Origin of the sequence: Enterovibrio calviensis DSM 14347 (assembly GCF_000621165.1) — a bacterium.
GTDB lineage: Bacteria > Pseudomonadota > Gammaproteobacteria > Enterobacterales > Vibrionaceae > Enterovibrio > Enterovibrio calviensis.
In genome coordinates this window covers 865,071-922,741 of record NZ_JHZA01000001.1, presented here as the reverse complement: position 1 = coordinate 922,741, position 57,671 = coordinate 865,071, and the positions used below count along the sequence as shown (strand labels likewise).

Here is a 57,671-nt window from a genome sequence, read left to right as displayed (position 1 = left end):
ATGAATTACTACGAGGTGATTTGTGCATTGCCGGAGATGAAAGATGGCATGTACCCTTTGAAGTTCGGCTTTATTATCGCGAGCCTGAGAATGTCTTCGCTAAGTCGATAGTACGAATATCTCAGAAAATGTACGCCAAAGAGAACAAAGCCCTTTCCAACGAAGTTATATCAGATGGCGAGGGAATTTATATACCCAAGTAACCTGAACTCAATTAAAAGAAAAATAAAACTGAACAAGGATAATAAATAACAATATCAAGGAAAGACCTTTATATAACTTCAGCGGATCTCGCTTAAGCAAAGGAATGTCTGACATGGATTTTAATATTTCCTTACTCGGCGTCCGCAAATCCGCTTCTAACTCCGACATTAATGCATAACGTTCTTTTGGATCAGGTGCTAGCGCTTTTCTTAGCACGCTATCAACCCAAATTGGGATCGTGTCAGAAAAACCTTTTGATGCGGAAATTGGACGATATCGCCATAAATCATATTGACGAGGCTGATCTTGATTAGAGAGCAAGGTGGCATAGGGCAATTCACCAGTCAGAAATTCGTACACAATACTGGCAAGCGAATAGAGATCGGATCGCACACTACCCTGCCCAATAACCAGATACTCCGGCGCTAAGTAGCCAATGTCACCCACTGGCGCATCTCGGCTGACAACGCTCACATCGTCGCGCTGGCTACCCAGCTGCACCGAACCAAGATCGATAAGTTTCAGCTCGCCGCTTTCGTCGAAGACAAAATTCTCAGGCTTTAAATCACGATGAACAATATTATTTCGATGCAAATATCGGACTGGCTTTACCATCCCTTTTAGCAATAATCTCGCGTCCGCTAGTGAAATGGTTTTTTGTTTTTTCACCCATTGACGAAGCGTTTTACCCTCTACATATTCACACACATGATAGAGGAATTGGCTACCAGAAGGTTGGGAGTGAATTTTCATAATATTAGGATGATTTAATTGCTGCCCCACCCATTGTTCTTGTACAAATTCAGCCATATATTGCGCATTATCTTTATAACGCTTTGCGGGCATTTTCAGTACATATTTTTTCTGTTCGGTCAGGCGCTCGACCAAATAAATATGGCTTCGTGCTTCTTTTGCCAAACGGCGTATCACACGAAACCCCTCAAACAACTCCCCTTCATGCAACACTGGTGGAATTTTTAAAGTAGAGAGCCAAGTTCGCACTTCATCGATTTGCGGCGGCGGAAGTTTTTTGACGTCAAGCAACAGCACACTCGCGTTGTCTTCGGTGTTGGCTTCAACCGCGGCTTCGACGATACGTTGCGCGATCGCATCTAGGTTGTCATTACCGTCTGAATTTTCATTCGTGCCTGAGCCTTCATCATTATCTCTTTTTAGCTCTTGGTCAGCGCTGTCACTGCGATCCATGCACAGTTCGGTCAATGCGCGATGTGAAAGCGCGTCGTGCACACCATCAGTAGTGAGAACAAATCGATCGCCGACTTCTACTTGCAACTGGTAGTAATCTAACTCCAGCGTGTTTTGTAGCCCCAACGAGCGATGGAGATGAGTCTGAGCCGTGCCATTTGCGTAGCTATGATCGTTGGTCAGCAACTCTAGCCCATCGCCCCGCAAGCGATACACGCGGCTGTCTCCGACATGGAAAATATGCGCCGTATTGGATTTTATGATCACACTGCTAAACGTCGTGATGTGGGCATCTTTAAGGGAAACACCACCATTGGATTGACTGTCTTTGTCTTGATAAAAAAGCCAAGCGTTGATCGCGAGAATAACGCGAGACGCGGATTGTTTTACCGACCAATAATCCGGCGTTGAATAGTAGTCTGTAATAAAATTATCACAAGCCACGCGACTGGATAATTGTGAATTCTTACTGTTACTAATGCCATCTGCAATACATGCCGCCGCACCTTTAAATCGCTGGCGAGTAATATCTTCAGGCTGGGTTGCACCGAAAGCATCATCATTAGAGTCTTTTTTCCCTATATTAGTGCATGCGCCAAATGACACATCCAAAAAGCTCTCTTTGCTACTGCCCAAACTCTCCATTATTCCCTCACCTTTACTTTTTCTTCACTTCCTTGAAGAAACAAACCATCCGCACCACAGAAAAATAACGCAAACATATCAACACAATACAACAAGAACTGATTTTAAAACCAAAGTTCGAGTTTCATATAATCACACATAAAAAGGCAAATAATTATTGAATCGCTTCTCCAATGGTACAGATATTGCTCTCTAAATATACACAATATTTTTACTTTCACCCAAGAAACACACGACTCATAAATAAAACAATAAACCTGCACACAAAAGGAATGAAACGGAGAAGTTATGGATATTTATAAAACGTCAGTCATTGTGTTTATTGCAATAACAATGGCCATTGGTTTTTGGAGTTATTTCAGGGTGAAAGGCCAAGCCATGAATTATTACAAAGCCGGCGGTGCGATGCCCGTTTGGGTCATCAGCATGACCTTGTGTGCACAAGCATTTGACGCCAACGGCTCAATGGGGGCAACAGCGCTCACTTACGACTACGGCTTCTGGGCAGGAGCAAGCATCCCAATCGGCCTAGCCTTATGCTTGTTTGTCACCGGAGCATTCTTCGCTGAGCCAATTCAGAAAATGAACCTGATGACGCTGCCGGATTTCTACAATCGCCGATACAGTAAAGGCACTGAGGCTGCGGCCTCCGTCAGCATGTTGTTCAGCAATATCATTTTGATTGCAGGTAACCTCGCTGGTCTAGCGCTGATCCTCCAAATGATTTTCGGCTACCCCTATCTCGCCATGCTTATCGTGATCACATCTTGCATTTTCGCTTATGCGGTAACGGGCGGTATTTTTGCTTCTATCACCACCAGTGTGTTTCAAGTTGCCATTTTTGTGATTGGTATGCTGTCTGCTTTTTTCTGGCTCACCGACCATTACGGCTTTGAAAGCCTGATGATGGCGGTTCCGGAATCTCACAGTATCAGTGCAGGTTTAGTCGAAGTGAAAAACGGCGCCATCAACAATTGGGCGCAGCTCATTGCACTGGGATTGGGCGACGTTGTCGCGATCGACTTCATGCAGCGCGTGATTTCTTCTGATTCACCGAAAACAGCCAAGCGCGGTTGTTACTTTGGTGGTTTGATCACTCTCGCCGTTGGTGTACCGGCTGCCCTTATCGGCATGTACGCGTTCTACATGAACAAAGTGGGTAGCAGCGATTTGCTGGCAAACATTGCCGTTAACAACCTGCCAACCGTTGTCGGTACCTTGCTCATTCTCGGTATTATTGCCGCAAGTATGTCGACAGCCGCGGGGGTTATTCTCGCTCTGTCCAATGTGATCACCCGTAACCTTGTGCAAAAGAACTTCAACACCAATTGGAACAACAACACCATGTTGATGTTCTCACGCTTGATTGCCATTCCAACTATGGCAGCCGCGGTTATCTTCGCCTATGTGCGTCCTGAACCGGGTTCACTCTTGATTCTGGCATTCGACGTGGTGTTAGCGGGTTGTTTTGTTCCATTGGCATTGGGGATTTACTGGAAGAAGTCCAACACGCCAGCAGCGCTGGCGTCGATCATTGGCGGGGGCTCTTTGCGCTTGATTTTAGAACCTCAGTTCTCGGGCGACTATGTGGGACTCGCTACACTTATTCCTGCGGCATTCAGTTTGGTGCTGTTCGTCACCGTCGCGCTGCTAACGCAAAAATATTCGAAGCCAAAGCATGATGCGTTTGCCTATCGCCCCACCGATGAGGAACTGATTTCAGGGCGATACTAATTCGACATCGAGAAATTGCACTAAAACGTTAAAGTCAAAACGTCGCCTCGGAGGGCGACGTTGACGTTTTTGTGCTCATCACTGGTATTCGCACTCATTGGTAATCCACACTCCAACCACCCGCCGAACGAGTGGCGATAATTTGATGCTCTCCCATTGCGTCTCGTGCCGCTTGACCAACAAGAATACGCAAAATACTGCGCATGCTTTCACCTTGCTCTGTCATTGGCGAAGCACGGTCGAATTTTTCGAATCCTGGTGAGATTTCACTTGCAGTGCGTCGAATGGTAAACACCACACGCCGGAAACCCTGCCTATCGGCATCCGAAAGTACATCGACGTAAACCGCAACGGTGGTGTCTATTTGCGATTGCGGCACAGGTTCTACAGTGATCACCTGAGGCTCGCCACCACTCACCGGACTGCCCGCGCCTGGCGCAGGGCTAGCTGTTCTGCTGCCAGCACCCGAGGAGCCGCCATCTGGCGTTAACATTACCCGCATCAGCGTAGAGACAATGGTCGGCATCACTCCTCCTGCCGCTAACATCGATTCTTGCACCACAGTACCACCTATAATGTTTGCCATTCCCCCTTCAACGAGGCGCAAGCCCGCACCAGATTGGGCAACATGATCCAAAATCGTAATGGGAACGAGTCGATTTGCCGCCGCACCTGCTGGCATTAACCGCGCGAGCGCTTCTGCCGAAAGCCCTGAGGCCTCAAGCAATGCTCCTTGCATGATGCCGCAACTGGTTGGGTTGCCGCCTAGCCAACGAACAATGGCTGGCGCGCTGTTTTGCACAAGGGAAGTGGCTCGTTCGATATCCACCGCCGCTTCAGCCGCTTCGATCACCACATAGGCGTTCGCTCGCTGTCCCATTCCCGCTGCTGCTCTTTCCGTGATCTCTCTTGGTACGACCTCAAACAACAGCTTAAGCGGTCCACCATGAATTTTGATTAGCTGACCGGCAGCGTTTCGCGCATACATCACTGCGTGATTGATCCCGCCCTCCGTCACGAGAATCATGGCGCCACGCTGAAGGGCTTGCATCATTTCAGCCGTCGCTGCTGTGCGAGTGGCAAACACAGCACCGCCTTCACGAACAAACGCTTCGCCGGTTTCTCTTAACACGGCTTCCGTGGCTATTTCGCCACCTTCACGTACCACTAATCGAGAACCTTGCCGCTGAACCGCCGTTCGAACTAACGCCGCGGGGGCACGAATCAAGGCTCTCGCTGCCACGCCCGCCGAGCCTAACGTTGCCATGTCTAACATCAAGAACCCGACACCTAACACCCGCTGAAAATAGGTTTCCGCTTCTCGGATTTGTTGAATAGAACCGTAAATGGGCACCAGAGTCCAAAGGCTGCGAGATGGATCAGGCTCTCCCGACGCATGACGGGCTCGGTTCTCTTCAGGACTGTCAGATGCCGCCCATGTCACCAGCCCAGCAGCAAGGCCAATTCCTGCCAGAATCAGCCATGGGGCAATTTGATGAATATCTTGATCAACACCACGTCGAATCTCATAGTGCCGACCACGTAACGCGGCACTCACTGCAAATTCGGCCTCATGCTCTGAATACCACGATGGCTGACTCATTCGCAGGTTGCCACCACTCGGCATGCCAGACCCTAGCCGCCCTTGCACCGTGTGTGCTAACTCATGCCCCAAGACATGCTGTCCCGCTCGGCTGCGTAAATCGATGCTGCTATCCATCACTATGTGATCGTTTAGGGCAAAGGCGACTGTGTTCAGCGCTTTGAGTGATTGCCGCGCAGCATGACTTTGATGCAAACGGATCGGCGATAAATCATAGCCATATGAATGCTCAAACGGTGCGCGTATATCTAACGGAATGGGAACGCCACTTTCTTGCCCGAGCAAACGCGTAGTTTGAGGGACAGACGCAGAAGTATTGGTTACTGGACTCGCCGTGTCATGCTGTTTTGTGTCCGTCGCCGCTCCCAGCAACGCATTACCCCACGTTCCCAGCGCTGAAGAAACTGATCGTGGTATGGGGGGCGCAGAGGCCATAGACGCTGGCGCTGTCGATTGGCTGGCGCTTTTTGATGTTGAGGTAAAACGACTGATCACCCTTGCCATGTCCATCGGGCGCGTGTCATTGCCTCCAGGAAGGAAACGAGGCGGTGTCAACACGGAAGAATTCGAGGAATGGGGTTCGGATGCTTGATCAGACGCATTCACTTGCCGAGTCAGTATCGATGACTCAGCTTTACTCAACACATCGCTTTCAACAGACATGAACGAAGAAGACTCAGTCGTTTGTGTTGCACCAAGATTGTGGCTCACTTTCGGTGACTGAGTTGTTTTTGGCGCAATACGCTTGGTATTCCGCGAAGAGCTTCTCTCACTTTTCGCAGAATGAGGTTGCTTCTGAGTGGGTGCCAAACTGGGCATCGTCAGTCCTTCTCTTGCTGAACAACGTCACATCGTTATGCAAGCTACTTCTTGGGCGTTTTTCTTTTAGTGGTTTGCGTAGCCGTTGCTCTTCGGCGCACCGGTGTCGCTTTCAACGTGGCGTCCACGCGCGTTGTTTTTCTCGGACGCGGCTTAGGTTTTTCTTCAACGTCCAGCTTCTCTTCTACCTGCGGTTTAACATCAACCGTCGGCTTGGGTTGCATTCTAGGCTTGGTCTCTGGTTTAGGTTTAGGCTTTGGCTCCGTTTTTTGCTTCGGTTCGATTAACTCTTCAAGCTTGCTCATTTCTTTTAGCTGCGCTTTTTCACGCTCAATCGACTCATCAATCTGTTTATTGAACATCGCCCGCTGCTGTTCTAACGACGCGATACGTCCTTCAATTCGAGACCTTTGCGCCGCCGCATTTTTCTGCGTCGTGCCTATCGGATCGGGGTTATTGTCTGGTCGAGCCACTTTTTGTAGTTCAGAGACCAGAGAAAGGTGTTTTTTCAAAATCTCATTTGCTTTTGCCATGATGAAATCCTCTATCAAGCCTGCTGATTGAACGCGCTTTGTGGCGCAGGAAACTCAGTGTGATTAATGACCGTGCTGCTGGTGATGTTGCCAACAAACGGCCCCTGCATATTGTTAAAATCGAACGAGGGTAAAAATCGCGTATTGGCTTTGACTTGATTCCCCATCACGACTGCACGATAGCCGCGCAAGACCACGGTGGCATCTAGCCCCACGTTGTCGGACACAAAGCCCACATGCTCGATGTAATTGTTGTTAAAGAACACTCGCTCAAATCGAATATTGAGATTATCAATGACTGAAGTTGAGAGAATTTCCACCACCGTATCCGCGCCACGACCAAGAAACTTGTTGTTGCTGATCTGCGCGGAATAGCCAATCCGCAGCGCCGTATCACCAATCGGAAAGGCAATTTCAATCAGCCCTTGCAGCAAGAGGGCTCTGTCTTCCAATATTCGTTCTCGTGTCAGCAAATCTGAATACGACACCAGATTGCTCTCAACTCGTGCTTCCAACACATACAATGCCGCAATGCCGACGGTTCTGGCTGGGTTGACTTGATCGTCGTCATGAACGCCTGTATTCAGCACTTCATTCGATTCCACGTGGCATTCACCCAATTGGAATAAACAGGTAATTGAGCTCGCGAATATCCCCTCGCCCGCAACGCTGACATAGTTGAGACGATTACCGATAATGGCGGCGCGAGCGAGGCATAGCGCAAGGAAAATACCGCCATGTGTGCATTTGTTGATTTGGTTGTTGATGATGTCGAGTCGGACGCATCGCTCGCACATCATGGCGGCACTGCCGTCGACAATGTGGTTATTCTGGATTTGAATATCTTCACACTGGCTTGCAAACACCGCCAAGGTGCAACGCGCTAACGTATTGTCATCCACATTGACCAAGCTGCATTCGGTCACCGAAATCGACAACTCATTGCCTGTGTCGCCAGCAACATCATTGTTCTTAATCCGTAGGCCGTTGACTTGCTGCGCCACAATGGCGCCAGAGCAGCCTTGGATCCAGTTTTGCGCCACGGTAATGCCGCCAGTGAATACGTCCTCTTCACTGCCAATCACAATGGCTATCTGTGTTTCAATTTGCTCTTGGGTTTGTACGCGGTTCCTTTCCACCAAAGTGCCCAACCCATGTACCATAATGCCTTTGCTGTCTTCCGCCGCGATCATGATCTGGTTTTCAGACACCACGGCAAACGGGCACGCCACTTCAATCGCAACAGCATCTTGGTTGCTTTGCAGACGACGCAACGCGATTCGGTTTCCTTTGATTTCACTAAAAGAGGCGGTAGAGTAAGGCCTACCCAACGGCTGATCGTTCACGATGATCCCGCGCAAATACCCCTGAATATCATTGCCAGACACCATCACTTGCCCTGAGAGTCGCGCCACGACAACACCAGCGATCCCACTCTCTTGTTCAACGTTGGCATTAATTTGATTGTTTTCAATTTCAAGATCTTGGCCACCATCGTCCATCCAAACGCCAACTTGCGTTCCTGACAATGAACAGCGGCTAACACGCACTCTTTCGCAATCAAACAAACCAATAGCGGGGTTATCCGTAAACTGCGAGTCCTGTTGAAGAGAAGTGACTCGGCAATCTTCGAGGAGACTGTCTTGAACGTTACGAAACGCAATAACACCTTCAGGTTTTTCGGTGCGCAATTCCGTTTGAATGGCGAGAGTGCAAACATGAATGCCGGATAAGGTTTCACCCTGTTCAGATCGAACAATCAAGGCTGTTTCCGCGCCCAGATTACGAATTTGAGCACCATGAGATTCGCCATGTAGTGTCACGTTGGGATAGCGAATGCGCAGCGGACGACGAATAGTGTGAATGCCCGTTTTCAAGCACACACAGCCACCGAATTCAGGCGACAAGCTATCCAGTGCAGTTTGAATGTCTTCTCCGGGACGCACCACGACGGTACAACAGCCCGCCATGCCAATGGGGTCACGACAATCTTGAAAAATAGGCCCAACAAATTCGCCATTTAACGCATCCACGACCGCCAATCGACAGCGGTGATGATGAATAGATTGCGGCGGCGCTTCAGTCAGAGTTTCAACTGAGCTGTCGGCGTAACGGGTAACGAAACTCCAGTTGTCACCAACATGATAATTTCCCGCCCCATCTTGACGAGACAAGGCCACTTCCACGCCGTCTTCAAGGGCAATAAACGTATTTTCAGGAACGGGGATCAGACCGTCGCTGCCAGGGGCGTCAAGGTTGATAATTTCCGTGCCGTCGGTATCCAAGACGACACCGAATTGATCCCAGCGACGCAGTATGGGGTGAATAGAAGCGTCGGCGACCGTTGATGCCGGAATAAGAGATAGAACACCTGCAGCAAGCGGGTTTTCAAGCACCACGGTATTGGTTGCATCATTGACCGACAACACACGCACCATAGTGCCAGCCACACCTTCTAATACACGAACGTCATCGGTGATTTCAGCCCAATCGCCAGCGTTAAACCTTAGATAATCATCCTTCGCCACCTGCTCCAATGTCAGCGTATCATTGGCGGGTTGCGCCAAAATCCGCCCAGCAAATGCGCCATTGACCCTCGACCATTTCACCAGCGGTGTGCCGTCGGCATTGATGTCGTGAACCGACACCATATAAGTGCGATTTTCCAACCCGCGATAGCCACCTTCTGGCGGCAATTGACACGGATTGTTCACGGCGGACGTCGGGTTAGCTCGCGTTGATAAACGGGCAGATGACGGTTCAATCAAAGACTGCCAGCCTTCAATATCCTGATCCTCGGTATTACAGGTGACGTCATCGCCCACAGGGCCAAACAAGCGAACCTGCCACACGGTTTGAATTCTGGCGCTGGTATCAATGCCAATGGCAGGGTCGACCAAATCTGGCGCTTCTAAAAAAGTCACCGAACGTTTCCATACATCGAGGTACGCCAAGTAGCGCCCATCGGCAGGTTCGATTCCAACGTCATCATCATCAACCAAGCTGCCTAACATCGGTCGATATGGCTGATCCAAATACGCGATAGGTTCGAGGCTATTTAGCTCTTCAAGGGGCAGCGAGAAACGGTGTTCACCACCGCCGAACGATTCCGCCAACAAGCCATCAACGTAGTAGCGTCCGGGGTGAATGACGAGTTCACCCGCCGCAACATCGATTCGGAAACTGTCCGGCAGATGGGCGGGATAACCACAGAACCCCGCTAAATCGATAGTCTCTGCGCGAAAACGACGATCGACGATCGCTGCGCCTTCATTAAGTGGCGTGTCAGAGACCACTCTGCCCTGCATGGTGACCATTTCCGTATAGTTATGGCGAGGGTCAAACGTTTTTCCTGAAATATCGACAGCCATGACGTTCTCCTTCAAGTCACGTATATCAAACCTGCATCGAGGCCGATGGGTAAGAATTCACTGAGACGAAACAGCAACGCGTCGTGTCGCTGCGGCTGATAAAGATGGTGATACACCCCCATTTCGCTGCCACTGTCTGCGCCGCGGAGAACTTCTTGGGGAGATGAAAGCAATAACTGTGCGTAAGCCGGATCGCCGTAGCGACGAGCGGTAAACGCGGGGACAAGACGAGCGACAACACCTCGAACAATATGTTCTTTCTCGGTGTCGGTAATAAATGGGTTACGGGTTTCCGCAGCATCGACGGCTTGTGAAGAAGCAAACTGAGGCTGACAACGATGCTGTCGAGGAACGCGAGATTGGGGAGGAATATAGGAAAATCGCGCACAGCCCGTTTGACGCTGTAACGCCCATACAGGCGCATCCCATGTGTCGACCTGTTGCAATGCGGCGTCGATCAACGAATTGGAGATCAACGGAAATGAACGCGCTGCCACCTTGCCAATCACCGTGGTTTCACAGAGGGTCAGTACCCCACCGTGACTGACTTCATCAGGGTCTGAAAACGCGATGTTCTCAGACGACGTTGCATCGATAATGCTGTTTGTCACCGACACGGCGGCACCTTCAACAGTGCGGATCGCCCCGACAATACTGTTCTCAATTTCAACCGTGACATTCGGAATTTCTACCACCAAAGACGGGGCGTCTGGCGACACTGGCGTTCTGTCTATCAACAACGATTGACCGGGTACTAGCGTGACATTTTTGAGCACCAAACGTCGCAGTTGATTATCACCGGTATCTGGCACGACCAACCTGCCACCATGAATAACTAATCCATCAATCACCACTTCGGCTTCCGCGCCGCCGACCACAGTGAAGTCATCACCATCGAGATCGATAAACGCACGGTGCCCATCAGCCGCCCGTAAAGACAAGGTTTGATCGGTATTGACTGACACGGCGGGCGCAATCGTAAAACGTTGTGACACCGAGATTTCAATTGCGCCACCCGAGGTGGTCAAATCAAGCGCGGCTTGAATGTCATCCCCCGCGTTTACATGCTGGATATTGCCAGAACCTTGGATAAACCCTTCACTGCGTGAATACGCGCCGCCGCCAATGTCAGCGCAAGCGCCGTAGTGAAATGTCACCTCCACCTCATCGGGTTCTGCCATGCTGGCAGGCAAGGATAATCGCCCCAGTTCGGGGTCGATAGACACTCTATCGACAGGCGAATGCGCCCAATCCACGCCATCATCACTGAGGTTACAGATCTGCACTTGATCAGCGGTTTGCATGATGCCATCGAGCACCACGGTAAACGCACGAGGGTAATAGTCTTCATGACGATGACCAACATTGCTGCGCCGTAGCAAAGGGATGGGCAGATTGATTTCTTGCGCCAAGTGATTAATGTTCGGCTCTGCTTGAGGCGCATTAAACAGTGGACTGTTGATCCCCATCGGATGGAATAGGTATCGCCTTGTGGCATGACGATATGCGGGGGTTAATGATTGGCGATAATGTCCAATTCGCCACAAAAACAAGCCCACATGTCGAAAGTGATGCCGCCCTTCCCCTTGGCTAATTCGCCCTGTCGCCATGGTTTGACTGGTGGTATCAAATGCCGTATTGATGGCTTCGCATTTCACCGTATCGCGCACATTCAAGGTGTAATGATTGTTTGGACGTATTGATGCCAAATGTTCAGGTCGAGCCAAGAGTTGAAAGAACTCGACGACTCTTGCAGGCCAACGGGTCGTGTCGGTAGCCAATTGTTCTAACGCAAGCGCCACGCCACGACGTCGTGTAAAACGAATATGGTTCGCTGCCGCAGCACGTTGACTGACATTAGGAATTGGCGGTCCATACCGATAACCCACCAGCTCGCCAATATAGGGCGCGGCCCACTCGTCACAGGTTTCAATGAACTGGTTATCGTAAAGTCTGTCGGTGTCGTTTTTTACAATCGCGGCTTGCTCGGCGAGGATTGCCATCAATGCCTTTAGTGGAAATCCCTGTGTTTCATCGCGCTTGCGATACACCTCAGGAAGTAATTGATACAAAGCTTCCGGTGACAAGCTATTCATTCGCTAACCTCCAGATAATCCAACGGGCCGGGGTGCAAACTCAACATGGAGGCACCCAACACGTCAGCCATTGCGCCACCGCTCGCGACCTCTGCCATGGCTGCTGCTATGCCGTCATGTCGTTTTGGTATATTGCCCGTGTAAAGCCTATCTATCACCACGGCTTCAACCCCAGCGACAGCATGAATGATGGCGAGGATCTCACTGGCAAAAACAGGCTGACCGAAGCGTCTCGCGTCAAAAGATAAGGTCGCTCTCAACGTTTGTTCGACCTCGGCGATCACCTCATCATTTAAATAGTCGGGGTGAACACTAAGCCGCACTCCTAGTTTGAAAAACGTGTGACGAAAACTTCGCAGAATAAATCGAGCAAATGGGTCACCAGCGGCAATGAGTGCATCTGTTAAGTAGGTGTGTAAATCGCTGCCCTCCGGTACTTGTGCCCCTGCTTCGGCGGCAACCGTCACCACCACTTGTGGTCCTCCCGACACATGTAACCATTGCGCACTGGCTTTCGCGATGCCGCCATAGCCTTGGGCGAAATCGGCGTAATCCGTGATTGAAACCACGCGCCCTAACGTTCGGCAAGATAAAGGCGCACTGAGTCGAATCGCATCTCGCCCTTCGGGATCTGCGCCACCACTGGCACCCAGTAAATTGTTGACGCCCTGCACACCAAGCGGCTGAGACATGAGTAAATTGAGCTGACCCGCTTTAACGCGCCCCATTAATCCGTGAGTTTTACGATAGCTTGCACGAATGTTTTGTTGCCCTTTACCAGGCATCGCACCTTGTATGCCATCGCCAAAGGTGACATGGCTGTAACCCTGATCATCCACACGCAATGTGTAAACACGATCCGCGGGTTGGGTATTGAGGAAATTCGGCACTTGATGCCAAAGGATTTTATTCACCCTGACCTCAAGTGTCGGTTTGACGCCAGACGGTGTTGCAGCAGGCACAAAGGTTTGCGGTGCCTGACGAGTAGACAAGGTGACATGCGGCTGTGCGCCGCCATCGCCAAGCACTTCCACGACAGATTCACCTTGCGTGGCCCCAGCCACATTGGCAGCAATTCTTAGACTTTGCGGGAAATAAGCCGCCCCCAAGGACTCGGTGAAGGTCATGGATGAGCCCCCTGAAGGAGAAATTTCGTGGCTGATAGATTGCACCGTTCTCGTGACAATCACAGGCACATCACCACTACCTTCAGCCAGACCATTTAGCATCACTTTTCGCCCTTCTTCTATTCCTATGAACCAGCCATTTAGGGCGACAGTGGTATGGTCAGCATTCAGGGGTTGAGTGATTGGCGGCTCCGCCAAAGTGAGCCATTCACTTGCGCCGAAGACCGTGGTTTGGCGAATAGAAAACAGGTTAAAGTGGTCGCTGCGGTCTAACGACAGGCGGCTACTCTTTCCGGTGACCGCAAAGAAGGAAACAGATACGTCCGCCGTCTCTGAGATTTGATATTGCGCCCAATTATCGCCGTCTCGAAGGATCACATCGCTATCAATGCCAATCTCAGCAACCTGACGCTCAAGAAAGATCTGATTGTCACTTTCATTCATTAGCGCCAGCGTGCCTTGGTCAGCCCATGTTGCGTTCGTTTTGCCGAAATACGGCCCTTGCTCCAAGCTTTCTACCACAACATCACTGTCATCGACGCTGTACACAGGCACCATACCTGTGAGCGAATGATGAAGGCTCGAAAGGGGTGGTGCGGCATGACCAAAAATCGCCGCAGAGGCACGAAAGACTTGAACCCGTTTAACCGTGCTGATCGCGGCTTTCAGTGGCGCAATGAAGGTCTTTTCATCCGTCTGTGCATCAGCCAACAAGGTGAACATTTGGCCTTCACTTAACATCTCACCAAGATTTTCTTCCACCAGCGACGTGAAGCTATCAGCCGCAGAGAAACCACTTGGAGTAGAAGGCTCAGATAAAGAGGTTGTGCCAATGGGCGACACAGTGACCCACGTCAGATCTTTCGCCTCGGGGTCTTTGGAAACATCCGCAAGGACAGGGTTAACCGCATTCACCACCGCGAAAACGGCAGTCCCGTCATCTGCTGTAAATGCGACACCATCGCCCGCTTTTAATCGGGTATTGATGCCTTCAAAAGGCAATTGAGTGGTTGAAACAGTGAGTGGATGTGGCGAGGTAAGCTTAGGACGAATGGCATTCCATTCTGCCCGTGCTTCGAGATCGTCGAGAGTTTCATAAATGACCGGTGTTTCGTCTTGCCCCGGCGTGCTTTGTACTTTGGTTCCCGCCGGTACGGTAATTTGCTCAGGGATCCCTTCGCCAGCAGCAATGCTGAACGACAAATCGGCACTCGCCGCCGCCCCTGGGTGCGGAACATAATCAATCAAAGTGGCCATTTCATGGAGTGACTGCGGGATTTGTGCGGTTCGCACATAGGCTTCATTCAGCCACATTTCATTGTAAAAAGTCAGCACATCGCAACTTGCCGCCCACGCATCGAGCAATGCCATGGTGAAGTCGTCATGCCCCCGCGTCGTCAGTATTCCCAGCGCTCCATATTGCGACGAGGATAATCGCGCCGTCATGCTTTGATAGAAATCTTCGTGCATCCCCGAACGAAAGCTGATGCGGCCTAAGCCCGTGGCATTATTGGGTGCTTGAGGCGTTAACACACTCGTGCCATGACATGCGCCACAATGAGACTGATTGTTGAAGTCGACCATGTTAGCGCCCTCCTTCTAAATCGAACAAAAACACCCCATTTCCCGGATGGCTCGCATCGTTATCAACACGAGCAATTTCTGTGCGTCCAAACGTGAGTTTTCGTTCGACTAAGCCACTGGTTCTTGGGTCACCAAAGCGGCGAAATCTCGTGGCTTTGGCGGCTATTACACCATCGACATTTTGAGCTGCCGCTAACAGCGGTGATAAGTGCAATATTTGCCCAGCGCGGAATTGGTCGGGATGCAAGATCCCTAATGCGCCACTGGATTGTCGTTTCGGCGAAAACAAGGAAAGCAAACGCTGCCGCACATGAGATTTTGATGCATTCGCGGCAACACAAACGTGTAAGGTGATTTCGAGAGGCACATAAACGGGCGTTGACACATCCACATCATGGGCCGCTAAACGGAATTTTTCGTAGTGTTCTCGCAGTGCCATACGCTGTTCATCCCCCACGCCAACTCGCCCTTTGGGATCTGGCAGGGCAAACGTGGTGATCCAACTGCCAGTGTGGACATAGGCGCAGCTGACGTCTTGCACCCACTCCACTCGTTGACCCAAGGTTTGATAATCTTCTCGTGTCACCGCGCGTTCCTGTGTTTTGAACAGGAAAGGCGCTCGCTTACGAATCGATGCAGGGGTTTCTCGATTGCGCCCACCCTCACCTGCGGTGATGTTCCGTACGCCAATCACTTCAGGAAGGTCAAGCGCAAGGTGGTGCAATTTATCAACGCCAATGTGTCCGGCAGTGCCGATGCCCACGCGATATCGCGCCGTGAATGTGGTGCCAGATAAGGGACGAAGACCAAATTCATTGTCGCCAAAGCGCAGGTAAACGCGGTCATCAAGCTCAATTTCGACGGCAAACGCCCTCGCCGAGCCGTCACTCGCCAATAAGTCTGGAACAGGTAAATAGGGCAAGACTTCCACCCCATCATCGCCTTCAAGTTCGATGGCGGGGAAGGTTTCATTGGGTAACGGGATTTGCAGCGCATCAACCGCTGGCTCTCCAGCGAAATAACGCGGTGCAAAGGTTAATGGCGACCGCGTCAATGTTGGGCGAAACATGGGCGGTATGTTTTCGGCTGGCTCTTGCTCACATTGCGTATCCGCACACGAGGCACTTTTGCGCTGAGTTTCATCCAAGCCTTTGCCGGGCGCCCAACGTAAATGGGACGATGGCACCTGCCCAATCTCATCGTCATCAAGGGTGTGTCCGTGGTCGACCAAAACCATGTTGCCTCGCGCCACGCTGACAGGCTCGATGTAGCGACGACCTTCTTCAATGGCGGTTTCTGAGGAAATGCACACCGGAAAACGCAATGCATCGCGTTCATGCCACTCGATTTCGGTGATATCTTCTCCGGTGATAGGGTCAGTCAGCGGCTCATTGTCACTATTCAATGCCTGTACGCTCACCAGCAAAACGACCTGACGATGATCGAGCACGCGATCTGCCTGATTCCCCGTATTCGCACCCGTTATTTCTTCAATAGCCAAATACGAGTGTTCACGTAAATCAGGGAAATGACCTGCCAAGGTGGCACTCGTCGCGCCTTTCGGTAAATGGCACCGCGCATTGCTCCATGTATAGAACTGCATTTCATTGTGCGCGACATGCAATGAGGCTATCGGGTGACAGGTTTCGTAAACGGCGCCACTTTGCGCCAACCAGTCATTGTTACGCGTGAAGGTCACAGGCAGCTCATTGAGCCTTGTACACACCGCACTGCCTGTGGGAATGACCACCGTTTGGGGCGCCATGGGTAAAATATCGGATGACACAGTAAAGTGGCAAAAACAGCGCGCATTGCAGCCTTCGTCAACGGCATAGTCGAGCAATCGCGTCAGGCGTTTGAGGGAGATTCGTGAGCGAGCACGATTGAGATATGCCTCGGTTTGGGCGGCGTCTTGTTGATAAGCGAGTTGGTCAGCGCTATAAGCCAAAATATCAACCAACACGGTTGAAAGATCGGCTGGATGCCCTGTGGCAAATTCAGGTGCTGACACCGCCATGCGATCCAACATCATGCGACGAAAAGAGTGAAAATCTCTCGCGGTGTAATCGATGTCTGTTTCTGGTCGCTCGGGCGTTTCGCATTCGCAATCGGTTAAGCAATCGAACGGAGATGGGCATTCCACTTTGAACGAAAAGGTGACAGACGCCAGCGCAGGATCAATCTCAGGAGGCGGCGCGGGATTGAGCGTACTTGTGACGAGGTTAAGTCGATAGGGGCCAAAATCCCCCGCCTGCGCCAGTTCAATCAGCAGCACATTTTGCTGCCCGTCTAACCCCATTGTGACAGCAACCACGTCCACAGAAGCCTCGCCTTCAAATCGAAGGTTGTCCTCTGTGTAAACCATTGCGTCGGGGTCGTTAACCAAATGCAGGTGTAAAAAGCGTTGACGGTCGTCAGGATTCGCTGCCTCTAAATCGACCACTTCCACAAAATCAATGCCATTGAGCGCGCTATTACGCACCGCTTCCCGACGACGTTGGTCACAACAAAAATAGATCATGCTACCCCCTCGCGCACAAAGCTCGCTTGCTGGGAGTCACCGGACGGCAGCAGGGAATAAGCCACATCAATGAACAACGCACCTTCATTGAATCGTACCGTGACATCGGTGAGTTCAATATCATCTTGCATCCAGTTTTGCAGTGAAGTGGCGATCAACGTGCGTGTGTCTTCCACCACCGTATCGCTGATGCCTAAAAACAAGAGTCGATTTAGACCACAGCCAAACGTCGGCATCATCACTCGCTCACCGGGTTCGGTGAACAGCACTTGTTCGATACGGTCGCGAATCACGCCCACACGATCCGTGGTCGCGCTGCGACCTTGGGTATCAATGCGATAAGGAAAATCTGGATAGTTCATCTTTCCTCCATTCGCTTACGTTGCGATGACACGAAGTTGAGCCACCGCAGGAACCAAGGGCGTTCCCGTTGGGGCGCAAACTGACTGGCTGGTGAACAACACAAACGGTTGTCCCATCGACAAAACGCGCATACTCCCCGTCAAAAATTGGCCAGTAATACATGGCCCGTTGCCCGCCGTGGGCGGTGGCATGGCACACCCAGCGACTAAGTAAGGAGACGTTTGCAGCACTGTTGCCGAGCCGGACACCAACACACGAGGATTCGGCAAACTTGGTGTTGCTTGGCCGCCGTGTGCGCACATGACGGTCGCACCAACATGGAGTAACGGTCCGGGCATGTTTGTCTCCTTCTGTGTATCTACTTTGTGCCGACTGTGTAAGCGACATTCGCCATTGCCTCATCAACGCGACTCGACGTTCTCCGCTAGAGCATCGCGGCTTGGTAATCGCGGCTAGGTGATCGTCAGTGCGCCGGTATTTATGTCCACCGTTGGACCGACTAAAGAAATTTGCGCACCCTTTCCGTTGTTGATGAAAATACCTGCATCTGTCACAGACAGCGTCACTCCGGTCGCCGTTTGCAACGTGATCCCTCCCAGCGCCATGGGCCCACCCGCATCGCTAATAACAATGCCGTGTTTCGCCATGGTTTGTAGCGTGATGGCTGAAATTGGCGCGGGAGCCGTCTTCGCCATCATCGGCACATCCGCCGCCGACCCTGCATAGCACCCCGTCCAAATGGGGTGATCCACTTCGCCCTGTTCAAACTCAATCCAAACGCCTGCACCAACAGGCGGTACAGCAAACACACCGGAGTTAAGCCCCAACACCGGCAAACACGGCATACACCAGGTGCCGGGGGGAATTCCTCCCACATCGGTCACTGTCGCCAAAATGCGTCCCTGTTGGGTAAGGTCGATATTGTTCACCACAGTGCCTCTATATTTGCCGTAGAATTTCTCACTCATACTGGCACCCTGCTTAATGTCGAAAGCAACCCATCACGGCTTAACTCAAATTGCTGCTTTAATTCGCCTTCACTCATGGTGGTAGTCACCGCCTCTACATAGTGCAATCCATTGAATGCAGCTCCCGCACCTCTGACCGTCACCGGTTTTCTCGCTTCCAACAACGCGCCATAGGCCAGAACATCTAGCGTGCCACTCATCTTCACCGCTCTCGCCGCTGACTTGGCGGCTTTCGCCAACCCAATCAATGCGCCCTGCACCGGAGAATACTTGGCAACACCTGTGATGGGATCGCCGAGCCTTAGCGGAATAGGTCTCAACACACCAAGCGGCGGATTGAGCGGGTTAACGTCTGGTATTGGAATGGTGATGGGTAGTTTTGTCTGCGGGTTTTGAATCTTGACCATGGGAACCACTGCGCTCTGAGTATCTACGCTCCCCGACAATGTCAGAACATTTCGGTGCGCATCGAAATCATCATTGAGTGGGCGCTGTGGAACACCCACTTTCACCTCCGGCCCCCAATAGGCCGTCGACACACCCACTTTATCTGTCGGCTCAATATAGAAGACATAGCCGACGCGCTCCGCGAGCGACATGATGTACTGGAGATCAGTGCCTTGATGCGATGGAATTCGCTGAGTCGGCACTGGCACGTCAATCAGTACCGACGGGATCACTTTAGGAATCAGTCCGAGAAACGCGTACTTCGCCAGCACCAAGTTAATCCGCGCAAAATCTGGCATGGCGGGATAACGCATAAAACTGAAATCGATGTAATCGAGCACGCGACTAAGATCTTCACCGGTTAGCGTTAGGCGTGACACCCCTGGCGCACTGCCGGGGCTGACTCGATGATCCGTCACTACCCCATCCATGAGTACGGATTTACGACCAAACATTTCGACCGCAATCACTGTACGTACCAGAGGAATAGGATTGCCCGCAGACAGAAGAAAGACAGTGTGAAGTGGTGAGTTATTGTCGATTTCAAAAACCAACTGGAAGCCTGATTTATCCCGTGTCTTTGCGCTGACCTCACAGGAGATAAATGCATTGATCACGACCTTGGATACGGGCACCGGCGCAACTGGGCCAATGTAGAGACTCATCACCACATCTGACATCAGCGGTCTCCTTCCTCACCATGCAAGGCGATTTTTCGCTCGATGCCTTCTAGCAACATGTTGGGGTGTTGAACGAGGTTGGCATCCGCGATGTACCACCAAAGCGCGGGATCCGCAAAATACGCCGCCGCCAAAAGATCGAGTCGGTCCCCATCTCTCACTGTCAGACTTTGTACATTATCAATATTGGCTGGCTGAGGAAGGAATCGGCGACTCACGAACACACGTTCGGTGCCATTGGCATCTGTCATCACTTGCAACGGTGCCCCCGCATAGCGGCTATTTGATGCAAAATCTGCGGTTTCTTCTGTGTTGCTGAGAAGATATTGCGTGAGATCTGTCATCGAATATTCCTTTTACTCATAGGTATTCGCTTTCGCGCTTTATTCGCAAAGAGATAATGAGATATCAAAAACCGGTTGCAGGCTTAATCGCTTTGTCCGCCTGCCGCTCTAGCCCTGACAAATAATGTAAAAATAGCGACGAAGCAGGATGATCAAAGCCAAGGTCATCGACCGTTAGCACTTGTAATGTGATGCTGGCTTTAGCCGTCAATGGATTCAAATTCGCACTGAACAAGTCTTCAGCCAGAGACAAACTCTTCATTTTTACGGGCACACGTCGATTTGTTCCCCAGCTAAAAACAGGGAGAGGTTGTGCCATGGGAATAATGGTTAATTTGCCTTCTCTGGCGCGAGCGTCATTGTCTAACAACTGGCGCTTAGTGGGCGAAATCAGGCTGCGTAACGCAGCGATGTAATGACCAATGCCATACGCAATGGCATCTTCATCCCCTCTCTCTAGTGCATCGGTCGCATCAAGCGTTGCTTCAAAACTGATCGATTCTCTTGGAGGCCCATTCAGCCTCATGGTGTCAGTGCGTGTCTGAGAACCTTCTTGAGATTTCACTTCAAATTGAGTGTTAAGCGTCGACGGATTGATAAGCAAAGGGATCGCGCTAATTGGCTCGCCACTTTGTTGATCCAACAGCACAATGCCTGCTTTGAGGTAATTCGGTTGGCTAGATAACATTTAGCGCCTCCTCTCCGTGCGGCTTTGGCTTTGGCTTTGGCTTTGGCTTTGGCTTTGGCGGCGATGCTGCTGACCTTTGCCTTTGCCATTACCATTGCCACCCAGTTGCTTCATCAAGGCGTTAGTCGCATCCACGATGGCCTTTTCTTTGGCAATGCCTTGCTGCCTTTCACTCACTGAGTGCAAAACCGGCCAGTTCTTAGATACGGCTTCTGACATCGCGCGATACACATCGGCATATCTCGCATCGCTATCGATTTCAATTTGTCGAAAATGAAGTTCAACCTCTGCCGCCGCGCCCTTATTCATAATCCAAATCTCCGGCCTTGATCGGACGATCGAGCTTTTGCAATTCCGCGGCGGCGGCTTCCATTAACCAACGCATAGACACATCTTCTCCGTGCTGTGCCGCGAGAAATGTGCCATTCAAGGCGACGTTATGGATACTGCCACCAGTGAGATTGAGCTTGGCGAGTCGCAAAGGATCGATGTTTTCCGCCAATGGCGTTTTAGGTGGAAATGCACAGCGCCAAATGCGCTCGCGCTCAGATGGGCCAGGAAACGGAAAATCAACCACGAAACGAAAGCGACGGAAAAAAGCTTTATCAATAGACGTTTTGAGGTTGGTCGAAAGGATTGCCAAGCCGCGATAGGCTTCAATGCGTTGGAGCAGATCATCAATGCCAATGTTGGAGAAACGGTCATTGCTGCTTTTGACATCGCCCCGTTTACCGAACAGCGCATCCGCTTCATCGAAAAAGAGAATGGCACCACAACGCTCAGCAGCAAGGAACAACTGACGCATGTGCTTTTCAGTTTCACCAATGTATTTACTGATGATTGCCGATAAATCGATGCGGTGAAGATCCAGCCCTAGCTCATTGGCAATCGCTTCGGCTGCCATGGTTTTTCCTGTTCCGCTATCACCACAAAACAAGGCACTGATCCCCATCCCGCGACTCATACGATCTCGAAATCCCCATTGCTGATAAACGCGACTTCTCAACCTAACTTGCGCCGTAAGCTGTTCTAGCATGCTGGTTTGGGCGGGCGGCAGCACCAAGGTTTCCCAACTGGCTTTGCACTCAATACGTTGCGTTAATTTGCTTAATTCACTGGAAGATCGGCGTTGGCATGCACGCCAAAGCGCTTTTTCAAATCTCGGGTCTCTATGTTCCAGCCAATCTCTATCACTCGACTGAGCGACAAGAGTCGTCTGTAATATGTCAGGCAGGCTCAATGAAAATTGTTCCGACAAACGTGCAGGCAGGCTTTCCTCAACACCATCCAAGGTGCTCTGCCAAAAACACGCCTGTTCATGAACAGTGGGACGCTCCACGAGCAGAGTAAAACTGTTGGCATTAAGCCCAATAGGCATTGCCCCAGCATCCACGAGCACCAAGCCACCAATGCGCCCTGTGAATTGCTGTAGGGCTCTGAAGTTGCTGGGTTCATCCCCACTTTCAATAAACAGCAAGATAGGCGTCAGCCCTGCTTCACGCTGCCAAAGCCTTGCCAGTGCATCCAAATCATTGGGATGCGAAGGTAAGTTAGTGGCATGTAAGACGTGTAAATTGGCACCCAGCTCATTGGCCAACGCGGTTGCCATTAGGGTTTTACTCGACTTGTCTTCACCGTGAAGCTCGATGACAATTTGTCGCTCTCTAGCTTGATGTACATAGTTCAACGCCATTTGAAGGCGATCAATTTGAGAAGAAGAAAGGGATGACTCATCACTTACCAGTGAGCGAGGAGACGGTTCGAACATAACACTCAAGCGCTCATCGAGATAATTAACACCCCGCAAGAAACTCAAAATCCGCTCATCAAGCGTTAGTGTCGCGTCCCCTCCACCAATGGGATGCCAATCCAGCAGCAGCCAATATCGAAGCGGGCTATGAGGTGAAAAACACCCCCAACCACAGGAATGAGAGACGGACATCGTCAATGAGGCGGTTGGATGCGCAAGCGTTTCGCTCCCGATCACATCGGCACACTTTCTCGCGACGCGTTCATCCAAGGTCACCGCCATCAACAAAGCCAGTACCGCTTGATCACCTTCGGTCAATTCAAACTGATTACACAGCACATTGAATGCGGTCGGTGGCTCGCTGACAAAGCCACGATTGATGTCGGACAATAGCGCCTGACCGGATTGTTCGTTCCGCACGGCGTCTAATGACTGAAGCACCCAATCAATCAGTCTCGAAAGGTGCGCTTGATTGGTTGCTTGCCAATGCGCAAACGCATCGAGTGTTTGCTGACTTCCCGTCATTCCCACCGTGGCTTGATGTATCGCCGTCAATTCGCGCTGCTTTGTAATCATCGCATCATGATCATCATCCACTGCTGGGTCTGACGAAAGCTGTGCTGAATGATTCACACCTAGAATTTCGGTCATGCGGGCACCACCACTGTTTGCGTTGGATCGTAAATCGGGGCACGAGGCGTGAAGTCAGGCGCTATCGGTGGTCGATCTTTCTCGATAAACCAACTGTCTGCCCCATCAATGCGTAAACGCACCGGATAAGTTCCGGCAGGTAGAGGGCCAAAAACAAACACAAGGGTATTGGTTGTCACAGTCACAGCCTCAGCTTGCGCACCTTCGCTACCAAGCCAAAGGCTGGCTTGCTGTCCCGCGTGCACATTGGGCGTCACATTCAACGTGACTATCACTGTTTGTCCATTTCTGACCACGCTGGTAGGTGGCAATGTCATGACTGGGGCCACTTGCATCGTGACCTGGTTCGATTGGCGAGTGTCGCCATTTATTTCTGCGGAATACCACATGGCATAGTGCCCCGCGGCCCAATTGACTGGCGCGTTTGGCAACGTGACTGCATGCCCTAGCGCGGAACCTCCTGCATCAACACTGACGGTTTGTTCAAGATCTTGCGTGATATGTGTGAAGGTGAATCTTGGATTGCCGCCTTCTAGAAAACGTCCTTCGAGATCCAAGGTATCTCCCAGCCTTGCGCTCGCCTGCAACGCGGGAGGGATCACTCGTAACAACTGTGGCAATGAAGGAATAAGCTGAGGGAATACTTCTGGGCCAGAATTGTCCGTGCCAATGGTAAGCACCGGCAACGGGTTCAACGTGCCATATTCTGCTTCCAGCAATACGGTGGAAACGCGGTACGCCATCGACGGACGATACTGGGTTTGCAGCGCACTCCAAAGCCCCGTTTTTTCGGAGATCGGCATGTAGTGCGGCGCAATTCGTAGCGCTTCCGCTTGGTCTGCAAGACCCGTGTCTGATAGCGCTTGCAGCAAAGGGGGTAAGCCAGCCGCAATAGCGGGAGACGGCGTCAATGCCGTTTGAATTTCGGTGCGAGTAAAGCCGGGATGCTCATGCAGGATTTGCATGGCATAACCGAGCAATACATCACTGTGTAGATCTGCCGTGCCATGGGCACAAACCAAGTAGTACAAATCCAATGGCAGCGGCGTATTGTTTACTCGGTCGCCATCAGTGTTACGTGTTGGCGCACATTGGTTGGCCCACGCTGCATTGGTTTCAGTGTGATAAAGGAACACATTCAGTGCGGGGGCCGTGTTGTCCTCTTGCGCCAACATTTGATCAGGCGGAAGTGCATGAACTGGCACGTTGGTATTCACAATCGACGCAACGTCACGATCGACAAAACCATCATTGAGCAAATCGCGCAATAGTTGCGTGACGCCTGCCAGTGCAAGAGCGGAACTCATCGCTCTCCCTCCTGACGTTGGCGAAGATAATCAGCCAAGGATAAGTCGGGCTTCCATGTTCGTTTTACACTGCGCTCAGCGTGAGCAGCCTGTGCAGGAACGTGCTTCGACACAATTGTCACGCTATCTATCGTTACATTGACCAACACAGGCTGCTCTGACCGCGCATTGCGGCGACGATGTGGGTTGTTCGTGCCAAGCGGTTCAATGCCCCCCCTTCGTAATTCGGGATCGGCATTCAATGAATTGGGGGATAACGCTTGAGGTGGCGTTTGAGGTTTAAATTTAGGTTGAGGTTTCGATTTAGATTTAGATTTAGGCTGAGATTGCCCCAATATGGACGCCGCGACTTGTTGCGTGAAATCTTGTCTGCTTCGACCCGCACTGGCAGATGTTGTGTTATCAGCCAGCTCTGTCGCTTCTCGCAGCCGCGAGTCAAAATGCTCTTGCTGCTCAAGCGTCTCGTCATGCCCTCTATGCACTATCTCACTATCTGAATCAGCGCTTTGCGAAAAACCACGTTGTCGATAGGCGCGATCTGAATACGCCTCATTTGTGCCCTCGGTAGACAAATGCAGACGATCTTGGCTTATTGCTCGCTCTCCTCCCACACTATCGCTTTTGTCTGAATCACTTCTCAGTACTTCACTCGCCGAATCACTCTCTGAATAAAGATCGTGTCTAGCGATGTCTCTTCTTCGGTTTGAAAACTCATCACTGTGTCTATTCAACGAAGACTCTGAAGACGTGTGATTCACCGCAGCATTAGTGACACTGTCACTTAAATATTGCTTGTAGTCACTCTCTGTTGGCTGAGCGTGACTAGATGGATGCCCCTGCGCCGCGTCGGCATCGGCTATCGGTGGGTTCGTGTTCGATTGATTCACTCTGGAATAGGCAGGTTCCTGCGTCACTTGAGTAACACCCGCATAATATGACGTCGCCACAGGCTTTAAAGTCTGCACACCATCTATGTTGCGACGGATGTAATCACCTAATAAGCGATTCATATGTGCATCCTTATATCGCACTGGCAGGCATTCATGCGTCGATCACCATGGCAATGTGTTGGCGACGGCGTGCAGGGCTCATGGAGAGGATGTCATGGCTTGACCAACCGTAGGCGGAAGCAAGAAGGTGGACGTCCCACAACTGACGCTCAACATCAGCCGTCATCATTGACCAGAATTGATGAGCAATATCGAACTGATGCTCTGTTTCTGCCCCACATTCCGTGCATGCAGAGTTCAGCGAAACAATGGTCAATGGCTCAACATCAAGCATTCTCGTTTCGAGCGCTTGATAGAAGCCCTGCCATGCTGAGTCACTATCTTCCAGAAGCTCGATACTGCGAGCAACATCGCGATAGCTAGCAGGCTCTAACACGCATTGCGCCAAGGTTGACACTGAGGCGTCGAAAGCGGAAAGCGCGAACAAATCGCGCACGATGGGCAAACGAAAACGACCACTGCACATTCCAGCGTTAAATGTCTCGTAAAAAGGCAAATACAGTTCGGTGTTAATTTCGGTATCGAGAGCATTGATATTCAAGCGATCCGAGCTGCTTGCCAACACCTCTGAAACGGTAAACGACAACTGCGTTTTGGCCTCACACTCCGAGCAAGCACCCACGACCGAAATGGGCTCTCCAAACTCGGTGCGATAGGCCTGAAGCAGGAAATGGTCACGCCCAGCTAATGTCCATTCGATGACTTCGCCGTGGTATTGGACAGGAATAAACGCAGACACCATGGCCACCGCACGCTGAGGCGGTAACATGTCAGCGGCTTTTTCCCACAGCTCAACACGCTCATTATTGGTCAACGCCGATATCGCGACACGCATTGGCCGTTACTCACTGCTCTGGATGCACAAAACTAGGTTCATTAGGCACAGTGATGTCGTTGCGCTCCCACCCCTCATTTTCGAGTTTGACTGATTGGATCATAAATGCGGAGCTTGATGCATCAAGCGCAGGTATCGCTTTGTATTCTGACACCCAGCAATTGTAGAGGGTATAACTCAGTACTTTTTGACCCGCTTCATTGAGCACTTCGAGGATCAATGTCTTGCGAAAATCCGCCAACGAGACTTCACCACCTAACCCAGTGCCGATTCGCCAAACCTTGTTAGCCCACTGTTCAAATTGCAGGTTTTCTGTCACGCCGCGTTCTAGCGTAATGGCCTCAAATTTAGCCTGACCCGGTGATTTACGAGTATGAGAAGGATCGCCCCCTTCTCGGTACTCCATCACTTCAACCGTGCGGCTAAGCCCCGACACCTTTTGTACGGCTGCCAGCACGTCACCACCCGCTTCTTTGACAATAAATTTGTAGCCGGGATAAGGCACAATGCGCTGACCATTCACGTTAAGCTGAGACATCTCGTCCCCCTCGCTAACCATTCAAAATAAGCAATAAAGCCATCAACCAAAAAACGAATAACAACTTCAGAAAATCTCTGCCAGTACTAGCTGACAGAGACAACGTTTACCCGTTGCTGTTATTCATCAACTGCAAGCTAACAACGACAAATTCCGCCGGTTTTAATCCGGCAAAACCCACCAGCAAATTGACCACACCGGCATCAATATCAGCTTGCGTTGTCGTCTCTGCGTCGCACTTGACGCGATAAGCCTGTTCCGGCGAACTGCCTTGGAACGCGCCTTGTCGAAACAACCCTTGCATGAAGTCACCCACTGCAATGCGGATTTCAGACCAGAGCGGTTCATCGTTAGGTTGGAATACTGCCCACTGCAAGCCTCTAAATAACGACTCTTCAATGAACAATGCTGTGCGACGAACAGGGATATAAGTCCATTCAGACGCCAACTCGTTGGCACCACGAAGGGTTCTTGCGCCCCAAGCAATGTTGCCGCTGATACCGCCATTACGAAGGCAGTTAAGCCCCACAGGATTAAGCTGACCAATTTCGTTATTGGTTAAGGCTTGATTAAACCCAACAACATTACGAAGGCTTGCAGTAATCCCCGCGGCAGCAGTCCAGATACCTGACTCCGTATCTTTGCGAGCATATAGCCCCGCGATCGTGCCGCTTGGCGCGATGGTGCGAAGACGGTTTTCATTGTTGGGATCGGGAACCTGAACCCGAGGGTAGTACGCTGCAGTGTTACGATGACGCAGACCAACACCTGAGACTTCGTCTAGCCAGTCTTGCGCTTCTTCTACGCTGTTAACGTCAGGGGGCGGGTCAATCAACAAAAATGCCCGTTGTTCTTCGCAATAGCTAAGCGCCGGACTCATGACACTGGACATATTGGCAACAGAGCCGAGATCTGCTGATTCTGGAATGAGCAAGATGTTGAACAAATCGACATCTTCCAACGCATACAGTCCCGTGCGAAGTGTGCGGTTGCCTCGTAGTTGTGCTGCGCGCTCGGCATTGGTTGGCATCGCACCATCTGCGCCCGCTGTCGCCAATGTTTGTAGCCCCGCAGGTGCGACGGTATTCATGGCATACTGCTGCACGTTAGCCGTGACGCTGCCAACTAATCCCATCACCGTGCCAAAATCACCGACAGATTCCGCAATAGCAACCACGTGACCAGCACGGTAATCAGCGCTGTTTCTTCCACTGAAAATTGCCATGCGTGTTCCACGAACCACAACTTGGCATTGCGCCCATAGCGGATCGGCAGGTCGAGTATCTCGAATGGCGTTCTGCAGCATCAGCGCCGCTTCTGCAATGGTGGTTGGCTTCGTGCTCGCGTCAACAACAACATCATGTGCTCCAGTGCCTAGGTTCACCTGAAGTGTGTTGTCATCCGCGACGCCAACATATTGAGTCGTATCCTGAACGGCCGAATAGAAGCCCGTGGGCGCAGGCATTTCAACACCCGCGCCACCTTGCGTTAACTGAACCAACATAGAATCGTCATTGACGACGTTGACGACGTAACGTGGATGGGTGGATACCATGGACACATTGCGATAGGTTTCATTGCGCACGGGCAACTCTAATCCGTCGACGTGACGAATTTCAGTCAATGACAGATTAAATAAAGCGGTGGGATCAGAGGTGAGATAATCGATATCGGCGCGAATATGGTTGTTCCATCCGCCGGGGTCGTTAACCGCGTTGCCCTGAAACTGACGCCCTGCATCAAAGGTCAATGTGGTTGCGCCAGCCCAACTTTGCGCTGTCATGCTGCCATTGGTTCCACCTCCGACGCGAACAGCAACGGCTTGACCTCCGCCATTAAGGTAAAACTGAGAAACGGCGTAACTGGTTTCACTGTTCGTGTGTACGCCACCAAAGTGGGTGTCAAAGTCACCTACATGAAACATACGCACTGGTGTGTTGAGTGGACCGCGAGAAAAGCGCCCCACAAATGCAGCAATAGACGTAGCAACGCCACTCAATGAGCGACTACCACTAGGGATTTCTTGAATATAAACGCCGGGATATGTCAGTGCGACTGGCATGGGTGACCTCCTCAAGCAAGACGATGGATCCAATAAAACAGGCGTTAATGTGTAGCGATGCAACCGACTGAAAACATCGACATCATCGAAGGGTGAGTACAGTATTGATGTCACAATACACAGTAAAGAGGATGGTCAACTTTCGGCCAAATGCCTGTCGCAACCGCAAGACGAAACACATATGGAGGGAAATATGCCTAAAATAGTACGTTCGTTTTATGTGCAGTTTTTCATGATGTTAAGCACAATGTAATCGTTCTTATTGTGCGCTCTTATTTTTGTCAGAATTAATTGTGAGAAAACGCCAAAAGACTAATTAAATGGACAGGCCATCTAGCTGCTCGGCAAAACACTCCTTTTAGCCATAGCCACAACAATGCATATTCTGACTCCCTTCGTAATGCTTAGGGCGAATGTCATTTGTCTACATCGAAGAGAAAATGAAATTGAAAGACGTCAGGTCACTAGCGCAGGGAAGGGATTTCTTATTTGGGAAATCTAGCCACTGATAAGGCATCAGTGGCTGACAAAAAATGGTTTATGACTGACTAGCAAACTCGTTGATGTAGTCAATTTGAGGTTGTTTAGTAAATGCACCAGGGCGCAATGCTTGAACTTCGCGAATAATATCGTCCAATTCCCAGCCACGTTCTAAGAGTAAATGCGCCGCCAACAAACCGGTACGACCTGAGCCACCCATGCAATGCAGGGCAACCTTTTCCCCTTTTGCAATGGCATCATGCAGGTGTGATTGGCATTGTTGCCAGCTTTGAATAAACTCGGCGTTTGGCGCTTCATCGTCTTCAATCTTCGCTTGGAACCATGTGATTCCAGCAGCTTGTGCAAATTCACCTAGTTCAGCGACGCCTTTTTCAGCCATTTCTTCTTGGCTTAGCGCGGTGACAATCATGGTCACACCTTGTGCTTTAAGTTGCTCTAAGCTCTCTTTTAACGACGTGCCTTTGGTTCCTGGGCATGGTGTTAAAATCAACGCACCCGCTTCAACAGGCAGTTCCCATGTTGGATGTGTCATTGTTATCCCTTTATTCCTTTCAACTAACTAATTTGTGCGATACCCAAGCAAGCTAAAGATGTCGAATGCAGCTTGCTTGAGTATAACCCTTAATTATGGCGGCTAAGTATTACAAATAAAATAACGATAGTCGTTGATGATACACAGCAAAAGCCTCAGAATAGCGCCCCTTTCCCTACTGACTTGGCGTACTTGCCATCAGCCGTCCATTTTGGGACGTAATCTTATTGAGAATTATACATATGGGTTTTACCTCGTTAGGTCTTTCTGCACCAATCCTTAAAGCGGTACAAGAGAAGGGTTACGATACGCCTTCTCCTATTCAGGCGCAGGCTATCCCTGCTGTACTTGAAGGCAAGGATGTCATGGCTGCAGCGCAAACCGGTACAGGTAAAACCGCTGGCTTTGTATTGCCTATTCTAGAAAAGCTGAGCCACGGTGATCGCGCACGTCCAAACCACGTTCGCGCTTTGATCTTAACACCGACTCGTGAGCTAGCTGCTCAGATCCTAGAAAACGCAGAAGCTTACAGCAAGCACACGCGCCTGCGTTCTAGCGTTGTTTTTGGTGGCGTTAAAATCAACCCACAGCTCATGGCACTGCGCAAAGGTACCGACGTGCTAGTCGCCACGCCAGGTCGTTTGCTTGATCTGTACAGCCAGAACGCGGTGAAGTTTTCACAGCTAGAAGTGCTGGTTTTGGACGAGGCTGACCGCATGCTAGACATGGGCTTCTTCCGTGACATCAAACGAATCCTTGATATTTTGCCGAAGAATCGCCAGAACTTGCTGTTCTCTGCAACGTTTTCTGACGAGATTCGTCAACTAGCGAAAGGCTTGGTGAACAACCCTGTTGAGATTTCAGTGACGCCTGCTAACTCAACGGCACGCACCGTTGAGCAATGTATCTACCCTTCTGACAAAAAGAAAAAACCAGCAATCCTTACTACCTTGATCAAAGAAGGTAACTGGCGTCAGGTGTTGGTATTTAGCCGTACCAAACACGGTGCAAACAAGCTATCTCATTTTCTCAATGAAGAAGGCATCACTGCTGCGCCGATCCACGGTAACAAGAGCCAAGGTGCTCGTACCAAAGCATTGGCTGATTTTAAATCAGGTGAAGTGCGTGTACTAGTAGCAACCGATATTGCGGCACGTGGTATTGATATTCCTCAGCTACCACAAGTGGTTAACTTTGACTTGCCAAACGTTGCTGAAGATTACGTTCACCGTATTGGCCGTACCGGTCGTGCTGGTGAAGTGGGTAAAGCGATTTCTTTGGTTTGTGCTGATGAAGCAGATGACCTGTTCGGTATTGAACGTTTGATTCAACAAGTACTGCCTCGCGTGGAACTAAAAGGTTTCAAGCCAAGCATTGCTGTTCCTGAGCGTGCGCTGGACACTCGCCCTATGAAAGCAAAGAAACCGAAAAAGCCAAGCGCACCAACAGGTGGTCGTCGTTCTTCTGGCTACCGTGGCAACGGTGACAAAGCAATGTTCGAAAACCGTCAATCACGCCAAGACGGCCAACAAGGTCAAAAAGCGGAAGGCAACGGTGAAGGCCAAGCACGTCGCGAAGGTTCTAATCGCAATAACGCTGCCCGTACCGGTAACCGCAATGGCAACACGGGTAACCGTGGCGCGAATACATCTGGCCAAGCGCCAGCACGCAACAAGCCGCAAGGCAATGGCGCGCAGAAACCTGCTGGCAGCCAAAACAGAAAGCCAGGTGGTCAACAACGCCGTCGCCCTTCGGGCAACACAGCGAAAGCGACCCCAAGCGCCAACTAAGTTGATTTGAAAACAAGAAGCCAGACAGTGTCTGGCTTTTTTCGTTTAGGGTGAATGCTTTTTACCCTATTTTCTCTTTAGTATTTCTTCTTACATTCTCGACAACGCTCAACAAGCCCTCGGAAAAACCATTGTTTTGACAAGTAGATAAGAACGATATCTAGCCAAACTGCACGTAAATGGTGCATTCGTTCAGGTTTCCGCATTTTATTCTCGTTTCACCGTTAATTTTTCAGTAAAACGTACCGCTTTTTCTTTTAGTCACCCGTTAAGAAGCAATTTACGTTTTGCCGAGTATCGGCTATCGAGAATAATAATGTATAAAAAAACACTCCTCTCCATTTTAGTCCTTGCGGCGCTTGCTGGCTGCAACGATGAAGACACTCCGATTCTTCATCCAGATATAGACGTAGACATTGAAACACCTGCTCCCGTTCTTCCTGAGGAAGGAACGGATGGCTCTCCCGATATTGGTTTACCAGACCCCATTATCGCGGGAGAATTTTCCCTCGATGGATCTTTGGTGTTTGGCTCTTCCGTTACCTGTAATGGTGAAGCAGCCAATGCGTTTGAATTCTCGCAAAATGATTCGGTTATTTGTGAATTCGACGGCACCGTGTTAGCGACGTTTGCACACCTTTTCGAAGAGAAAGAACAACGTTCGGCTGAAACGCCTGATCGCCTTCGTTTATCACTCGATCAAGCGTCAGAGTTTATCGACTCACCAGAAAAGCTTCGCAATGCTCGCGCATTGATCACCGCGGTAGCACCGAGTCATGACAAGCAAATTGATTTCCCCGTCCTGTCCACGAGTGACAAACTGGCCTTCTCTGCCACGTACAATAACGACTTAGACTTGCCGCCAGAGGACTTTGATAAGCTATTAGAAGAAAAGCCAGCGGAAGAAAACCTTGTCGATAAACTGCCTAGCACCCACGTCCCTGACATTGAACCTGAGGTGACAGAAGGTGCAGTCGCTGACTTAAACGCGCCGTTTGTTTCCGCCAATGCCGAAGAAGCCTATCAGTACAAACCCACTGAAACGATCAGATCAAAAGCGGTGATCACCGATTCGAACGGGAACCCAGTTCAAGGCCTGTCTTACTTCAGCCGATCGTCTCGCGGAAAAACCAACGCGCTCGGAGAATTCGAGTTTGTGTGGGGCGAAACCATTTCTTTTGGTATCGATACCTTTGAACTTGGCGGTCTACGCGGAAACCAAACCCAATTTACACTTCATGACTTGGGCGCAGAACAACGCGGCCGAAATGCGGAAGCGTTAGTGAAACGCTACGCCACAGTAAACACCAACGCTATTACGATTGGCCCTGACGTTGAAAAGGTGTTTTCTCAGTACCCTAACGTCATAAACGAAGCCATCTCTTTGTCTCTCAACGACAAGGACATCCTCCTTGACGTTGGTACGGGCCAACCACAAACCGTTGAAGCAGAGTTCGAGACCCAATTTACATCAGGTATCGCGCAACAAATCGATAACGCCATTTGCGGTAAAAACTGCAATCAATCTACATTTCAATTTGATAGCAAACCAGAAGTGCTTGTCGCAACTGATGAAATGGGCAACATTCAGGCGGACATCAATAAGCTATGGGGAATTAACGACGCAACATCACAAGGCTGGAAACCCGTTGATAAATTCCATGTCTTCGCAGATGCAACCTGGTTTTATGGCAGCGTAGGTACGGCACGAGGACAAGCGGCCGTGAACATTTCGAACCGCGCATTTCCGGTGGTGATGGCGCGCAACGACAATAACTACTGGATTGAGTTCGACAAACCAAAAGCCTATGACGAACGTGGCTTGGCATACATTACGGAATCCCCAATCATTAAACCCGATGTGGCTGGCGGAAACACGGCCACTTACGGTTTGCCTTTTGTCAGCATTGGCGAGCTAGGCAAGGGGAAAATCATGGTAATGGGTAACGCCCGTTACAACTCGGTACTGGTATGCCCGACTGGATATTCTTGGGGTGGCAATAGCCTGTGTGAAAATGGAAAAGACGGCGATGACATGAAGCACTTCTTCAGCAACGTTATTCGCTACCTCACCAACCGTGCAGATGATGGCTCCATCACCGTTGGCACCAATATACCGCACGTCTACTTTACCCGTGCGGGTATCACACTAGGGCACAAAGAAGCGTATGTAATTGCCGATGACTTTAATGTCACGACAGAGCAAATCTCCTCGTTTTCAAATATCTCACCAACTGACATGCCGCTACTGATCCTCAATGGATTTGATTATCACGGCCCAACCGGTGACTACTATCTGCCGCCGCATACCGCAAATACTGACAGCCCTAAGCTCAGCCAAGACGATGTCACTGCGCTAATCAAATACGTCTCTAACGGTGGCAGTATCTTGGTGATGGAAACCTTACGCGCAACCAACAATGCTGGTGAACTTGGCCGTTTATTTGACGCTGCAGGCATTGCATTTGGTATGGGCGAATCAGTGGTGCCTACGGGTAACGGACCTAATGATGGCTACGCTGATCGTGTGCGTTCAAACCGTGAATATGGTCTCTACATTATCGAGCGTTACGCGCCAATCGACGGTGAGAATGGCGAGAAGCCGAAACTACCGTACAACATTGATAGCGTCACGGGTGAGGTGACGTGGGATCACATCATTGCTGGTAAACCAGATAAAGCCCCTGAGCTAGAAACAGCCTACTACTTCGAGAAATCACAAGACGGTAAACCCGTCGAACACAAAGCATTTATCCGCGAGGAAGATCATTTTGTGCGCAACGATAGTGGTCACATCGATGTCTCGAATGGCGAACCCGTGGTTGATACCAAATCGCTGCGCAAAGCCATCAATGATCTACTGGACAAATTCAACGTTGAGGGTGAACGTACTTATCAAGAATGTACTGACTATAACTACCATTACGAAATCAACTGCCTTGAGTATCGTCCGGGCAATGGTATTCCACTCACAGGTGGCATGGCTCGCCCAATCTACACCAAACTTGATCTGGGAGAGAGAGAAGCTCGCGCCATGATCCAGGCGGCGGATCTTGGCACCAACATTGAACGTTTATATCAGCATGAGCGCTATTTCCGTACTGACGGAAATCTAGGAGAGCGCTTGAGCAGCGTGGACCTAAATCGTATCTACACCAACATGTCAGTGTGGCTTTGGAACGATTTGGACTATCGCTATGAATCAGGTAAAGACGATGAGCTTGGTTTCGAAAGATTCACCGAATTCTTAAACTGCTACACCAGTAACAATGGCGCTGAAGGCACACAGTGTTCGCAAGAACTTGGCAGCCAATTGGTCGAAATGGACATGGTTTATGGCGCGGACGCGGGTGAATATGCAGGCCAGATGAACCCTAGCTATCCGCTCAATTACATGGAAAAGCCGCTGACACGTTTGATGCTAGGCCGCTCATTCTGGGATTATGATGTCGTGGTCGATATTCGCCGATTCCCGGGTGAACCCGATGGTTTCGCAGCAGGTAAAGAACTGACATTCGACATGAGCAACAACACAGTCGCCTATTATGCGGGTAACCGTCAAGCCACCGGTCAATGGGCTGTAGCGCATGAATCCGTGATGGTTAACGTTTCAGGAAACAATGCGCCAGTGACGTTTACGGTCGGTTTACATGACGATTTGACGGGACGAGAGAAGCACGAACTTGGCCTAAAACGTCCGCCACGTATGCAAAAGAGTTACACCATTAAAAGTAGCGGTGAATTTACCGTGCCTTATGGTGGTTTAATTTACGTTCAAGGTGGCGACAGCGAAGCAGTTAGTATCAAGTTCAACGGCAGTGTGGCAGCGCCTCTCTTTGATGGGACGGCAAGTGAATGGGTGAACCCACAACACTCCCCTGCGCCAATGGGCGATGTGGTATCTAGCAGCTTCATCTACACCGCTCCAAAAGCCAATATGTCAGCGAAAAATATCAGTGGTGGTATTGCTCAGTTCGCCACTGACTTAGACGTTTTCTCGCAAGATCTTAACGATTTCTATGCGCGAGACGAAGGGATAGACGGACAACGCAATCGCGCTGTTATTCATGCCGACACACCAAATAATCGCCATGCGTTTGTTAATGATGTCGCGATCAGTATCGGCTCTGCGCACTCTGGCTATCCAGTGATGAACAGCAGCTTTGATGCCGCCAGTCAGAACATGCCAACGACGCCGCTCAATGATTGGCTCATTTGGCACGAAGTGGGTCATAACGCCGCTGAAGCGCCGCTCAATGTCGAAGGTGCAACCGAAGTGGCTAACAATGTGCTTGGCCTCTACATGCAACAGAAATACCTCGGCAAAATGCCGCGTGTAGAACGCGATATTCGCATTGCTCCAGAGTTCGTCAATGCTGAGAGCGGTCACGCTTGGGGCGCTGGCGGTGCCGGTGAACGTTTGCTGATGTTTGCACAACTAAAAGAGTGGGCTGACAAAGAGTTGGACATCACCCAATGGTACGAAGGCCATCTGCCAGATTTCTACAATCAAGAAATTGGTATGAACGGCTTTAACCTTTACAAGCTCATGCATCGCCTAACACGTAACCCGTCTGAAACGGGAATGCGCTTAGTGGGTGAAAACCAATGTTATCAACCCAACCTAGGTAAGAGTGATGCTTTGCTACTGTGTGCATCATACGCAGCGCAAACAGATCTTACGACGTTCTTTGATGCATGGAATCCTGGGGTGATAGCGAGCATTTTGCCGGGTGTAAGCGAGCCTCAGTATGACGGCGGTATTAGCGATGCAGGGCGAGCAGCGGTGAGAGCACTTAACCTCCCACTTCCAACACGCAACCCACTGACCATTGATTCAGTGACGGTCGGCACTCCCGCTCACGAGTAACAGCGTCTTCATCTATTGCTATAAGAAGCAATAAAAACCAATAACAAGAAATAACAAAAAGGGAGCCAATTGGCTCCCTTTGGATTGTCATCGTTGACGGCTACTGGTTCGAGATGCGTTGTTCGAGCAATGCCTTTTTCAATGTAATGGCCTTGAATTGAATTTCCAACAGTTCCAGTTCGTTCGCTGCCCTTTCCGTATCTCCGTCAGCCAATAGCCTTTCTACATAAGACAATCTACCTAGTAGGGGAGAAAGACTAATTGCATAATTTTCTAAGCCCGTTGCGATAGATGGTATTTGCTCTAGTTTACCGGTCTTACTGAGCAAACTAATATTTGCTGCTCGGGTTCGCGCAACGATAAATTTTCCGCTTAATTCATCATATCTCGCCAACAGAGAGTTCTGCCATTGCTGCAAAGATACATTTAGGGTTTCGACTTTTTCCGAACTTGGAAACAAATATCTCAGGCTAGCTGCAAGATCAATCCCTGAAGCAAAAGCATGACTCGTATTGCCAGAAGTCAGCGCCGTCACTTTCTCCGTATAGGCGGGGATAATCCTAGACTGGTGACCTTCAAGTGCTTGAGCGCCAAATTCCTCACGAATTTGCTGCGCCTCTTCCACCGAGATAATCTTTGGCTCGGTGAGCGCAACGGTAAGTTCAGACGTTGGAGACGGTCTGCTGCCCTGCACGTGCTGCAAGCCATAAAGAGACGCGCCACCTAACAAGACGCCAAGAACAAAAACCAATGCGCTAGCATTCTGCTTTCTAACTTTTGTTTCGACAAGCGGTGGCGTGATAACGCCTGAACGCGAACTGTTTTCTAGACGGTCGATATGTTCGAAAACGGTAAAGCCCAACACATCGAGATCTGCCACTTTGTCACTCCCACGCAGTGACAGATTGCGATCAATTGCCTGCAATGCTCTTTCACAGCGATACAAATCTCGTAGCTGGCTCAGTTGCGGATGCATTGACCGCAACTCTTCTCCCATACGTCCCAACATCCAGCGGTAGAGTTCCACACGCTTGGCTTGTGGCATGTTTGCATCTACTTGTTTGTCGCGAAGCACCGCCACTTGCAATTCAAGGCCGTTGGCAAAACCTGAAAGGCCCTGTGTTTTCAGTGAAGCAACCGTGTAGTAGATCGCCACCAATAAATCCGCACCATCGGTGGTGGCGACCTTTTCGCACAGACTCCGTACTTTGTCCCAATCCACCGATCCAACCAGCGGATTAAAACGTCGGTTAATTTCACTACGAATGGCTTGATAGTCGGCAGAGTCCTTTAAGCGAGAATCATCTGCCGCTAACTTGATGCCATCGATGTCAGTCAACATCCATTGCGCCATGTTTTTACTTCCTTTTTCATGACGTTAGTAGAGCGTACGAGAGAGCTTAAAGCCTCTAAAAATGGATGCCGTAAACGGATTGCTATCGGCTTCAGAGTGCAATCGGTACATCACGTTACCTCGGTCAACATTGAAGCGATAGTCAACACTGGTTGACGTTGAACCCACCACCTCCGCTTCTTCCAGTAAACGGAAGAATGCCCAAGGACCACGAATACTGATGCTGCGTGGTGATGAGTTAGCGGCTACCGGCACCAAGGTCAATTTACTGACCGCGGATTCACGCAAGGTATTCGGCCAAATCAAACCCACGTTTTTACGCGGCCCATGGCTATATTCAACATACTGACCATCAATGTTGATAACTGAACGTCGTTTGTTGGCACTCAACTCAACAGGCTCAAGGGTGAACTCAACATCCAATATCCCCTTGCGATTGAAGAAAGCTTGTTGAATAGCACGAGCAGAATCTAACTGATTCAGAACGTCACTGCGGATCAATGTTTTCTCGCCCTCGGCAGTGTCAAAATTACCCGCGTCTTCAAGGAACATCTTCAAGTTGTTCTCATAGAAGTTAGTCAGTATGCCGTTAGGTGCGAAGAAGGCTTCAAAGTCTTCCAGTGCAACGTCTTTCGACGACGCTGGGTTGAACGGATAACGAGATGCCAGCTTGGTGCGGAATTCGTTATAGACGTCGGTTGTCCAACGCACTTCAAGGTAGCGAATGGCTTCTTGACGAATCACGTACCAACTTTCATCCGCGAGTTTTTTCAGCATTGAATCATAGGGTTGAGGCATGCCTGTCGCAATTCGTTCCAACACATAGATAGGGTCAGAGCTGTTAAGCGTCAACCTTGCCTTGGTTGCTTCAAGCGCTGCTTTACCCACATCAGGAGAGTCATTGATTGATTTCATGTAAGCCGTCAACTGAGAGACAGCATCCACGACTTCATCAAGGTAAATAGGTTTACCAGGCTCAGTTGTTGCCAAGCCGTTTAGCTCTGAAAATTGATTATCAACCAACGCAGCAACACGGTAGCGCGGTGATTTCACTAGCTCGTCACGTGCAGCGTCATTTTCAGGCAACTGTGGGAACAAATCGGTGTTATCAGTCACTTCTTCCAACAAACGGTGCAGCGGTTGGTTATTGCCAGTAATGCTTTCCAGCACCAATACCGCGTTGTGAATATCTGGGAAGTATTTGATGTCGATGTCGTTCATCGCACGACGCCAGCTATCAGAGTAATCAGCGATATACTGGCTGCGAATTTTCTCGCGAAGCACGCGTTTATCTTCTTCTGAAAAATCAATCGATTCGGTTTGCCCAAGTACCCAACTATCCACCAGCGCTAACTCTGATACGGAATCAGATTCTGGAATGAAATAGCCGGTGAAGCCTTTCTTGGTCAGAATTCGTGGGATTTCGAGATCTTGGCTTTCCTCTGTTCTTTGCGTAAACACTACGTCAAACACTGGGCCAATAGATGTTGCCAAATCGACAGGTGCACCCAGTACAGACGTTGATGCCTGTTTGAGGTTTCGATAAACACGCTGTTCAATCGGCATACGACTCAGTTGTCGTTGCGTGGACGCAATCAAACCATCATAAGGGGCAAGAATCGCTTCAGCATCATCTTGTCCATCTAAGCGATCCCCCTCAAGGTCAGTGTGCTGCATCGCGTAGTCAAGGTGCTGCATCAAGCGTTCTTGTGTTTGGCGATCCCCTGGGTATTGCTCTTGCCACTCAGCCGCGAAGTAGTTCTGCACCATATTTTGGTAACGACCATCATCATTGGTCATCATTCGGAACACTCGCAAGGCGGTCAGCATCTGCTCGTCGTCTTGCGCGCCTGCTATTTCAGCGGCTGCCGTTTTTAATAGTGCTGGCAAGTAACGATTTTCAAGCAAGCTCAAGTATGTCTGTTCAACTTCAGGACCGATCACATGGCCTTGATATAAGCCCAAATCAGACAAGTATTCTGGCTTGTCACGGAAGAAACCGAATTCCAACGTTGCTTGTCGAATGGTATCGAGCGGCGCAAGAATATCGACGCCATTATCAATCACCACATCGGACGTATAGTTGGTTTCGTATTCGTTAACCTTGGTAAGCACCGCGTCAGCTTGGTCAACATTCTTCAAGTAATACTGATGCCATGAACCAATCAACAACACAGAGGCTATCGAACATGCGACAACAGAGAGCATCATGACCCGGCGTTTAGTTTTTGCCACACGGAAGTTATCTGACGCTAAACCCGCTTCAGGATAAATGACTTTGCTAAACAGCTTCTGCGTAAAATAGGTCGTCGAATTATTCGCATTCTGCGCACTGTTTACGGCATGAGATATACCATAGCGACGCGACGCCGAATCGATAAATGCGTTAGTTGGCACGCCCTGCTGATACACCGAAGTGAAGTACACACCACGCACAAGCGCAGAGGTGGAAAACTGATCACTGCCGAAAGCATCTTGCAGGAATTGCTTCATCACATCGTGGAGCCCAGCCATTTGACGACTGAAGCTGTAGATTGCAGTGCGATCTTCGCTATCATACGTTTGCATCAAAATAGACGGCAGCATGCCGTTCACTCGCTCCACAAAGCCGCCAAAGTCTTTATCAAACTCATTCAGCCAACTGTCGAGATCGTCTACTGAATCCAGCGTGAAGGTGAAGCCCATGACTTCCTCGCGCTCCGCTTTGCTACAGTGACGGAAGAAGGGTTCAAACCCGTGCAAAAGGTCCAGCTTAGTGAGTGATACATATACCGGCAAACGAGTCGAGAGCGTTTCCATGAGTTCGCGTAAGCGCGCCCTAAGAAGATTGGCATATGCGCGACGCTCACTGGTCGTTGATGTCGCCAAGTTCGCCACGTCCAGCGCAATAACCACGCCATTCAAAGGACGACGACTGCGCGTTTTCTCTAGCCACTGAATAAAGTGGAGCCATAAACGACGCTCAAGCTCGCCTTCCCCATCATTACTGGTAGCACGCTGTGTCAGCAGCTCACCATCTGGGTCAATCAAGACGGAGTCATCACCAATCCACCAGTCGAAAGAAAACGGATTTTCGCTTTTCTTGCCGGATGCACGCATGACGGAAGAGAAAACAAAGTTTTGGCCAGAGCGATTGATAAGGCTTGTCTTACCCGCATTTTCAGGGCCCAACACCAAGTACCAAGGTAGTGCATAAAGGTAATTACGCTTGTTTAAGCTCTTATGCAACGCCGTCATCACTTGGTTGAGTTCTGATTCCTGACGTTCTTCAAATCGCTGAATGGGATCTTCTTGAAGCTGACGTTCACGCGCTTGATCGGCATGGTAACTTTTTAGCTTTCGCCACTGCAGAAAACCCCAAAGCGCAAGCCAAGCAAGGGAAAATATAACACTGGTAATAGCACGCGCAGTGATCGAGGCGAGTGGTTGACTGTCATTGATGGTCAGCCAAGGGCCAGCCCACCAGATAGCGACATTGAGCAACACAAAAATAGCCACCAATAAGATTGGCAATCCTGCTTTCATCGCTGGCAGCATTTTCTGTAGAAGCGATTTAAACTTGCTGAACATAATGTTTCGATCCCTGATTTTTATTGTGCTTTCGCTATATTTTCGAGCCGCTGAATCAGCAAAGGCTCCCAGTCAACCAACGACGTTCTGGTCGTCTGTTCTAACAAAATCTGATATTGCTGTTCTGCCATGGCTGACAGTTGATGACGACGCATGACATCGGCAGATAGCATGCGCCAATAGAACTGATCTCTTGGTTCTGTTGAATCTGATAAACCATCATTAAGCATGGCGAGTGCAACGGACAAACCACCCTCGTCTGCCAAGGTAAACGCTTCTTTTCGCTTGGCGTCCCAATCCGAAGTCCCTGACGAGCCAGTGCTCGAGGTTTCTCCTTCATCCAACCAGCGACGCGTTTCATCGTTAACAAACGGTGCACCGCCCTTGAACTTGAGTTCTGCGACCAAAGGAAGTCGTTTTACAAAAGCGCGTGTTTCACTGGCGATGGTGTCTGCCCATTCAGCATTACCTAGCTTGAGCGCGATGCGATAACTGAGAAAATGACCGTCAATCCAGTACGGCGCGACAGTTAGGCTCTGTTCAACTTTGCGCCATAGCGCATGGTCAGCACCACGGTTTAACTGCTCTTCATATTCCGCAATACGATCGAGTGATACGGGCATTAATTGCGTTTCGCCATTGGCTTCCGCTTCTGGCACCGATGTAATCGAAAACCACACGGAAAAGCGGCGTAAACGTAACGATAACGCAATGCCACCGCCGTCTAATTCAGACACAAATTCAGACACTTTAAGAAGCGTTTGCTTGACGGCACGATCTGAGCTGCCGTCAATCTCAAGCTTCCCAGCACTTGCTGCTGGTGATGGTTTGGTTGACGAAGGCGCAGACTCCGCGCTTGCTGTTGCTTGCACCACACGTTCATTCTGCGTGAGACGTCGTTTCATCAACGCCCCAATATCTTCTACGCCTTCAACGGGAAGATCGTGAGTTTTAGCCGTAGATTGAAGCTCATTGAGTGCAGTTTCTAATTCGATTTTTTGGTCTGCATCGAACATCGATGCATCAATTTTCTCAACCGCCTTTTCTGTTCGCTGAATAATCTGCGAAAAAAACTTTCGGCGAGGCAATACTCCTCGAGGCCCCGGAACAGGGTGGCAAGTTTCCCAGTAATGTTGAATGAAATCGTTCAGAACAAACACGGAGAGCGTAAAGCGCTCTGGCGATGCTTGGTACTGAAGACATTGCAATAGGTGCGTGAGTAACTTGAGGTCTTTGGTGCTATTTTCCATCAACTTCAGTGCACTTTGCTCGGCTTCTCCCCACTGTACTTCCGTGTGAGAAAGCGAGCCCACTTTCATCATTTGCCCTTCGACAAAATCCAACAGCGCATCTTCAAGAAGACGCTCTCCTACTGGATTTTCGCCAGAAATGGGTTTGATGATGCGTTGACGGTACGTTTGCATATCCATGTGCATTTCCTACCAACGACAAACTTGACGCATTGGAGCAATTGTCTCTTTGAGCGTCGACGTATCGAAGGTCAAATTCCCAATCGCCTCTAAATCAGAGCGAACAACAGCACGAGGGCCAGACATCAATGCGCTCATTACTTCTATCGCCGGTAACCCTCTTCCTGCTCTCATGATGCTGCCGGTGTCATCACTCAACCATCGCTGAGTCACACTTGCATTAGCTGATGTTGTTACCGCCGCTTTTCCCGCTGAGGTGATGGTCGGAAGTACCAGTTCAACACGACTAATATTATCGATGCAGCTAAACATCAGAATCGGCATTTCAGATCGTTGCTGCTCTCGGTCAGGCAAGGCTGTCGCTGTCATCCACATCCCAGACTTGGGTTCTTTCACGTCGACATATCTCAAAACAAATCCGCTGGTTTGTTCTCTTTCATTCTCACTTCGTGTCGCACGTTGCCATGCTTCTGGCTTCAGCGCTTCAAAGGTTGTTTTAGTTGCTTTCATTACAGGGGTATTGAACACACCGTCAAAACAAGCGAGTCTTTCTAAACGCCCCGAAATACCCGCACATTCTTTGGCTTGATCCAGCATCTCGCCCATGGCCACTTTGCTGTTATCGTTTTCATTTGCGGAAACCAACATAGGGGAAAGCCAACATGCGAATGCAAAGGAACCCACTACCATCGTTTTGGCCAGACCCATGATTAACTTATCTCCATTTTCAAGCACTTATGTGCCAATGTGCGTTTAGGTAACCCCAAACTCTCTGCTGCTTTCGTACGATCACCATCAAAACTGGTTAGGCGAGAGCGAATGACACTGATTTCAAAGTGTTGAACTGCGGCTTTTAGATCGTTGATATTGGTAAGATCAACGCCAATAAAACTCTCCGTTTCAACATCATCAAGGTGTGACGTCGTCGTGCTGCGTTGTTCAAAAACATGCTCGCCAAAGCTCTCAGCAGAAATCTCTTCTCCATTGGCCGTCATGGCACAGGCATACTCAATAAGGTTGCGAAGCTCACGGACATTGCCGGGAAAGTCATGGCGATTCAGCATGTCGATTGCTGCGTAGCGAATGCCGGTGATATCAACACCAGCGGCTTGGTTGTAGGTATTGATAAAGTGGCGACATAACTCTGGAATATCCACATTGCGAGCAATCAAAGCAGGCACAAAAATCGGAAACTGATTGAGTCGATAGAAAAGATCACGACGAAATTCATTGCTCTCTGTCTTTTCTTGCATCGCTACATGGGTGGCAGCTACAAGACGAAAATCAACACGCGTTTCTTTTGACCCACCAACAGGACGATAGCTACGTGTTTCTAGAACACGCAGTAGTTTGGATTGCAATGAGAGCGGCATATCGCCAATTTCATCGAGGAACAAGGTGCCGCCATCGGCGTCAGCGATCAGGCCAGACTTATTGCGATCAGCGCCTGAGAATGCGCCTTTCTGGTGACCGAAAAGCTCACTTTCCAGAAGATTTTCTGGGATTGCCGCACAGTTTATCGCCACAAACGCTTTGCCTTTGCGGTCAGACAATTCATGAACGGCGCGGGCAACCAGTTCTTTTCCGGTTCCGGTTTCGCCACAAATCAGCACATTTAGCGACGACTGCGCTGCCGTCACCACCTTGTTTCGCATTTCCTGCATCGGTGCACTTTCACCAATAAGGACGCTTTTCAGTTCAAACGCTTTCTCTCTTCGTTTTTCGTCGCGACGAATTTCAGCGATTGAGGAACTCAAGGCGGAGATTTGACGATGTTCATCACCGAGATCGGTGATCATTTGGCATTGGTTAATAAATATTTCACACGTGCTCGCCCACTGGGTATCGCTCAATAGGCTACTTAACACGGTCGCTGGCCCTGTCATCACCAAGAGTGCATTGATACGTTTCACACCAGGAGGCAGAGGCATGATCAACACGCTTTCACCTTTTGAACGCAAAGACATGAGGTCAATAAACGCGGGATTTTCTAACCAATAATTGAGCTTCGCAGGATCAAGTAGCATCGCAGAAGCCGATTGAAACACATGGGCAAACGGATGGGTAAAGTCGTCCACTTCCCACTGATAGCGGCTTTCATTGCCTTGCGCACAGAGTTTTCTTCCCTGCTCGCAAGGAAACATCACCCAAACATGTGAAACGCCCAGCGCCGCTTTCACCTGTTGCGAAAAAGCGGCCGTTAGTTGGCCTTTGTCCCGCGAGTGGGTGATGGACGCTGCAATGGAAAGCCAATCAGCCATCGTTTAAATGACCTCGCTAACGAATTCGCCGTCTTCTGCCGTCAAGCGAACACATTGAACGGGCTCACGCGCCGCCAGCTTATTGAGCAGTGCCAAAGACACAGGAGGAAGCAATTGACCTTCAATAATGGCTTCAAGCATACGTGCACCATTTTCTGCACGGGTTGCTCGGCGCTGGATTTCACCAATCAGTGCGTCATCAATATCCGTTTCGGCTTTGTATCGCTGCTCGAACACCTTGACCAAACGCTGAAGCTTGCCTTTGATAATGGCATGCAAGGTGTCGCCGTTGAGTGGCAAGTACGGCACGATTTCCATGCGAGCGAGGAGTGCCGGCTTAAAGAACGCTGCGAGTTCTGGGTACAACTGCTCTTCAAGGACGTCCGGTTGCTCCGCGAAATCAACGATGGTCTGATAACCCAAGTTCGACGTGAGGAAAAATACGACATTTTGACAATCAATCACGCGCCCTTCACCGTCAGCCAGCTCACCTTTATCAAACGCTTGATAGAACAGGTTAAGCACTTCTGGGTGTGCTTTTTCGACTTCATCGAGCAACACAATCGAGTAAGGCATTTTGCGAATGGCTTCGGTTAGAATGCCACCCTCGCCATAACCGACATACCCTGGTGGAGAGCCAATCAAGCGCGATACTGTGTGCTTTTCTTGGTACTCGGACATGTTGATAGTGGTCAAAAACTGCTTACCGCCATACAGCATCTCAGCCAGTTGCACCACGGTTTCGGTTTTACCGACGCCACTTGGGCCCACCAGCAAAAATGCACCTTTAGGTCGGCCAGGGCGACGCAGATCTGCTCGCGCTGTCAGCAAATGACGGTGAATACATTTGAGTGCGACATCTTGGCCTTTGATTTGAGCGCCAAGCAGATCAGGTAAATGGGTAATGCGGCTAAGCTCGTCCGTATTCATTTGATCGACGGGAACCCCCGTCCAATCACCAATCACTTCTGCGACTTGCTGTGCATCAACATGAGGATGAACCAAACGGTGGTTGTGTGGGATCGCATCAAGCTCGCGGTAAAGGGCTTGCAACGATGTGCGAATATCATCGCGTTGTTCTTCGGTCAGCGCTTCTTCTTCGTCGGTTGGCACAGCCAGAATCTGCTGACGTTTTTCAACAATTTCATGCACCAATTCTTTCTGCTCTTGCCAATCACTGCGCAAGGATTCTTGTTCTTTAAGGTCATTGGCTTCGTCGGCTTCAAGCGATGCGAGCAATTCGTTATCGACTTCATAACCGAGTTGCGCTTGGCGGCTCAACATATCAATTTGACGCTGACGCTGAACGGTTTTGGTTTCAAGTTCCGCCAGACGGCGCGGTGGCGACGTTAGGTTAATTGCAATTCGGGCACAGGCGGTATCAAGCACATCAATGGCTTTGTCCGGCAATTGTCTACCTGATACATAACGCTCAGAAAGTTCAGCGGCGGCGACCAATGCGTCGTCGCTAATCAATACCTTGTGCGCTTTTTCATAAACGCCATGCAGACCACGCATGATGTCCACCGCTTGCGCGCTGCTTGGCTCATCCAATTTCACAAGCTGAAAACGACGGCTCAAAGCAGGATCTTTTTCAAAATACTTTTTGTATTCTTTCCACGTTGTAGCTGCCACTGTTCTCAGTTCGCCACGGGCAAGTGCGGGTTTAAGTAAGTTAGCCGCATCACCACCGCCCTCTTGCGCACCCGCACCAATCAGGGTGTGGGCTTCATCGATAAACAGAATGATCGGTGTTGGGGACGTTTTTACTTCATCAATGATCGCTTTGAGGCGCTTTTCGAACTCGCCTTTCACCGATGCACCTGCTTGTAGTAAGCCCAAGTCGAGAGACATCAAGTCAATACCAAACAGAGATTCAGGCACGTTTCCATCGACAATGCGCTGCGCCAACCCTTCAACCACGGCACTTTTACCCACGCCCGCATCACCCACAACGATCGGGTTGTTCTTGCGGCGACGGCAGAGAATGTCGATCATCAAGTTGATTTCATCGTCACGGCACAGCACGGGATCTAGCTCGCCTTCTCTCGCCATGGCAGAGAAATTGGTACAAAAGCGCGCCAATGCGGTTTCAGCTTCAGCAGCAATCGGGGCGTTACCTGATTTTGATGAGGATTTAACCGCCGTTTCAGAAGAGGATTCGGTAATGCGATCAAAGTGCTTTTTCACGGTTTCGCGATTCACGGATTCCAACTGACGGATCACATTAAACGGCAGGTAACGATCTGGGCGCATCAGCGCAGCGAGAAAAATAATCCCAGAACGAATCTCGGTATGCCCCATTTCTGTCGAACCCAAAAGCCAAGCGTCTTGCAGCAACTCCACCAGCAGTGGCGAAAACGACGGCGTGTTTTCGTGGGCAATTTCTCTGCTAATGGCATCGCCCGTTAATTGGCGAATATGGCTGTGATCAATCTCTGCACTATTGAGCAACATACGCACGTCGCACAGAGGGTTTTCGAGGAGAGCGAACAGTAAATGCTCTGTCGTTACTTCAGGATTCTGGCGTTCAATGCTCAATGCGCCCGCTTGCTCTAAAGCCAGTTTGGTTTGCGGGTTAAGTTTGCCAATTAGCGTGTGAAGTTCGATTCGAATCACGGGTTCACCTGTTATTGAAGAAGTTGACTAAGTTGTGCAAGTACGCCAGAGGTCTTGCTATTAAGCGCCAGTGAATAGCCAATGAATACCACGACCAGCAGAGTCGCAAAGCCAGCGAAGATGCTCCAAACTGGCATTTGTTTACTCAGACGGTATTTCGTTGAAACCACATTGTCGGCGGCACTGGTGAGCGACAAAGGCTCGTTGTCTTCCAACTGGCGTAAAAGCTGATGAAGCTTGGTGATGACTTTCTCGTACTCTTCTCTGCCTTTTTCCATCACCTTGTAGCGGCCTTCGAAACCAAGTGTCAGACACAGAAAAATGAACTCAAGTAGCGGCTTGTATCGTTCTGGTTCACTTTCCAAACGCGACAAGATGGTGAACACTTTCTCACCGCCCCATGTTTCGTTATGAAAGCGCGTCAGCAATGAGTGTTCAGCCCACACACTGTCTGCGCCCCAAGGGGTGCTCATGATGGCTTCATCAACAAACGAACAAAGCACATAGCGGTATGCAAGGATCACCGCGTGGTCGTAGTTCTTTTCCGTCAATTCAACTTCAATGGCTTTCACTTCTTCGACGGCTTGTTTATAGATAACTTCCACGTTGTGACATTCGGATAGTTTTCTCACCCTCAGCGCCATACCCAGTAACGGCGTTGCCGCATCAATCAGTGGGTTGATATTGTCGCCGCGTAGCTTGAACCAGTAATCCTGATCAGCGTCGATGTTCGCAGCTTCATCAAACAAAAGATGGTCATAGTGGCGTTCGCGATCGGGCGTATCGATATACATTTCAGCCATGACTTAACTCCTTATTGCCCAGAACTGCAGGTCGATATCTGGGAAGTTCCCTGCGACGTGGAAGGCGAAACCGCTCGCATTGGTCAACATGCCCCACGCTGCGCTGGTTTTGTCTAATTGGTAATAGGTGTAACCCGCGTGATAAGGCAGCTGACGCGGTGCAACTGGTAATGGCGAGATAGGAATGCCCGGCAATTGAAGGGAAATGAGCTCGCGGATTTTCTCCACTGAGGCGACCTTGGTTTGCTGAACAAACAACTTGCGTAACTCTTCCATTGGCATGCGCGCACGCACGGCCAAGATAAAGTCAGCATCACGAACCATGGATGGATCTTGAAGCGGAGCAACCATGAGGCCGTATTTACGTTGATGCAGTTGAATAGATACCGCTCTAGGCTCAAGTACAATGCTCAACGACTGACGTAGTCGGGTCATTACCGGTCGGAAAGAACCCACTGGCATGTCGTGTTGGTAGCTACCGAACTCTGGTGCCATACGGCTTTCATCAGTGAACGTAGCAAGCTCACCACACATCGACGACAAGGCTTCATAAAGACGCTCAGGGTGCAAACTGCGTAAACGAGAAAGGTGCTGAAGTTGGGGCTGCATACGGTTAAGTGATTGCAACAGCATGAAGTCAGAGACATCCGCGACACCACCTTGGCTAGGCGCACCAATTCGCTGCGAGATGTTCTTGGCTCGCTCGCGCATGAGCCCCGCCATTTCACCAATGAATCGATGCAAAGCTGAAACCGCACTGACATTGATATGACAAGGCAGAAAGTTCTCATCTAACAGCACACTGCCATCAGGACGCTTTTCAAGAATACGAGCAATCGCAATCGATGCGTACGCACTGCGATCCTCTTTCTCCAACATCAAACGGAGGCTCACAGGGCTGACATCAATCGGCGCCATGTCACCTTGGAAGGTGTGAATATCTCGCACTTCTTGGCTCGTAGAGACATAACGCCCAGAGCCTGCGCCCTCTGGCCAACTCACCTCGGTGATTGAATCGCTTCGCAGTGGGATTGCTAGGTAAACAATCTGATTTGCCAGCGAACTGTCCGCCACTTCTAGCGCTTCAGGTTGAATATCTTCCTGAGGAATTCGAAACACGGTGCCGTCTGGCATAATACCTGTTGCGCTGTCCAACGCGATGCGGCCAAAACTCAGGTATTCCGCATTCAGCGTCATTTCAGAAATGCCATAAAGATACCGACTCACCGCCGAAATCCTTTCGTCTAACACATATTCAATATTGCGTTGTTGCTGTTGAAAATGCTGTGGCTTAACGAACAGCCCTTCGTTCCATACAACACGGTTTCTCGCTGACATCTTTATTCCACTTTATCGAGTTTGACTTCGTTCGTGTCGATGAAGAAAAGCAGGTGATACTTCCTGCCTATCGGGAGGATCTTGACGACTTTCTTCCACTCGCTGACATCAGGGTCGGAATACCGCACCATGGTTGCGATGTAGCGGGTGTCATCTTCAATCTCAAATTCATCGACGAATTTGAACTGGCCCGGAACCATTGAATAATCTCGATGGTCAACGTAGTTGCTTTTAAGTGCGGCTTTGGCATCTTCCTCCAATTGTTCAAAACCTGACGACAAGAACATGGAGTCGTCTTCTAGCTCAAATACCTGCACTTCAACTGGCGTTGCATCGCCACTAATATTGGGGTTTACGTTCCCTGTCGCCACAATGCTAAATGTCACCGTGGTCGGTTGATCTTGTGGGAGATCTGATCCCGCACAACCCGCAAGTTGCAGCAAGACCAGTAAGGCAATCAGACGTAACATCACGTTAGACCTCCAACTGCTTCTCACGAAGCTTGCGGTCGTAAGCTTGGTCGAACACTTCCCAGAACAGTTTCTCAAAGCCTTTCTGTCGGTCTGACGTCAACTCGTTGTAATAGCTTTTGTACATGTTCCACGCCCATGCATCTGCAGACTCTGGGGTAACTTGTCCAGGACGACGATAAGCACTGAATCGACGCATGAGGACGTCTGGTGAGAATGCACGAAGAATTTGACCTAGTGCCTCGATAGTGGCGATTTGAACCGCTTCATTGTGATGACGCACATTGGTCAAGCTTTCGCTGATGGCCGACGGCGCAGACAAATGCACAGCACTGCGGTCACGGTCGAACATAGTTTCAACGGTTTCTTGGTATGGGAGACCAAGGCGAAGCGGGTTGTCTTCAATCGGCTGTAAGTTTTTGTTCATCACGCCATAGCGGCTTTCTTGCACTTGACCGTGCAATTCCAACAAACCACGAACCGCTGCTTGAAGTGACGCTCCTAGCTCTTCTGACAGCGCCTGCATCTCCGCCATATTGTTCGTGTTTCCTGCTTGTGCACCTAAGCCTCTTAACATGGGGCCAACCACCAAGTGGTTTGTGTCATCTGCAGAAACATTTGCGCTGTAATCACTACCTGAATAACCAGAAAACGCTTGCTCACCATGAACCTGTTCCGCGGCGTCCTGCTTTGCGTAGTCTTGCCCGACTTCTCGTTCTAGGCGCTCAAGTGTTTTGTCATCCATTAGGGAATCCTCGTTGTTTAAAGTCTTTTTCAAAGTGATGGCAGAACTCATTTCATATTCGCTGTCGGCGTGAACAGTTTTTTCACTTCCATGCCATTCCTTGTCACGAGCGAGCAAATAATCTTCGCGTTCTTGGTTAGGGGTTGGTGATTCAGTGTGATCATCCAAAGGGTCGAAAGTTGGCGAGTTAGACACTTTTATGGCATCTAACGCAGCGAGCGGATCATCGATGACATCATCTTCTAGCATCTCATCGTCATCGCTATCTAAATCTGAGCCAATGTCTTCTGCTCGATGCTGATGTAAGAACACATTCTCCAAGCCGTGCTGCCCAACGGCCATGCCTTCTTCTGTCAGATGGATACGGATTTCATAAGGCCCAATCAGAACCATGTCGTTGTCATTCAAACGTACAGATCTTCTTGCGCCAACGGGCATGGTGGCCCCATTCATGTAGCTTGCACCACGGGCATCCAACAAACACAATTGACCATCCACCTCAACAATCTCGGCGTGATGCGAAAACACGCGGCCTTCACGGTCACGAAGGTGCCAATCATCTGAAGGACTCGCACCTAGCGTTCCACCACTTTGAGAAAAGGTGTGTGAGGCTGACAATCCCGCCTCAAGATGTTGAGTGTTGGTGACAACAAACGTCGCTTGTAAACGCGCTTCTTGACGCTCACTTTCCGTGTCCGAATAGTGTTGTGACATAGTTCCCTCTATTGCCTAATTTGGATACGCACGATACGAGGCTTATCAGTCACACCCGTGAATGATGACCACCCTAATGATGCAGGCTTGCTTTGGCTAAGTTGCATGGGTGGGGCTTCGTCATGTTTGATGCCAAGCTCTAAGTCGAATGCCATTTGTTCGCGCAGCACAAACTCTACAAGCGTGATAAGCGGCAGGTATTCTTTACCTGATGGCAAGAAATCGCGAAAACGAGCTTGAGTGAGACCGTTTATGCAAATGACAAACTTCCCGCTTCTGTCACCCACTTTGCTCCCAATCACAGAGTTCATGCCGATAGCTGCATTGGCCATGCCCAAGCGCATTTTTTGTTCTTCTGGTATGTCAACGTGGCGCAATTCCCATTGACGAATAGAGACATCTTCCAGATCGAAACAGTGTGCGATGATGCCTGCTACTACCTGTGGTGAACGACTTCTTCCCGCCAATACACCAGCGTAAGAAAGCATCTTGCACCAGTTGATGGGTGTCTCGCCCCGCAGGTTTTCATCAGCCAAACCCACCAACGCAAAAAGCTGCGCGGAAAAGGCATCCGTCGCGCCTTCGCGGAAACGAATGTAGTAACGGTATTTACGCCAAACTTGATAAACCAACGTCAATAGGCGGTGATTGAAGAAATCCAAAAACGGTTTTCTTAGACCCGTTTCCTCACTTTCTGTCAGGATGTCTTCAATGAAAAAACCCGGCAGTGGAGACTGTGCGCCGCTCATTCCAAAGAACGTGGTTTCAAGACGCAAGCGGTCGCCTTCTACCGCATCAAGAGCGGAAACATCACTGGCTGCAAACCCCAAGCCTGGATTAGCACCAAACAGAATCTTGCTTGATGTCGATACCTCATCCTCTGGATCGAGTTCGCCAATGTTATGCAGCAATTCCACTAACTGATAAAAGTTGTAGCCGCGCACATTTTTGGGCAGCAAACTATCGAAATTGTCGCTCCCCATATCGTCAGATACACCGGGAGCAACGGAAGCCTCTAAATCAGTGGCTGTTGTCCGTTTTGTAGACCCCATGTATACCTTTCCTGGTTATCTGCATTTATCACGACAAGTTCGTGAAACGAGTTAATGCTGGCGTAGAGCGAGAAGAAACGGCTGAGCACGGTGCCGAAAATATAAAGCTCACCCTCAGAGCCAAAAGAGGCCTGAGACAAGGTGATTTCTGACCTTAATCCCCTCACCGGTAAGCCACGAATGAGCTTTTCAATTGGAGATGAATTGATCTCAACAATGCCATCTAAGCGGTGACGAGATACGCGCTCGGCTTGCCTATCGACAAGGGCACGAAAGTCATAAGCGCGCAACACCGAAGACAACGCGTCTTTTGAAAGCAATGACAAATAATTGAGCGATAGATTAGAGATCAGCGTCCATAGCAATGTACCGTCCAGCATGGGACGCATAGGTGCCGTGGGCTCGGTTAAATTGCTGAAACTTGCATATGCTGGCGACGAATCTGTGGGCACACAAATATCGCCCTTGCCCAACTCAACCGGTAATTGTCGGTTGGTGCATGTTAACGAGAGAGAAATGGCTTCACTGAATCCAGTGCACTCTGTTTCGTCACTTCGAACAAACGAAATGTGGTGGTCAAAACCGTCGTTATGAATACTGTCTTTGACACGAACTCGGTAATACAGCGCTTTGCGATCTCTCGCGCGTTCAATCTCATGTTGGAAGCTCTCAAACGGCGTATACGTTCGGATTTGACCGCGAATGCGCCCAACGTTGTTTTCTTGCCACCCCTGAACGGTATCCACACTGAATATTTCGTAATGCGCAGCGTAGCGGCTCGATGGCGTGATTTTGTACTCTGCACTTTTACCATTGAGATCAATGGGATCAGCATCATGCTCAAACAGGTTGATAACTGGCGTACAATTTAGCTCAAACGTTTCATCTTTCACCCTGACATCGGGTGGCAAGGTCTTAGAAAAACTAAAACGCAGCGTGAATTTTCCTGTGACATCGGCAGGCACATAGCGCCCGAGATCTGTCACATCAAAAAAGAGGAATGCTTCAGGGAACGACAAATACTCTTGTAAAATCCTGTACCCTTCGTAAACATTTTTGGGGTATGGGAGAATGGCATCATCACCATCAAAACCAACAGCTCTAAAGCAGTTCTTTGGTAATGTGACCACTTTATCACCAACAACCACTTCCACTTTTTCAAGGTAATGACTGAGCCACAAGTACAGCATTTCAGCGCTGTATGTGTCGCCGCTCAAAAAGAATCTCAATGACTTAAGGCCAATTTGACCCACATTTTGATCGCCCAAGATACCGAGATCCACATCTACCAAAGATGCTTCGCGGGTGTGAACCGTGCTGACGGAATTACGACGAAGTGGATAAATGCTCACATCACGGCAAGTTCTAAAATGACACACTGTGCCAAATACCGGGTTGGCATCTAGTTGAGTGCCCTTTTCAATGGTTTGAGCGTAAGTCAGCGCTTTTTCATCGGGTGAAAATTGAACAATGCTAATACTTGGCACAGGGCGAAGGTAATTGGGCCATAGCATGTTGATAATAGAATGGGTTAACTCAGGAAATTCGTCTTCGACTTTCTGACGAAGTCTCCCTGTTAGGAACGCAAAACCTTCAAGCAAACGCTCAACATCTGGGTCGGTGTTACGGCTATTTAGAAAACGGGCAAGCTGCGGATAAACTTCCGTAAACTCAAGACCCTGCTCTCTAAGGAAAGCAAGTTCATCCCTGAAATATCGATTCCTTGACACCTAAACTACCCTGTATTTTCGATTGCTATCTAAAAGAAGGTCGATTTGAACTTTGCTGTGCATAGCACCTAGGTTGATCGACGCTGAAATCTGAAATCGCAAATTGAGCGGCGATCCGTTGTCAGGCAACACGTTGATTTCCATGCTCTTGATGCGAGGCTCATACGTCTCGATACATCGGCGAATCGCACGACGAATTTGCAAAGCGAGATCATGTGAACTCAATGATGCGTCGTTAAAGTCAATCAGCCCTAAATCGGGCGCACTGAGGGATTCCCCAATGCGCGCATTTAGCAGATTCGATACATTGACTTTCAATGACTCGACCACGTCGGCAGGATCTGGACCTTGTGTGACAGAGCGCTGTGGCGCGTCAACTTCTAACCGTTGAAAGAAGCTGACGCCGTACGCGATATCATCTGCGTCAGGGATTGCCATCAATTACGCCTGATCCAAACGACCAACGAGTGACAATTCAAAGTTTGCACCCATGTATTTGAAGTGCGGACGCACAGACAAAGACACTTGGTACCAACCTGGGTTGCCCTCAACGTCCATGACCTCAACTTTAGCTGCGCGAAGTGGACGGCGGCTACGAACCTCTGCTGGCGGGTTTTCTTGATCTGCTACGTACTGACGAACCCAAGTGTTCAGTTCACGCTCAAGATCTTGACGTTCTTTCCATGAACCAATCTGCTCGCGCTGAAGCACTTTGATGTAGTGCGCCAAACGGTTGATGATCATCATGTAAGGCAGCTGTGTGCCCAACTTGTAGTTGGTTTCCGCTTCTTTGCCTTCCTTGGTGTTAGGGAACACCTTCGGCTTTTGAATGGAGTTAGCTGAGAAAAACGCTGCGTTATCACTGCCTTTACGCATGGTCAGAGAAATAAAGCCTTCTTCTGCCAATTCGTATTCTTTACGGTCAGTTACAAGCACTTCCGTCGGGATCTTAGCTTGTAATGCACCCAAAGATTCAAACAGGTGAACAGGCAAATCTTCCACTGCGCCGCCACTTTGAGGACCGATAATGTTTGGACACCAGCGGTACTTAGCAAAGCTTTCAGTGAGGCGCGAAGCTAGAGCGAACGCGGTGTTGCCCCATAGGTAACTTTCATGAGACTCGCTAACATTTTCACGATAGTTGAACGACGTGATTGGGTTTTCAACTGGATCGTAAGGAACACGCAGCAGGAAACGAGGTGCGGTCAAACCAATGTAACGTGCATCTTCAGACTCACGCAGTGCACGCCACTTGGTGTAACGAGGGCTTTCGAATGTCGCCGCTACGTCTTTCAAGTTTGGCAATTCTTCGAACGAATCAATGCCAAAGAATTCTGGTGATACGGATGATAAGAACGGAGCATGTGCCATCGCTCCGACCGAACCCACATATTGCAGCAACTTCATATCCGGCGTTGACGGAGTAAACGCGTAGTTACCTACCAAAGCGGCAACTGGCTCACCACCAAACTGACCATAACCTGCTGAATACACATGTTTATAGAGACCAGATTGCGTCGTTTCTGGTGCAAATTCAAAATCGTCGAGAAGCTCTTGCTTAGTCGCATGTAACACTTCGATTTTGATGTTCTCGCGAAAGTCTGTGCGATCAACCAACAGCTTCAAACCACGCCAAGCAGATTCCATTTCTTGCACAGGCTCGCTGTGAAGTACTTCATCCATTTGCGCACTGATCTTTTTGTCGAGTTCAACCAACATTTGGTCAACCAGCGCCTTGTTGACAGGCTCTTGCTCTTTGTCAGATCCAATCAGGTTTTCAACAAAAGCAGCAACGCCTTTCTTCGCAATATCATAGCCTTCTTCGCTAGGAGCAAGGCGGGTTTGCGCCATAATTTCGTCGAGCAGACTGCCACTTTCGCTAACAGAACTCTCAAGCGTTTTTTCTTGTACGGACATTAACAAAATCCTTTTCTCTTCTGCGTGAGTTAAGCGTCAGGAGCTGGCTTATCGTCAGCACTAACTAGATCCAATTCAGCCAATAGTTTTTCTCGTGAATCTTCCGATGCGAGTAATTCTTGGAGGCGTCCACGGAATGCAGGAATATTTCCAAGAGGGCCCTTCAATGCGACCAATGCCTCACGAAGTTCAACAAGTTTATTAAGTTCTGGTACTTGTTTCGCAATCGCGTCCGGTGAAAAGTCAGCTAATGATTTAAAAGACAACTCCACGGGAAGCTCTTGCCCTTCTTCCTCAGTCATAACATTTGGAACGGAAGTTGTAATAGCAAGACCACTCTCTCTCATTACTGAGGTGAAATTATTCTTGTCTACAGAAACAGCCTCTCTTTCCTCAATTGACGTATCTTCTGGGTGTCCTTTGAAGTCACCCAACACCACCATTTTCAATGGAAGTTCGATTTCTGCCTGCGCGTCACCTGTTGCTGGAACGTACTTAATATTTATACGTTCTTTTGGTGCAACACTGCCCTCTTTCGCCATTATCTTGCTCTCCTTTACGTTTTAGAGATGTCGTACAACGGAATCGTTGCCATAATTAAACCCACCAATTTCAACACAGAGAAATCAGCCGATTTAAATAATCGATAAATCAAAGCACTCGTCTCAAAATAGAAACCAAGCGATTGAGTGGTATAATATGCGCAGCCGAAAGTCACTTACCCAGCAACGCCGAGCAAGAAATTTCCAACAAGCAAAATTATCAATAAAAGCAGAGATCACAGGGAGGGATAACAGAAAAAGATGAACAAAAACAACAAGAAACCTTGAGGAACAGAATAAATTCAAAAAACAAAATCAAGGAAACCGATGCTTTAAATCGCCATCAA

Annotated in this window: 40 protein-coding genes (1 of these 40 only partly in view); 4 read left to right on the top strand and 36 right to left on the bottom strand. The window is 49.7% G+C overall.

Features of this window, described 5'->3' with window-relative positions; translation table 11 throughout:
- On the top strand, nt 1-203 hold the 3' end of the coding sequence (locus Q365_RS25390; RefSeq protein ID WP_051563725.1) for a LysR family transcriptional regulator. It extends 754 nt beyond the left edge of the window; the window shows 203 of its 957 coding nt (coding positions 755-957); the start codon falls outside the window, past its left edge; it ends in the stop codon at nt 201-203.
- Nucleotides 204-210: 7 nt separating this feature from the next.
- Here the strand turns inward: Q365_RS25390 and Q365_RS0103925 are convergent, their stop codons facing one another.
- Nucleotides 211-2,055 (bottom strand): bifunctional protein-serine/threonine kinase/phosphatase, encoded by a 1,845-nt coding sequence (locus Q365_RS0103925; protein ID WP_028022120.1) that lies wholly within the window; start codon nt 2,053-2,055, stop codon nt 211-213.
- 288 nt (nt 2,056-2,343) lie between these two features.
- Here Q365_RS0103925 and Q365_RS25385 point away from each other — a divergent pair, with 288 nt between their 5' ends.
- Nucleotides 2,344-3,789, top strand: a complete 1,446-nt coding sequence (locus Q365_RS25385; protein ID WP_051563724.1) for a sodium:solute symporter family transporter — start codon at nt 2,344-2,346, stop codon at nt 3,787-3,789.
- A gap of 94 nt (nt 3,790-3,883) precedes the next feature.
- Here the strand turns inward: Q365_RS25385 and Q365_RS26090 are convergent, their stop codons facing one another.
- The 20 genes from Q365_RS26090 to Q365_RS0103820 all read right to left on the bottom strand — a co-directional run bounded on the left by Q365_RS26090 (nt 3,884) and on the right by Q365_RS0103820 (nt 30,119).
- Nucleotides 3,884-6,211: an eCIS core domain-containing protein gene (locus tag Q365_RS26090; RefSeq protein ID WP_028022119.1), complete on the bottom strand. Its 2,328-nt coding sequence runs from the start codon at nt 6,209-6,211 to the stop codon at nt 3,884-3,886.
- 44 nt (nt 6,212-6,255) lie between these two features.
- Nucleotides 6,256-6,744, bottom strand: a complete 489-nt coding sequence (locus Q365_RS0103910) for a hypothetical protein (RefSeq protein WP_028022118.1) — start codon at nt 6,742-6,744, stop codon at nt 6,256-6,258.
- Nucleotides 6,745-6,758: 14 nt separating this feature from the next.
- Nucleotides 6,759-10,115 carry a DUF6519 domain-containing protein gene (locus tag Q365_RS0103905; protein ID WP_028022117.1) on the bottom strand — a complete coding sequence of 1,119 codons (3,357 nt, stop codon included), beginning with the start codon at nt 10,113-10,115 and terminating at the stop codon, nt 6,759-6,761.
- Nucleotides 10,116-10,126: 11 nt separating this feature from the next.
- Entirely contained in the window at nt 10,127-12,211 is a 2,085-nt protein-coding gene (locus Q365_RS0103900; RefSeq protein WP_028022116.1) for a hypothetical protein, read from the bottom strand.
- Complete coding sequence (locus Q365_RS0103895) at nt 12,208-14,922, bottom strand: baseplate J/gp47 family protein (RefSeq protein ID WP_028022115.1); 2,715 nt, start codon at nt 14,920-14,922, stop codon at nt 12,208-12,210. Before Q365_RS0103895 ends, Q365_RS0103900 begins: the two co-directional genes overlap by 4 nt.
- 1 nt (nt 14,923) lies before the next feature.
- The gene (locus Q365_RS0103890; protein WP_028022114.1) at nt 14,924-17,443 is read right to left on the bottom strand and encodes a baseplate J/gp47 family protein; all 2,520 of its coding nucleotides are present in this window, start codon (nt 17,441-17,443) and stop codon (nt 14,924-14,926) included.
- Nucleotides 17,440-17,805: a GPW/gp25 family protein gene (locus Q365_RS0103885; RefSeq protein WP_028022113.1), complete on the bottom strand. Its 366-nt coding sequence runs from the start codon at nt 17,803-17,805 to the stop codon at nt 17,440-17,442. Before Q365_RS0103885 ends, Q365_RS0103890 begins: the two co-directional genes overlap by 4 nt.
- Nucleotides 17,806-17,820: 15 nt before the next feature.
- Entirely contained in the window at nt 17,821-18,144 is a 324-nt protein-coding gene (locus Q365_RS0103880; protein WP_028022112.1) for a hypothetical protein, read from the bottom strand.
- Between the two features lie 114 nt (nt 18,145-18,258).
- Nucleotides 18,259-18,774: a phage baseplate assembly protein V gene (locus tag Q365_RS0103875; protein ID WP_028022111.1), complete on the bottom strand. Its 516-nt coding sequence runs from the start codon at nt 18,772-18,774 to the stop codon at nt 18,259-18,261.
- Nucleotides 18,771-19,901 (bottom strand): hypothetical protein, encoded by a 1,131-nt coding sequence (locus Q365_RS0103870; protein ID WP_028022110.1) that lies wholly within the window; start codon nt 19,899-19,901, stop codon nt 18,771-18,773. The genes Q365_RS0103875 and Q365_RS0103870 overlap by 4 nt, the downstream gene beginning before the upstream one ends.
- Nucleotides 19,901-20,245: a hypothetical protein gene (locus Q365_RS0103865; RefSeq protein WP_028022109.1), complete on the bottom strand. Its 345-nt coding sequence runs from the start codon at nt 20,243-20,245 to the stop codon at nt 19,901-19,903. The genes Q365_RS0103870 and Q365_RS0103865 overlap by 1 nt, the downstream gene beginning before the upstream one ends.
- Before the next feature lie 64 nt (nt 20,246-20,309).
- A complete protein-coding gene (locus tag Q365_RS0103860; RefSeq protein WP_028022108.1) occupies nt 20,310-20,933 on the bottom strand; it encodes a hypothetical protein in 624 nt (207 codons plus the stop codon).
- Complete coding sequence (locus Q365_RS25375) at nt 20,934-21,242, bottom strand: hypothetical protein (RefSeq protein ID WP_245621486.1); 309 nt, start codon at nt 21,240-21,242, stop codon at nt 20,934-20,936.
- Complete coding sequence (locus Q365_RS0103850; RefSeq protein ID WP_245621485.1) at nt 21,235-23,334, bottom strand: ATP-binding protein; 2,100 nt, start codon at nt 23,332-23,334, stop codon at nt 21,235-21,237. The genes Q365_RS25375 and Q365_RS0103850 overlap by 8 nt, the downstream gene beginning before the upstream one ends.
- Nucleotides 23,331-24,641, bottom strand: a complete 1,311-nt coding sequence (locus Q365_RS0103845; RefSeq protein WP_028022106.1) for a DUF4255 domain-containing protein — start codon at nt 24,639-24,641, stop codon at nt 23,331-23,333. Before Q365_RS0103845 ends, Q365_RS0103850 begins: the two co-directional genes overlap by 4 nt.
- On the bottom strand, nt 24,638-25,651 hold the full coding sequence (locus Q365_RS0103840) for a hypothetical protein (protein WP_028022105.1): 1,014 nt from the start codon (nt 25,649-25,651) through the stop codon (nt 24,638-24,640). The genes Q365_RS0103845 and Q365_RS0103840 overlap by 4 nt, the downstream gene beginning before the upstream one ends.
- A gap of 31 nt (nt 25,652-25,682) precedes the next feature.
- Nucleotides 25,683-26,486, bottom strand: a complete 804-nt coding sequence (locus Q365_RS0103835) for a hypothetical protein (protein ID WP_028022104.1) — start codon at nt 26,484-26,486, stop codon at nt 25,683-25,685.
- 10 nt (nt 26,487-26,496) lie between these two features.
- Complete coding sequence (locus Q365_RS0103830) at nt 26,497-27,024, bottom strand: phage tail protein (RefSeq protein WP_028022103.1); 528 nt, start codon at nt 27,022-27,024, stop codon at nt 26,497-26,499.
- Nucleotides 27,025-27,130: 106 nt separating this feature from the next.
- Nucleotides 27,131-29,086, bottom strand: a complete 1,956-nt coding sequence (locus Q365_RS0103825; protein WP_028022102.1) for a phage tail sheath family protein — start codon at nt 29,084-29,086, stop codon at nt 27,131-27,133.
- A 538-nt stretch (nt 29,087-29,624) separates the two neighbouring features.
- Nucleotides 29,625-30,119, bottom strand: a complete 495-nt coding sequence (locus Q365_RS0103820) for a cyclin-dependent kinase inhibitor 3 family protein (RefSeq protein WP_028022101.1) — start codon at nt 30,117-30,119, stop codon at nt 29,625-29,627.
- 242 nt (nt 30,120-30,361) lie between these two features.
- Between Q365_RS0103820 and Q365_RS0103815 the strand changes: the two genes are divergently transcribed.
- Both Q365_RS0103815 and Q365_RS0103810 read left to right on the top strand, forming a co-directional pair.
- Complete coding sequence (locus Q365_RS0103815; RefSeq protein WP_028022100.1) at nt 30,362-31,909, top strand: DEAD/DEAH box helicase; 1,548 nt, start codon at nt 30,362-30,364, stop codon at nt 31,907-31,909.
- Between the two features lie 316 nt (nt 31,910-32,225).
- On the top strand, nt 32,226-36,779 hold the full coding sequence (locus Q365_RS0103810; RefSeq protein ID WP_028022099.1) for an SslE/AcfD family lipoprotein zinc metalloprotease: 4,554 nt from the start codon (nt 32,226-32,228) through the stop codon (nt 36,777-36,779).
- Between the two features lie 100 nt (nt 36,780-36,879).
- Here the strand turns inward: Q365_RS0103810 and Q365_RS0103805 are convergent, their stop codons facing one another.
- From Q365_RS0103805 to tssB, 15 genes are read right to left on the bottom strand one after another with little or no spacing between them, the layout of a single operon-like run.
- Nucleotides 36,880-38,133 (bottom strand): type VI secretion system ImpA family N-terminal domain-containing protein, encoded by a 1,254-nt coding sequence (locus Q365_RS0103805; RefSeq protein ID WP_028022098.1) that lies wholly within the window; start codon nt 38,131-38,133, stop codon nt 36,880-36,882.
- Between the two features lie 24 nt (nt 38,134-38,157).
- Nucleotides 38,158-41,703: a type VI secretion system membrane subunit TssM gene (gene tssM / locus Q365_RS0103800; protein WP_035024337.1), complete on the bottom strand. Its 3,546-nt coding sequence runs from the start codon at nt 41,701-41,703 to the stop codon at nt 38,158-38,160.
- A gap of 20 nt (nt 41,704-41,723) precedes the next feature.
- Nucleotides 41,724-43,133: a type VI secretion system protein TssA gene (gene tssA, locus Q365_RS0103795; RefSeq protein ID WP_028022096.1), complete on the bottom strand. Its 1,410-nt coding sequence runs from the start codon at nt 43,131-43,133 to the stop codon at nt 41,724-41,726.
- A 9-nt stretch (nt 43,134-43,142) separates the two neighbouring features.
- Nucleotides 43,143-43,841 carry a type VI secretion system-associated protein VasI gene (vasI, locus tag Q365_RS0103790; RefSeq protein WP_028022095.1) on the bottom strand — a complete coding sequence of 233 codons (699 nt, stop codon included), beginning with the start codon at nt 43,839-43,841 and terminating at the stop codon, nt 43,143-43,145.
- A 2-nt stretch (nt 43,842-43,843) separates the two neighbouring features.
- Nucleotides 43,844-45,394, bottom strand: coding sequence for a sigma-54 interaction domain-containing protein (locus tag Q365_RS0103785; protein WP_028022094.1), 1,551 nt, complete (start codon nt 45,392-45,394; stop codon nt 43,844-43,846).
- Between the two features lie 3 nt (nt 45,395-45,397).
- Complete coding sequence (gene tssH / locus Q365_RS0103780; protein ID WP_028022093.1) at nt 45,398-48,013, bottom strand: type VI secretion system ATPase TssH; 2,616 nt, start codon at nt 48,011-48,013, stop codon at nt 45,398-45,400.
- An 11-nt stretch (nt 48,014-48,024) separates the two neighbouring features.
- Nucleotides 48,025-48,816, bottom strand: coding sequence for a type IVB secretion system protein IcmH/DotU (gene icmH / locus Q365_RS0103775; protein WP_028022092.1), 792 nt, complete (start codon nt 48,814-48,816; stop codon nt 48,025-48,027).
- 3 nt (nt 48,817-48,819) lie between these two features.
- Nucleotides 48,820-50,154, bottom strand: a complete 1,335-nt coding sequence (gene tssK, locus Q365_RS0103770) for a type VI secretion system baseplate subunit TssK (protein WP_028022091.1) — start codon at nt 50,152-50,154, stop codon at nt 48,820-48,822.
- A 2-nt stretch (nt 50,155-50,156) separates the two neighbouring features.
- Nucleotides 50,157-50,624, bottom strand: a complete 468-nt coding sequence (gene tssJ / locus Q365_RS0103765; RefSeq protein ID WP_035024462.1) for a type VI secretion system lipoprotein TssJ — start codon at nt 50,622-50,624, stop codon at nt 50,157-50,159.
- 4 nt (nt 50,625-50,628) lie between these two features.
- Nucleotides 50,629-52,083: a type VI secretion system-associated FHA domain protein TagH gene (tagH, locus tag Q365_RS0103760; RefSeq protein WP_028022089.1), complete on the bottom strand. Its 1,455-nt coding sequence runs from the start codon at nt 52,081-52,083 to the stop codon at nt 50,629-50,631.
- Nucleotides 52,084-52,091: 8 nt separating this feature from the next.
- A complete protein-coding gene (tssG, locus tag Q365_RS0103755) occupies nt 52,092-53,135 on the bottom strand; it encodes a type VI secretion system baseplate subunit TssG (protein ID WP_028022088.1) in 1,044 nt (347 codons plus the stop codon).
- The gene (gene tssF, locus Q365_RS0103750; protein WP_028022087.1) at nt 53,099-54,865 is read right to left on the bottom strand and encodes a type VI secretion system baseplate subunit TssF; all 1,767 of its coding nucleotides are present in this window, start codon (nt 54,863-54,865) and stop codon (nt 53,099-53,101) included. The genes tssG and tssF overlap by 37 nt, the downstream gene beginning before the upstream one ends.
- The gene (gene tssE / locus Q365_RS0103745) at nt 54,866-55,303 is read right to left on the bottom strand and encodes a type VI secretion system baseplate subunit TssE (RefSeq protein ID WP_028022086.1); all 438 of its coding nucleotides are present in this window, start codon (nt 55,301-55,303) and stop codon (nt 54,866-54,868) included.
- A 3-nt stretch (nt 55,304-55,306) separates the two neighbouring features.
- Complete coding sequence (gene tssC, locus Q365_RS0103740) at nt 55,307-56,782, bottom strand: type VI secretion system contractile sheath large subunit (RefSeq protein ID WP_028022085.1); 1,476 nt, start codon at nt 56,780-56,782, stop codon at nt 55,307-55,309.
- Between the two features lie 29 nt (nt 56,783-56,811).
- On the bottom strand, nt 56,812-57,324 hold the full coding sequence (gene tssB, locus Q365_RS0103735) for a type VI secretion system contractile sheath small subunit (RefSeq protein ID WP_028022084.1): 513 nt from the start codon (nt 57,322-57,324) through the stop codon (nt 56,812-56,814).
- Nucleotides 57,325-57,671: the final 347 nt, after the last annotated feature.

Coding starts and splice junctions, on each gene's coding strand:
- Q365_RS0103925 (WP_028022120.1), bottom strand. CDS start 2,055: ATGGAGAGTTTGGGCAGTAGCAAAGAGAGCTTTTTGGATGTGTCATTT.
- Q365_RS25385 (WP_051563724.1), top strand. CDS start 2,344: ATGGATATTTATAAAACGTCAGTCATTGTGTTTATTGCAATAACAATG.
- Q365_RS26090 (WP_028022119.1), bottom strand. CDS start 6,211: ATGCCCAGTTTGGCACCCACTCAGAAGCAACCTCATTCTGCGAAAAGT.
- Q365_RS0103910 (WP_028022118.1), bottom strand. CDS start 6,744: ATGGCAAAAGCAAATGAGATTTTGAAAAAACACCTTTCTCTGGTCTCT.
- Q365_RS0103905 (WP_028022117.1), bottom strand. CDS start 10,115: ATGGCTGTCGATATTTCAGGAAAAACGTTTGACCCTCGCCATAACTAT.
- Q365_RS0103900 (WP_028022116.1), bottom strand. CDS start 12,211: ATGAATAGCTTGTCACCGGAAGCTTTGTATCAATTACTTCCTGAGGTG.
- Q365_RS0103895 (WP_028022115.1), bottom strand. CDS start 14,922: ATGGTCGACTTCAACAATCAGTCTCATTGTGGCGCATGTCATGGCACG.
- Q365_RS0103890 (WP_028022114.1), bottom strand. CDS start 17,443: ATGATCTATTTTTGTTGTGACCAACGTCGTCGGGAAGCGGTGCGTAAT.
- Q365_RS0103885 (WP_028022113.1), bottom strand. CDS start 17,805: ATGAACTATCCAGATTTTCCTTATCGCATTGATACCCAAGGTCGCAGC.
- Q365_RS0103880 (WP_028022112.1), bottom strand. CDS start 18,144: ATGCCCGGACCGTTACTCCATGTTGGTGCGACCGTCATGTGCGCACAC.
- Q365_RS0103875 (WP_028022111.1), bottom strand. CDS start 18,774: ATGAGTGAGAAATTCTACGGCAAATATAGAGGCACTGTGGTGAACAAT.
- Q365_RS0103870 (WP_028022110.1), bottom strand. CDS start 19,901: ATGTCAGATGTGGTGATGAGTCTCTACATTGGCCCAGTTGCGCCGGTG.
- Q365_RS0103865 (WP_028022109.1), bottom strand. CDS start 20,245: ATGACAGATCTCACGCAATATCTTCTCAGCAACACAGAAGAAACCGCA.
- Q365_RS0103860 (WP_028022108.1), bottom strand. CDS start 20,933: ATGTTATCTAGCCAACCGAATTACCTCAAAGCAGGCATTGTGCTGTTG.
- Q365_RS25375 (WP_245621486.1), bottom strand. CDS start 21,242: ATGAATAAGGGCGCGGCGGCAGAGGTTGAACTTCATTTTCGACAAATT.
- Q365_RS0103850 (WP_245621485.1), bottom strand. CDS start 23,334: ATGACCGAAATTCTAGGTGTGAATCATTCAGCACAGCTTTCGTCAGAC.
- Q365_RS0103845 (WP_028022106.1), bottom strand. CDS start 24,641: ATGAGTTCCGCTCTTGCACTGGCAGGCGTCACGCAACTATTGCGCGAT.
- Q365_RS0103840 (WP_028022105.1), bottom strand. CDS start 25,651: ATGAATCGCTTATTAGGTGATTACATCCGTCGCAACATAGATGGTGTG.
- Q365_RS0103835 (WP_028022104.1), bottom strand. CDS start 26,486: ATGCGTGTCGCGATATCGGCGTTGACCAATAATGAGCGTGTTGAGCTG.
- Q365_RS0103830 (WP_028022103.1), bottom strand. CDS start 27,024: ATGTCTCAGCTTAACGTGAATGGTCAGCGCATTGTGCCTTATCCCGGC.
- Q365_RS0103825 (WP_028022102.1), bottom strand. CDS start 29,086: ATGCCAGTCGCACTGACATATCCCGGCGTTTATATTCAAGAAATCCCT.
- Q365_RS0103820 (WP_028022101.1), bottom strand. CDS start 30,119: ATGACACATCCAACATGGGAACTGCCTGTTGAAGCGGGTGCGTTGATT.
- Q365_RS0103815 (WP_028022100.1), top strand. CDS start 30,362: ATGGGTTTTACCTCGTTAGGTCTTTCTGCACCAATCCTTAAAGCGGTA.
- Q365_RS0103810 (WP_028022099.1), top strand. CDS start 32,226: ATGTATAAAAAAACACTCCTCTCCATTTTAGTCCTTGCGGCGCTTGCT.
- Q365_RS0103805 (WP_028022098.1), bottom strand. CDS start 38,133: ATGGCGCAATGGATGTTGACTGACATCGATGGCATCAAGTTAGCGGCA.
- tssM (WP_035024337.1), bottom strand. CDS start 41,703: ATGTTCAGCAAGTTTAAATCGCTTCTACAGAAAATGCTGCCAGCGATG.
- tssA (WP_028022096.1), bottom strand. CDS start 43,133: ATGGATATGCAAACGTACCGTCAACGCATCATCAAACCCATTTCTGGC.
- vasI (WP_028022095.1), bottom strand. CDS start 43,841: ATGGGTCTGGCCAAAACGATGGTAGTGGGTTCCTTTGCATTCGCATGT.
- Q365_RS0103785 (WP_028022094.1), bottom strand. CDS start 45,394: ATGGCTGATTGGCTTTCCATTGCAGCGTCCATCACCCACTCGCGGGAC.
- icmH (WP_028022092.1), bottom strand. CDS start 48,816: ATGGCTGAAATGTATATCGATACGCCCGATCGCGAACGCCACTATGAC.
- tssK (WP_028022091.1), bottom strand. CDS start 50,154: ATGTCAGCGAGAAACCGTGTTGTATGGAACGAAGGGCTGTTCGTTAAG.
- tssJ (WP_035024462.1), bottom strand. CDS start 50,624: ATGTTACGTCTGATTGCCTTACTGGTCTTGCTGCAACTTGCGGGTTGT.
- tagH (WP_028022089.1), bottom strand. CDS start 52,083: ATGTCACAACACTATTCGGACACGGAAAGTGAGCGTCAAGAAGCGCGT.
- tssG (WP_028022088.1), bottom strand. CDS start 53,135: ATGGGGTCTACAAAACGGACAACAGCCACTGATTTAGAGGCTTCCGTT.
- tssE (WP_028022086.1), bottom strand. CDS start 55,303: ATGGCAATCCCTGACGCAGATGATATCGCGTACGGCGTCAGCTTCTTT.
- tssC (WP_028022085.1), bottom strand. CDS start 56,782: ATGTCCGTACAAGAAAAAACGCTTGAGAGTTCTGTTAGCGAAAGTGGC.
- tssB (WP_028022084.1), bottom strand. CDS start 57,324: ATGGCGAAAGAGGGCAGTGTTGCACCAAAAGAACGTATAAATATTAAG.